This is a genomic window from Gammaproteobacteria bacterium (ex Lamellibrachia satsuma) (genome assembly GCA_019623805.1).
GTDB lineage: Bacteria > Pseudomonadota > Gammaproteobacteria > Chromatiales > Chromatiaceae > QGON01.
Genome location: CP053680.1, coordinates 3,377,020 through 3,434,690, shown reverse-complemented (window position 1 = coordinate 3,434,690; position 57,671 = coordinate 3,377,020). Strand labels below are relative to the sequence as shown.

The window sequence follows — 57,671 nt, the reverse complement described above, 5'->3', positions numbered from 1 at the left end:
CAGACGGAAGACCAGCGTAACGGCCCGGATTGTTGACCATACCTGTCACAAAAACGGCTACCGGCTGTGCAGTAGCCAGATTCGTGTAGACATCAAAATTGCTGGTGTAGACCTTCTTGATATGCGCTCTGACCGTACTTGTCAGGTCGGCATTTTTCACCCCTTCGAGCCTCAGCGGCCCTACCTCCGGCATGAAGATATTGCCCTGACTGTCGATGGTATAAATATCTTTTATAGTTACCGCGCCCCACGCAGCAACCGCCACCTTGTCTCCTGGAGCCAGGATATAGTTGGGGTTGAGACCGTCACCCCGCGCCTTGAGGAAGTTTCCGTTAAAGAGCTTGGCGCCGAACGGCTCGATCGCGTCCACTTGCTGCACGGCAACCGTTTGACTGGATAAAGCAGCCTCTGAGGCCTGAAGTGACCACGCCAAACTGTAAAGCATAACGAGAAAAAGCAGAGCGATGAAATGCCTTTTCACCCTATCCATTCTCATCCAGACTCCAAAATATTGTTGAAAATCAGTCACTTTTTGAACCCGTCAAAAAAGACATCTCCGGAAAAAAACCAATAGTGTCCATTGTTACAAGCCACTCGTCCTCTGGTGGTACCAGGGGATGGGTTCCCCGTTATCTTAACAGGCCGGCAGCGCATACCACTTGCAGCGGTGTATAGATCACCCGCTACGAACATGACCGAGCCCACTGCACCTCTCGCCCCTGGGTTCATGGTTGGAATTTCAGAGAGAATGGCTAATTCAAGGGGATTGCTGACGGAATTGGCAGCAACATCCTGCTGCACGGTCTCTGTCTTAGCCGATGGGATGCTCATAGAGGTAGCACATCCTGTGACTGATGCCAGGCAGGCAGTCAATATGAGCAGAGGGATTTTTCTGACAGTTTCCATACCAGGGAGATAGAAAGCACTAAAAAGTGGCAATAAACCCAAACAATGTAGTTTACAGATTAAGGGATGCCTGATCAATTGCCATGTCAAGCGCGGCAAGAAACCTGGATCACATAACCCATTGATAATACGATTATTTAAGACTAAGGCACCGCTGATCAACTGTCATTTCGAACGCAGTGAGAAATCTCATACCTCGAAACCTATTATGCACCCTGTAGCTTGAGATCTCTCCCTAGGGTCGAGATGACAATGATCCAATTGATCAGAGGTTCCCTAAAGTTTATTTCATCACCTGAGCCAGCACCAATTCCCAGTCCGGGAGCACCAGACCAAAATGGTGTCGCAGCTTGGCATTATCCAATACTGAATAGCCTGGTCTCGGCGCAGGAAGTGGATACTCCTCTGTAGCTATAGGCTTTACCGATTGGAGTAGTATTTTTTCATCCGCTTCCCGCATCAATTCAAATATTGATCTCGAAAAACCATACCATGTTGTCATTCCATCTGAGCTCAGATGGTAGAGTCCCCGCTTCTCATCAACCAAATCCGGGTTTACTACGCATTGCGAAACAGCTTGACTGGTTGCTTCGGCAATATGCCGGCACCAGGTCGGTGCGCCATACTGATCATCGACAATCTTAAGTCCCTCGCGCTCTTGCGCCAGACGCCGCATCGTCATCAGAAAGTTTTGGCCGCGATTGCCATAAACCCAGCTGGTTCGAAAGATAAGATATCGCCCATCAACTGCCTCAACCGCCTTCTCACCGGCCAGCTTTGTCTTTCCGTAGACACTTAGTGGGTTTGTTGGACTCTCTTCTTTGTAAGGCTCGGTTGCTTTGCCATCAAACACGTAATCTGTTGAGTAGTGGATTAGCGTGGCTTTAATGGCCTTTGCTTCCTCTGCCAAAATGCCGGGTGCTGTGCCGTTTACCGCCATGGCAAGTTCATGTTCTTCTTCAGCCTTATCGACAGATGTATAGGCGGCGGCGTTGATGATCCAGTCGGGATTGATTTCCCGCACTGCCTTGCGAATGACGTCGGGATCTACAAGGTCAAGAATCGATGATTTTGTTCGGCGGCCAATGGCAATGACATCGCCCAGTGTGGCCATCGAGCGTTGAAGTTCCCAGCCGACCTGGCCTTGATCACCGATGATTAGAAATCGTGTTTTTTTCATGTCTTCCGTAACTATTTCTGGACCACCTGAAAAGATTATTGCTCTCGCCAAGACGCAAAGTGTGCCAAGAAACCATTATTTTCCCAGTTCCTTTGCGTACTTTGCGTCTTGGCCAGAGTCTCTTGATTTACGGGGTCGGGGTCGGAGTCAAACCGCACCACCACATCGCTGTTACCATCATTATTTGCCGGTTTGACTCCGATCCCTGGCACAATTTTTAACCAGCATGGTACGCAGGCAGTCGTTCAATAGGGAAATCCTTTAGCCGTATACCATCACGGTCCTTGGCGGAGAGTTCCGGGTTATCAATCGGCCAATCGATAGCCAAGTCAGGATCATCCCAAAGTATGCTGCCTTCAGCCCCTGGGTTGTATCGGTCGGTGCATTTGTAGCAGAACAGAGCCGTCTCGCTGGTTACACAGAAGCCGTGGGCAAAACCCTCAGGAATGTAGACCAGCCGTCTGTTTTCAGATGAAAGACTTACCGATGCCCACTGTCCAAATGTAGGTGAACCACGACGAATATCAACAGCCACATCGTAAACTTCACCCTGAAGAACTGTGACGAGTTTCCCCTGGGCATTGGGATTCTGAAAATGCAGTCCGCGCAGCACCCCTCGACGTGACATGGAGAGGTTATCCTGCACAAATTCAGCCGCAATTCCTGCATCGGTATAAAGTTGCTTATTCCAGGTTTCTGTGAAGAAGCCACGCTCATCACCAAAAATTTTCGGCTCGATAATCAATACGCCCGGCAACTCTGTTTCGATTACTTTCATTCTTGTTATAGACCCTCTTTGAGCAATCTTTCCAGATACACTCCATAGCTGTTTTTTGATAATGCAGCTGCCTGTTTTACCAAGGCCTCATCATCAATCCACCGATTTCTCCAGGCTATCTCTTCCGGGCAGGATATTTTTAGCCCCTGACGAAGCTCCAGAGTCTGTACGAACTGGCTGGCTACGAGCAATGAATCATAGGTACCTGTATCCAGCCATGCGGAGCCCCTGCCCAAAAGATGAACATTGAGTTGTTCTTTTTCCAGGTAGATGCGGTTGACATCAGTTATCTCCAACTCACCACGTGGTGATGGTTTTAATGATTTAGCAATTTCCACTACTTGGTTATCATAAAAATAGAGGCCGGTTACCGCAAAATTCGAGCGTGGATTATCCGGCTTTTCCTCAAGACTGACTGCACGACCGCTGCCATCAAACTCAATAACACCGTATCGCTCAGGGTCTGTTACATGATAGGCAAATACTGTGGCACCATCCTTATGGTTTACGGCATCAATCAGGATTTCTTTAAGATAGTGTCCGTAGAAGACATTGTCCCCCAGGACCAGAGCACAGTTATCATCGCCAATAAACGCTTCACCCAGAATAAAGGCCTGTGCCAACCCTTCAGGCCTGGGCTGAATTTTATACTGAATATTTAACCCCCACTGAGCACCGTCACCAAGAATATCTTCAAAACGCTCTTTGAAGGTAGGTGCAGTAATGACCAGGACATCTCGGATCCCCGCCAGCATGAGGGTGCTTAGCGGATAGTAGATCATCGGTTTGTCATAGATAGGAAGGAGTTGTTTTGAAACACCTATTGTTACCGGGTGAAGGCGTGTTCCAGAACCACCGGCGAGTATAATTCCTTTCATTGTGTTTCCTGTTTTACCATTCATCCATCATTGACGGGGATCGCAAATGACTTTCAGGTAGGTCGAATTAGCGAAGCGTAATCCGACGACAATTTGATTGTTGGGTTACGCTTCGCTAACCCAACCTACAATTAGTACATTGTCTTTTTAAGACCCAGTCGTTCTCTGCGATAGCTGCCATCCTGCACTCTTCGACACCATTCCAGATTCTCGAGATACCACTTAACAGTTTTCAGCATTCCGCTCTCAAAGGTTTCTTCTGGAACCCAGTCAAGTTCTCTCTTAATCTTACTGGAATCGATAGCATAACGCTGATCGTGACCTGGGCGATCTTCAACATAGGTAATGAGATCAACGTAGGTATCTATCCCATGGCGGTTGGGAACCAACTCATCAAGGTGGGCACAGAGCGTATGGACCACTTCAAGATTGGTTTTTTCATTGTGACCGCCGATATTGTAGATCTCACCCACTTCTCCTTGGGAAAGGACTCGATAGAGCGCTTTGGCATGATCATCGACATAGAGCCAGTCTCTGATCTGGTCACCCTTGCCATAGATAGGTAGAGCTTTTCCATCCAGGGCGTTAAGGATAATCAAGGGTATAAGCTTTTCAGGAAACTGATAGGGACCGTAATTATTGGAGCAGTTGGTAATCACCACCGGCAGACCATAAGTCTCATGCCAGGCTCGTACCAGATGATCAGATGAGGCCTTGCTGGCCGAATAGGGCGAATTGGGTTCGTATCGGGACTCTTCGGTAAACAAGCCGGTTTCGCCCAAGCTCCCATAGACTTCATCGGTGGAGACGTGGTGAAAACGGAAGCTTGCCTGTTGTTCTTCACTGAGCCCTGACCAATAGTTTCGAGCCACTTCAAGGAGGTTGCAGGTGCCAACCACATTGGTCTGGATAAATTCCGAAGGCCCGTCTATAGAGCGATCCACATGGGATTCTGCAGCAAGGTGCATGATTGCCGATGGCTGGTAGCGCAAAAAAATATCGCGCATGACTTCTGCATCACAGATATCCGCCAACTCAAAATGATACCGGGGATCATTGGCTACCGACATGAGCGAATCGAGATTTCCCGCATAGGTCAGCTTGTCGACATTGACAACCGTGAGCCCGGTTTCTTCTATCAGATAACGGATAACTGCTGATCCGATAAAACCGGCACCGCCTGTGATCAATAGTGTTTCTTTATCCACCTTTTGTCCTGATATTCTCGGATTGTGGTAATTATCATCCTGGTCATGCCATATAGCATCTACGATACGATGAGTACAGCCACCAGAATATAGATTCTGTTCGGGCATCTCTCATCCTCGGCCAAAGAGATTGAAAACGCTCACAAGAAAGGCAAAAAATGCGATTGGTCAGTCTATAGAGTTGTGTTCAAAGTTTCCAGAAAGCCCCTGTGGATAGCTCATCTTAGACGTTAGCCGGAGGGGGAACAGAGTCGATTGAGACCTCTTTGGGACATGCTGGGAGACCGAACGCAAGCCAAAACCGGTACATGGGTATGTACCCAGTGCGCTAAAGTTACGCCCATTAGAATTGACGGTCTTTTCAGACACGACTACACTGCGTAATAACATTCGTACTAACAAGAGAAAGGCTCACGATGTTAAAGGTAAAAGTAACACCAATTGGAAACTCTATGGGAATTGTGCTTCCAAAAGAAGCACTTAGTAAATTGAAAGCGGGTAAAGGGGATGTACTGTACTTGGTGGATGGCCCGGAAGGATTGACTCTTACTCCATACCAGCAGGACTTTGAAAGCCAGATGCAGGCAGCCGAAAAGGTAATGAAAAAATATCGGAATGCCCTCCATGAGTTGGCTAAATGAGCGAACCTGTATGGGTGCTGCCTGGAGTTGTGCTGGCAGTCCACCAAATGCTGATTGCAGAGCATGGCGGAATATCAGGAACGCGAGATGAAGCCTTGCTGGATTCCGCACTGAATCGCCCCCAACAACGGCTTGCCTATAGTACTGATAGTACTATTTTTGAACTTGCTGCTTCATATGGTTATGGATTAGCTGGAAACCATCCGTTTATCGACGGAAATAAACGCGTCGCACTGTCAGTAATCGCTATTTTTCTTGAACTGAATGGATACTCTTTGGATGCTCAGGAAGCAGAAACCGTTGTGATTATTGAGCAATTGGCAGCAGGCCAATTAACCGAAGATGATCTTTCCATTTGGCTCAGAAAATCCACCGTTATAAAAGCCAAACAGTAAAAAGTGAATAGCCCTCTCAAATGACCCAACAGCCAGACCATTCCACTGCCACTTGGTTTATTGGGTTACTGCCCCACGCCACAAACCTCTATATCGATGCCGGTGTCCACAGTGTGCGGATCTTGGCCTGCGATTCCTCTGATACCGAACTCGGCAGCATTGAAATAGCCAGCAATGAAGATCTCGGTGGTACGATCTGCCGGCTTGGACTTGACCGGCTGCCTGAGCAAACGGGCATCACTATCACGGGTAAATTGCAGGAGATCGTTCGTCGCTATATCGGCCAGGGTGAGGTGGTGCTTGGCTCGGCAGCACTGTGGTCAGCAGCACGCAGCCTGCTGCAGGACAAACCACTGGGCATCATCGAAATCTCCGCTTCAGGGTATATAGCCATAGGCGTCGATATCGAGGGCAATCTCAAGAACGATATGCTGGTGGTCAATCCGCGTTGCGGCGCGGGCTCTGGGGTCAACCTCGACCGGGTACTGCAAAAGCTCAATATCCAACGTGAAGCGGTTGACGCACTGTTGAGCGACTACCTCGGCGAGGAAAACCGCCCGCGCCGTGATGACGTCGATATCCGTGCTGACCGCTGCGGGGTGTTTGCCTCTTCGGCGACGATCTCCGACAAGAACCAGGGCATTCCCCTCGATTTCGCCTTGGCGGTAACACTGAAATCCGAGGTGCTCAAGGCCTGTAAAAAGCTCAAACCCGGTTTTGATACGGTGTGGTTGAGCGGTGGCATCTTTGCCTGGCAGTTTGCCCGTGACTGCGCCGGAGATTATCTCGAATCCGTTGGCACCGCAGATGTACGCTACGACGAGGGCGGCAGGTTTCCGCTGCTGGGATTACAGTATCTGCGCCAGATCATCGGCGATGGCAACTTCGCCCAACCGGACCGCCGCGTTGTGCAGACGTCCAGACTCAGCGAGTACCCGGCCATGTTTGACGTCAAGGCAGATCTTGAGACACGGCATCTCTACCAGCGTATGCCCAACATCGCTCCGACTCATTTTGACGCGGCCCATCTCCGCACCACACCCGTCATGATGGGGCTGGACGTAGGCTCAACCATGGCGAAGCTGATCATCAGTGATGCCTCGGGTGACACCATTCTCTACAAGGGCGCCTACTCCAATGCCGGCGATACCATCGATACGATCAAAAAGATCTTTGCCGACATCATCGCCAAGGGGGTGAAAACCCTGCAGATCGGCCAGATCGGCTTGACGGGCAGCGCCAGATACCAGGTGCAAAAAGCCCTCATCAACATCTATCCTCAACTGGCAGACCGCGTATCGGTGCTGGTGGAGAACTACGCCCATGCACGGGGTTCCATCGACTACGCCCGTGAACATATCGAACGTCTCAAGGCGAGCGGTTTCGACGACATCAATGAGGACTTCTGCCTGCTGGTCGACATTGGCGGTGAGGACACGAAGATCTCCTCCATTGCGCTGAAAAAGGCCGAGCTGTTTGACAATGCGATGAACGTCAAGTGTTCCGCAGGTACGGGCAGCCTGATCGATACCCTGACCTCAATGTTCTTTCTCGACGACATCAGTGTGGCCAGTGAGCTGGCCTTCAATGCCGACAAGGGTTATGCCATCAACGCCACCTGCGCCGTGTTTTTGATGGAGAACGCCCGCAAGCTACAGGCTGATGGTTATGAACTCGGCGAGATTCTCGCTTCAGCCAACTGGGCGATCGTGGAGAACATGGCCAGAAGCCTCTGGAGCCAGATCGAGCTGCCGAAACATACGGTCGCCCTGCTCCATGGGCAGACCATGCTCAGTGAACCGCTGCCACTCGCGGTTGCCCAGCGCATGCAGCGCTATGTGGGCGAAGACATCTACTGCCTGGTGCCACCGGATCCGGGCCACCGCGCCTGTGTCGGACTGATTAAATCACTGGCAGAGCAGGATACCACCACGGCGTTGGAGGTCGAGCTTGAGGCCTTCATCGACAAGGATTACAAAAAGAAGATCGTAGTCTGCAAGGGTGCCGTGTGCGGCGACAAGGCTGCGCGCTGCAATCGCGCACACCTCACCGGCCTCGGCAATGAGGGCAATCGATTTACCTTCACCCTTGGTGGTTGCACGGCGATCAACGAAGTGCAGGCCATGAAGGGCCTCAAGACTAAAGGCAGCCCTGACAGCTACAAGCAGATCTGGGACTTTATCAACGACCGCCTGCCCCACTCCGATGACCCGAACCGGCTGGTAATACCACGCAGCTTCGCCGTCTCGGAGTGGGCGATGTTTTTTGCCTCATTGTTTACACCGCTGGAGATCCCGGTGGAGGTAGACAATGTGCAGGCGTCCGATGTCATCGACGCCCAACCGCATTTTCACATCGACACCTGTGCCCCGCACATAGGCGCTGTTGGCCAGTTCCTGCGTCTGGGCGCACAGCCACACGGCATGATTCTGGCCCCACAGATCGAGTTCCTGCCCGCAAAACACTCCCTGGGACGCACCTGCACCATCAACCAGGGTGGGCTGGCGGTGGCCAAAAAGGTCACTGAGACCAAACACCCGCAAAGCCGCATCCATCTGTTTTTTCTTGATCTCAAGTCGCAGAATGCGGAGCGGATAGCACAGAAAATCTATCCACGTCTGCAGCCGGTGTTTGAGCATTATGGAAAGCAGGTTGGATATGAACAGTTTCGCAACATCGTCGAAGGGGCGATACAGGCCCAGCAGGGACTCAAAAAGGCGGCCGCCGATTTTTCCACCGAACTGGCCAATCAAGCCCTCAACGATGGGCGCGAAATCGCCCTGGTGATGGGCCGTGAATATATCCTCAATCCCGGTATTTATGACAGCCACGTCGGGCGGCTGCTGCGGGACAAGAACATGATGGGCATCCCCAGCTATCTCCTCGATGCTGACTTCGACTCCCAGTTCAAACACCTCTATTGGCGCAATCCACACATGATCGCCACCCTGGCCGATGCCTGCAGCAGACGCGAACTGCACAAGGTAACCGGTCATGCCGGATTGCGACGGGTGTTTGAGCGGGTGGAAAAGAACTCCGACACCCTGATACCGGTGGTGCAGGTATCGACCTTTTTGTGTGGCCCCGACAGCGTCACCAATCCGCTGATTGCCGAGTTGACCAAAAAGCGTCCCTATCTACTGATCCAGTCCGATGCAGCGATCAAGGAGCTGGCGCATCTGGAAAACCGCATGAATACCTACGTCAAGCAACTGGAGTCTGGGCTGCATGAGGAACTGAAAAGCGTAGAAGAGGAAGGTTTTGAGGTGAAGGTGCTCGACCGCCTGGTCAACCAGGATCCCCTCAATCCTGAAACCGATGCGATCTACTTCCCGACACTGTCTGACACACGGGGACTGACTTCGGTAATCCGCAGCGCAGGTTTTACCTGTATCGATCTCTATGATGAGGATTATGACCTGCAGGCCGCCATCAAGGATGGGCGTTCCATGTCGGGTGACTCAGTCTGCGCCCCTTTGGCTGCAGTGTATGGCGATGTAATGGCAGCGATGGAGGATTTCAAACGCCGCAAGCAGGAAAACGATCCTGAATTTATCAACAAGACAAGATTGCTGATATTCAACAACAAGGGACTGGGACCCTGCCGCCAGGGGCAGTACGTCGAAACCCACAAGATCTTCATCAATCAGCAGAAGAACTCAGGCAAAGACGAAACCGAAGAGCTGGTGATGCAGTTTCTTGTTGGCCATGAGAACAAGGGATTCAATACCGGTTTCCCGGCCTGGGTCTTCGTGCGTGGAGTGCAAAGTGCGATTGTGCAGGGTGTGCTGCACCAGCTCCTGGCCGATGGCAGTTCTCAGTGCAGGGATTATGCTGAATACCAGGCCTTTTTACAGGCGTATCGAAAACTCAAAGAGGAACTGCACCGGCTTATCGAGTTTGAGATGCGGCCCTCAGCTGCTGCATTGCGGTTAGCGGAAATCTTTGCCAAGGTTCCCGGCATCAACTACCTGGTCAACTTTTTTGCCTACGGTCTGCATCGGTCTGACCTGAAAGACCCCATAAAGGCTTTTGCCCGCCAGTGGTGCGCGCAGCCGCTCAAGGGTGACCCGACCCGCATCCATATTGACGGCGAAGCCTATATGCGCGTCGCCCAGTACGAGGCTGTCCATAAGACGCTGCTGGCCACCCTGGGCTTTCGACAGTTTACCCTGACCCACACACCGGTATGGAGTTTTCTGGATTATAAACTCGCAGGCATGTTGATGCGCGCTCGCGAAGCTATCGATGAAAGCAGAGCCGAGCTCAAGCGCCCTATCGATGAAACCGAGCGCAAACGTATCACCCGCTACAAGCGCAAGAAGCAGGTTCGGCTGATCGGCCTCAGGGCAGTACACTTCATTTTGCGCGACCTCATCGCCAAACCGCTCTATACCGCAGCCGGTCTGGAGATGCCTGCTGCGATGCCGAAGGTACTAAAGATAGCCGAATCGGTCATCACCACCAAACGTCCGGGGGGTGAATTCATCCCCTATGTGGGCGAAGCCGTATTAAAGCTGCAAAAAGGTTATGACCTGATTCTGAATGTTGCCCCGGAGGGATGCATGGTCTCATCCATGGGTGAGGCAATCACGCCGGGCATCAACGCCGCCGTCCCCGAGGCCAAAGGCAAGATTCAGCACCTTTTCAGTCAGCAGGGTGATGTTGATGAAGAGCTTATCGCCCTTGCTCTGCTGAAAACGATCGGGCCGGAACGCTATTACAGAGCCGCAGAGGCGAGCGAAGCAGGTTAATTCCACAGCGGACTATTGAATTGTGGGAGCGGCGCCCCCGCCGCGATTACTCCGTCGATAGACAAATCGCGCCGAGGCGGCGCTCCTACGAGGTTCCATTCCTTACGTCAGACATAACCCGACCTATCACACGCACACTATTTATCTATTTGTTAAATAAGTAATAGTTCTGTTATTCAAGTTATATCCCATGATTTTTATCCTGGGTATTTCCCTTGTAAAAAGCAATTCCCGACTGTATTACTAGGTTATAGCAACCTGCTGCCCTGAAACCGAAGAGGTGTACTCATGTGGAATTCGCGAATTTTATCCAGACGCTGTTGCGGGGGACCTGTGCTTGCCATGACTCTGCTCTTTGCCGGGATGGGTTTCCTGTTTCTACTCCTGTCCGCTTCTGTGCTGGGCGCGGTCTTTCTTGCCGTCGGCATTCTCTCTGAAGGCCTCTGCTTTATTCTCAGCCGCACCCGTTGCCGGCAAAGTTACACAGGACAGTTGAGGACCAGGTAAGAATTCAGGCTGAAAAAATTTACCCTAATTACGCAGTATTTTACTAGGTTATGATCGGAGCAACAGCATGGGTTTACCCGATAGAAGAATGGACGCGCTGATCCAGTCGGATTATGCCCAAGGCTTTGTCACTCAGATCGAATCCGACACATTGCCTCCCGGCCTCAACGAAGGTGTCATCCGAACCATTTCCGAGCGCAAGGGCGAGCCGGAGTGGATGTTGAAAAGACGGCTGGCGGCCTACCGGTTTTGGCGCACCATGAAGGAACCCAACTGGTCCTCGATTCACCATCCGCCGATCGATTATCAGTCGATCTCCTACTACTCGTCGCCAAAGAAAAAAGCCGGCCTCAAGAGTCTGGATGAGGTCGATCCGGAACTCCTGGCCACCTATGAAAAGTTGGGCATTCCCATCCATGAACAGAAGACCCTTGCCGGTGTGGCGGTGGATGCGGTATTTGACAGTGTCTCTGTAGCCACAACCTTCCGTGAGTCCCTGGCCGAGGCTGGCGTTATCTTCTGCTCCATCTCCGACGCAGTCCGGGAGCATCCTGAGCTGATCCGGAAATACCTGGGAACCGTAGTATCGGACCGGGACAACTTTTTTGCCGCCCTCAATGCCGCCGTGTTCAGTGACGGCACCTTTGTCTATATCCCCAAGGGCGTGCGCTGCCCCATGGAGCTTTCGACCTATTTTCGTATCAATGAGGCTAAAACAGGACAGTTCGAACGCACCCTGATCATCGCCGACGCCGGAAGCTATGTGAGCTATCTGGAAGGCTGCACCGCACCCATGCGTGATGAGAACCAGCTGCATGCAGCGGTAGTGGAACTGGTTGCGCTGGAAGATGCGGAGATCAAATATTCGACGGTGCAGAACTGGTATCCAGGGGATAAAGAGGGTCACGGCGGCATCTACAACTTCGTCACCAAACGGGGCGATTGCCGCGGCGACCGTTCCCATATCTCATGGACACAGGTGGAGACAGGCTCCGCCATTACCTGGAAATATCCCAGCTGCCTGCTGCGGGGCAAGGATTCGGTCGGTGAATTTTACTCGGTTGCCGTGACCAAGGGTTATCAGCAGGCAGACACCGGCACCAAGATGTATCACTACGGAGAGAACAGCCGCAGCACCATCGTCTCCAAGGGGATCTCCGCCATGCACGGCAGCAATGCCTATCGCGGGCTGGTCAGTGTGGCCTCCGGTGCGGAGAACGCCCGCAATCATACCCAGTGTGATTCCCTGCTGATCGGCGACCGCTGTGCCGCCCATACCTTTCCCTATATCGAGGTGAGAAATCCAACCGCCAAGGTGGAACACGAGGCGACCACGTCAAAAGTGAGCGAAGACCAACTCTTCTATTGTCGTCAGCGCGGCCTGTCGCAGGAGGATGCGGTATCCATGATCATCAACGGCTTCTGTAAAGAGGTCTTCAAAGAGCTGCCCATGGAGTTCGCCACAGAGGCGCAGAAGCTGCTCAACGTGAGTCTGGAAGGCGCTGTGGGGTAACCGGGAACCGACCCATTCGGAAATAATCGAGGTTGCAGCAATGTTATCCATCAAACAACTGAAAGTGACCGTAGAAGACAAGGATATCCTCAACGGGATCGATCTAAAGATCAAGGCCGGAGAAGTCCACGCCATCATGGGACCTAACGGCTCGGGCAAAAGCACCCTGGCGCATATCCTATCCGGCCGAGACGGCTACCAGGTGACCGCTGGTCAAGTGAAATTCCTCGGACAGGATCTACTGCCTATGGAGGCCGAAGAGCGAGCCCGGCAGGGGGTCTTCCTGGCCATGCAGTATCCGGTGGAGCTGCCGGGTGTGAACAACATGACCTTCCTGCGGGAATCCTTGAATGCCATTCGCCGCGCTCGTGGCGAGGAGGCGATCGACGCACTCTCCTTTATGAAAAAGGTGCGAGAGAAGGCCAGACAGGTAAAGCTCGATGAGACGCTGTTGAAACGATCAGTCAATGCCGGCTTCTCCGGCGGCGAGAAGAAGCGCAACGAGATCCTGCAGATGGTCATGTTGGAACCCTGTCTGGCAATTCTTGACGAGACCGACTCGGGGCTCGATATCGATGCGCTGCGTACCGTATCAGACGGGGTAAACATGCTGCGTTCACCGGAACGGGCGATGATTGTGATAACCCACTACCAGCGTCTGCTCGAATACATCGAACCTGACTATGTGCATGTGCTTGCCGGGGGCCGCATCGTCCGCTCCGGCGGCAAGGAGCTGGCACTGGAACTGGAGGCACGCGGTTATGCTTGGCTACTTGAGGAGGCTGCAGCGTGAGTGAACAGTCTCCATCAATAGCCGGCTATCGACTGGCCGCTGACCGCCTCATCGACAAACTGCCAGTGGGTGACGGCCTCTGGCTGACAGATAAACGCCGCGCTGCAGCCTGTCGATTCAGCGAGCTGAGGTTCCCCGATGCCCGCCAGGAGGACTGGCGCTACACCAACATCAAGGGGCTGCTGGAAAAAGGCTTTTTTGTAGACGACGACACACCCCGCAGCTTCGCCCCGCACACAGTGAAACGCCAGTTCCTCAACGAACCGGTAGCCGGACGACTGGTTTTTGTCGATGGGCTGTTTCAGCACGAGCTTTCCGATACCGACCTGGAAGGGGTGCAACTGAGCAGTCTGAACAGCGTCATGACGGCAGGAGACCAAACGGTACTCAAGGCCCTGGGATCACTCTCAGGAATCGGCGATCACGGTTTTGCCGCCCTTAACATGGCGACGATGCAGGATGGCGCGGTCATACGTATCGGCACCGGAGTCAATCTTGAGCAGCCCATCGAGTTACTCTATCTGACCTCCCGGGCAGCTGCCAGTTTCAGCCTGTGCCCCCGCCATCTGATCATCCTGGAGGAGGATGCCAAGGCTACCCTGGTGGAACGTTATCTCTCTCTGGATGAAGACGAACACTTCACCAACCTGGTGTGTGAGATTGTGTTGGGCGAACGGGCGCATCTTCACCATCAGCGGGTCGAGCAGGAGAGTCCCCAAGCTTATCATCTCAGTGAACTCTATCTCGGTTTAGACGCAAAGGCTGAATACCGGCTGGTAAGTACATCTCTCGGCGCCGGTTGGTCACGCACCAAGATCAACAGCCGCTTTACCGCACCTGGCGCCAACTGCGAATTGGACGGCCTCTATCTGGCAGGCGACGGCCAGCTGGTAGATTATCATCTGAACATAGATCATGCCGTGCCGGAATGCAGCAGCCGGGAGAATTTCAAAGGCATACTCACCGGCCAGGGTCGCGCCGTCTTCGATGGCCGAATACTGGTGCGCGAACAGGCGCAGAAGAGCGACGCTCACCTCTCCAATGCCAATCTGATGCTCTCACGCCACGCCGAGATCGATACCAAACCCCAGTTGGAGATCCTGGCAGACGACGTGCAGTGCAGCCACGGCACCACCGTAGGCCAGCTGGATTCAGAGGCCCTCTTCTACCTGCGTTCAAGGGGCCTGAATATGGAACAGGCCCGACGCCTGCTCTGTCTTGGTTTCGCCAGTGAAATACTCGAACGCTTCGAATCAGAGTCCCTGCGTCAGCAGCTCTGTGATGTGATTCGGCAACGCCTGGAAACATCGATAATTGAATCATGAATGAAATCGATGAAATTGTAGACAACTTCGAGTTTCTCGACGACTGGGAACAGCGCTACCAATATCTGGTGGAACTGGGTGAGGCGCTCCCTCCCCTGCCAGATAGATTCAAGACCGAAGAGAACTGGGTCAAACCCTGCATGAGCACCGTACATGTCTATGCTGAGGTCATACCTGGACAGATGGGTTTGATCCGGTTTCGCGGTGACTGTGACACTGCGATCATCAAGGGTGTGCTGGCGGTGTTGGTTGATCTGCTCTCCAGCCACACACTCGAAGAGATTCGTGCCATGGATGTCGATGACTTGTTCAAACGACTGCATCTGGCAGAGCATCTCAGCCCAAACCGGCATGTGGGCATCTACGCCATTGTGAATAAGATGGTTGAGCGGGCTGAAGCGCTGGCTGACCTAAATGCCTCAAACGTTGCCTGAGAGGATCGCCGCATATAATTCAAATTTATCTTGGTGCGCACGGCGCACCCTACGTTCTTTTCTGAGGAAGGGTGGCAGTAGTCCCTCACAACACTTCCCGTAGATGATCGATGATCCGTTCTTCCAACCAGTATCTTGGACGCCATGGGAGCACACCTGCGACAAAGCCCACATGGCCTCCGTGAGCCGACAACTCCAGGGTGACTGAAGAGGAGAGTTCATCGGCGTCTGGAATCGTCCCTGCCCACATGAAGGGATCATCTTCGGCATGCAGAATCAGGGTGGGTATTTCAATCTGCTTGAGATACTGCCGTGAGCTTGACCGGCCGTAATAATCATCTACCCCGGCAAAGCCATGCAGTGGGGCTGTAACTTCATCATCAAACGTTCTAAAGCTGTCCAGCCGATCGACATCGACGGATAGTGGGGATGGAATGCGGCTGAAGCGTGCTTTGTAAGATCGTCTCATTCTTCTCAGAAGATGATTCTGATAGTGCCTGCTGAGTCCCCGTTCAAGCCGTGCGGCACAGTCCCCCAAGCGGAATGGCACAGAGACGGCAATCGCTGTTTTCAGCCTGCAGTCAGAAGACTTTTCAGCCAACCATTTAAGCAGGACGTTTCCTCCCAGAGAGAAACCAATGGCTGCACTTAATGGCCTGTCCGTTCGCTGCTCTATCAACCTGGCAATAGTGTCAAGATCCCCCGTTTCTCCCGAATGATAACCACGGGGCAACCGGTTGGGCTCTCCACTGCAACCCCTGAAGTGCATAAATACGGGATTGAAGCCCTGTAATTCAAGCGCCTGCAGCAAGGTCCCGGCATAGTGGGAATCTATCGAGCCCTCCAGTCCGTGCAGCACCAGCACACTCTCCCCTGGCTGTTCGTCATGCCAGACGATATCCAGAAAATCACCATCCGGCAGCTCGATTCTTTCGTTCACCGACGAATAATCAGGACGACGGCGTGCCAGCACCGGCCAGAGGGTCTGCAGGTGAGGCCCCGGCAGCCACCAGGCGGATTTGAATGCGCTGCGTTTTATCATGGTAACTCACGCTTTGGAGCAATCTTGGTGCGCACGGCACACCCTACGTTCTTGGGTAGGTTGGGTTAGGCCGTCTTTTTGGCCGTAACCCAACAACATGCGCCATTATTGTCGTGTTACGCTACGCTAACATGCCCTACTTTTTTTAGGGAATCTCTGATTATTTCGGTCCCTGTCATCTCGACTGCAGGGAGAGATCTCAAACTACGGAGCTATCAATGGGTTACGAGGGTTGAGATTTCTCGCTATGCTCGAAATGACAATTAATCAGAGTTTCCTTAGGTATTTGGCAAGTCATTGACCATACGAACAGTGTTGCTTTAAGCCAGCGCCATCCGGGTCGGAGTCGAGAACTCTAGTGTAGAATATGCCCATACCAGCCACGAACCATGCACATGAGTCTGCAGACCGCCCAACCCGCAGCCGGCCAGCGTCAGGCCGAACTAAAGCGCCACTACCTGCCCGCGCTTCGATTACGCTTCAAATCCGAGGTCAACCGTTTAACCTCGGGCGGCATGCTCCGCCTGCTCGGTATCCGGCCCGATGCGGAAGACCTCGCCTTCCTCATGAGCTACCTCTATATCTATCACTGGTTGAGACAGCAGGTTGCCACCCCTTTCCGTAGTGAAGTGCTGGCAAGTTTCAGCAAGGGACCGCGAGGATTTCTTATCCGCCTGCTCGATGAGGCAGAGGATGCAGGTAATTTCATCCAGGGTTACATTGCCCACTGGTTGAGCGCAGATGACGAAGGGCCTGTACAGCGTCAACAGTTGCAGCGGCTGCTGACTGACTGTCATAACGATCCACAAGCGCTGACCCGGCGGGTACTCACGCTCTGGGATGAGCTGGGTCTGCTGCAGCAGACTCCGGCCAAGGTCTACAGCGAGCTGGGCCACCGGGAGCGGGATCGTTACCGGGAGATGCTGGGGGTCGCCGATCAGCAGCGGCTGGCACTGGTGGACGCGCTACCGGATCAGCCGGTGAAACCCGGTCGTTTTGCCAAGTTGGGACTGATCCCGGCGATGGGCTGCCCCCAGACCTGCCGCCACTGCATGTTTATCTGGCGTCCGCCGAGCAAGGATCAGCCTGACGCCGGGCAGGTGATGGAGCTGGCGGATAGTCTGACCGACAGCGTGCTCTTCACCGGCGGCGATCTGACCCGTCATATGGATCACTTCCACCGGGCGATCCGCGAGATGCCTCACATCCGCACCTTCGCCATCCTGCTCAACGGCGACTTCGCAGTGGATAAAAAGACCACCAATGAAGTACTGCGCCGCATGACCGAGGCACTAGAGAAGCGTCCAAAAAAATGGCCCAGGGCGTCGATCCTGTTACAGATCAGCTTCGATGAGTTCCATCAGGAGGTGGTGGTCGGCAAGGACGGCCGCCTCAAGGAGCGTATCCCGGTGAGCCGCATTGCCAATATCGTAGAGGCGGCACCCCGCTACACTCGCATACAACTCTGCCTGCTGCACAAACAGACCCATCTCAACTTCTCCATGGATCTCTTCAAACGGGGCGTCTTCAACCGGCTGGTCGAAGAGTTGGGGCGGCGGAAACATCAGCTCCAGATCCTCTCGACCACTCCCGCACCACGACAGAAGGTAAACCCGATGAGTCCGGGGCAGCGGGGACAATTGGTAAAAGATGCCAGCTTTGTGCTGAGCCGCTATCCGGATCGTCCGATCCTTTTTACCAGCTCCACCATCGACGCCTATGGCCGGGCAGAGACTCTCGAAGCCGGTGAGTTCGTCAAGGACCAGGGGTTATTGCAGGAGATATTGGCGGGCCGGGTTCCCGAAGGCGAGGTCTTCGATATCGATATGATGTTCTGGTTCAGCGGCTGGGTGACGCTCTTCTCGGCAGTGCATATCTGCCTTGGCAACCTGCACCAGGACGGTGCTGAGACCATCCTTGCCCGCCAGCGCAAGGACCCGTTGACCCAGGCCCTGCACAGCTTCGATCTGCGACTGTTGGAGATCTATCGAGCGGTGCGCGACGACCTTGACACCATCATCGCCAATTCCACCGGCCCCCATCACCTGTTCCACGTCATCACAGAATCCGCCGATGTGCGGCTGCACATGACGCGCCGTCTCATTGAATCAGCCGATCGACTGGTGTCATAGTATAGGAGCCGCGCCACCAATCTGCTATGCTGATGGGCTTTGATCAAGTTTTTCTCATCACTAACTACCTTTTCCATCAGCTTGTTAGTCCAATAATTTCGGTTTAACACGTCTGATTCAAGCAAATACGACGAGAAGTCAACAGACTATTGGAGACAAGCATGAGCACGGCAGCAGAAGGCAATACCGTCAAGATCCACTATACCGGCACGCTGGATGATGGCACCCAATTCGACAGTTCAGCAGGGCGCGAGCCACTGGAGTTCGCTTTGGGCAGCGGTCAGGTAATCCCTGGTTTTGACAATGCCGTTAGCGGCATGGCCGTTGGCGAGAAAAAGACCGTCGATATTCTGCCTGAAGATGCCTATGGCGAACGCCACGAAGAGATGGTACAGGAGGTACCCCGCGAGGCGCTGGGCGATGACATGGAACCCGAGGTTGGCATGCCGCTACAGGCGCAGGGCCCTGATGGTCAAGTCTTCGATCTTGTCATCATTGAGGTGGCAGAAGAGACGGTTCGCGTGGATGGCAACCACCCCCTCGCCGGCAGGACTCTGACATTCGACATCGAACTGGTAGAGATCGCCTGATCTCCCAATCTCTCGGGGTCGGAGTCGATCCGCCTATGTGGTTACTTCTCCAGCATCTGACCACTGCCCCAATTAACTCCCTCTCGACTCCGACCCCTGGACACTCGTCCACAGTCAGATCTTATCTCCACTGTCACCCCCGCTTTTGCCGCCGCGCAACAGACGAAAAACAAACAGCAACAGGAAGGCCCCACCAGTGGCCATGGCGATACTGATCAGGTCGAGGCCGCTGGGCGTACCAATACCGGCAAACTGACCAATCTTGCCACCAATAAAGGCGCCAGCCACACCAAGCAGGGTGGTGAGAATCATGCCTCCACCATCCCGGCCAGGCATCAGCAACTTGGCAAGAATACCCGCGATCAAACCAAGAATAATCCAGGTGAACATACCCATACTACATACTCCAAATGAAAGATGCGGTGATTATAAGGGTTTGACCGGGAATTGCCTGACCGAACGCGCTGACCCACGACCAACATACAAACAATAAACCATCCCACAACCAACAATAAATCCATTCCGTGGTTCATAAAAGTTATTGTGGCACTTGACGCACAACTGCGCCATATGGCGCAACACATTGATTTTCATTGATTTTTTGTGACTTTCCTCCGCCCGCATTTTGATTTCAATCACAATACCTCGCCACATTCAGTGACAAACTGCCGCAGAAGCAGATCAGACAAACAACTCTGTTCTGAAATCGAGTTAACAATACTTTTGTTAACTATTGATATCACTCCACAGGAGCAAACCCATGCGGAACGAACAACATTTCAAATACACAGCACTGCTGTTTTCAATGTTCTTTACGACCATAAATCTACATGCCGCACACGGACCTCAACATGCAGGCTCAAACCATCTGAATCCCGGTTATGTTAATCAGGATGGATATGTGAGTGACAATATCTACGGCGTGAAAAATCTGGCCTATTATGGCGACTGGGATGCCAATCGGGTTTTTATTATCGATGTTGATAATATGGAGTTGCTAAAAACCGTTGAGGAGACAGGCGACGGACCATATGGCATCGATCAACAGGGGGTATCCAAAGCTTATGCTTTAACCCGTAAAACAGAGTCTGTGACAGTAGTAGACAATTACGACATTGAAAATGTTGGCCAGATTCAACTGGAGCATAAACCCCGTTCTACTAACTTTAATGCTGACACGGGACTCTCTTTGATATCCGGCGGTGATAAGGTAATGACCAGCATCATACGTGTTGATCATGGCGTGGTTACCAAAGTTGTGGGTTATAATGAACTCTCTGAACCACACGACTATGGTGGTTCACTCGCGACAGGCCACCCTCTCTGGGTGGATGATCAGCGTTTCTTTATGCTCGACCGGGCAGCACGTCAGATTCAGCTCTGGAATCGTAACGGTGACCTTCTCTCAACCCTTGCCGCGCCGACTTCAGTACACCATATTTTCAAGTCACCCTTAGATTCGGATAACGATACTTTCTTCGCAGTTGCTGAGGGTAATCAGGAAGCGCAGATATCACCATCAATCCTGCGTTTTAATATCCAGAAAAAAAGGATGATAAAAACCGGCGAGGCTATCCTCAGCGATTATGATCCTGAAATGCTGAATCCAGCTGAAATGGGAGCCCACCATGCCGACTTCCACCCGGACGGTATCCATATTTATATCGGTTCCACAGAAGGCCACGTTTTTGTTGTCAATAAGGATTCAATGAGTGTTGAAACCATGATTGAGACGGGTGTTGGTTCCGGCCACACAACATTTGCACCGATGCGTGATATCGCATTTGTAACCAATCACAACGACACTTATATGACGGTGATCGATACTACCGATCACAGCTGGATGAAGAACATTGAAGTCGCCAGTTCCGCTTCCCCGGATTACAAGTCGCAAGCACACACTTCAGCGGTCAGTCCGGACATGAAATATTTCTACAGCGCTGCAAGCCATGATGGTGTGTTTTTTGAAATTGACATGGAAACACTCGAAGTCACACGCACACTTGATCTCGGTGGAAATGCCCTCATGGGCAGCTTCATATGGGATGGTGATGGCGTGAATATGTAAATCAATCATCCCGCTGCAAGCAGACAGGTTATTAAATTGTAGGAGCGGCGCCCCGCCGCGATGACTCCGTAGTTGGGTAAATCGCGGCGGGGCGCCGCTCCTACTATCGCTTCGCAGCAAGCCGCAGGAAATTAAATTCAAAGTTTCTGTCTGATACGCAGAAACGACGCGAACCGGGGAATCCCGTTGGCGGTGTAGCCTTGATGCTTGAATGTGATGATCGAGCCTATCGATGGGGGATCCTCCCGCTCCCGATCACTCAGGCCGGTACCGATATAGAAACGTCTGCCATCCTCCAGTTCCACCCAGAGTGCACCAACCTTTCCTGTATATTTTCCCTTTCCGGGCCGATAGCCGACCACCCTGCCCTCCCGATCATCGAAGCGTTTTACCTTCAGTGCATTGCGACTGCGGCTGAATTCGTAGAGTGCATCCGGATTCCTCAAGACCAGACCCTCGCCACCTGCGGCTTCCACCTCGGCCAACCGAGCCTGCAGGTGATCGTCGCTACTACAACGCGTCTGAGGAATGATACGAATACGGGATACTGGATATTGCTTTAGATAACTCTGTAACCGTCCCAGACGGGCACCCAGATTCCCCGGCGCATTGGGCACCTCGAATATATTGTAGGTGACGCGTTGCCAGCCATCGTGGGGCTGATAGCGTGAGGTAATGGAGGCAACCTCCTCAAACCGCCCCCGGCCGATCCAAAGCTCACCATCTAGTTCGAAAGGTGGGAAATCTTTTGTGAACCAGTCCGGGGCGGCGAACGGGTTGCCTTGGCGGGAGGTGAGTTGCCGGCCATTCCAGTAGGCCCGCACCCCGTCGAGCTTTTCACTCATGTACCAGCCGGTGATTTCCATCCCCGGTCGATATTTTTTCAGCAGAAGAAGGTTTGGCGCATCCGCCGAAACGGCGAGAAAGGGCAGAATAAACAGCACAAAAACAAGACTCGTCCCTGTCTTTTTCATGATCACTTTTCCTTGTTGATCCATGCATGTAAACAGCAATTATATCTTAAGGAATCTCCAATTAATTGTCATTTCGAGCACAGCGAGAAATCTCTACCCACATAACCTGTTGACAGCAATGTAGTTTGAGATCTCTCCCTATGGTCGAGATGACAGTAGCCCAATTATTCAGGAATCCTTAAACATATCACCCGCCACCCCAGAAACTCAGAGTTAAGTATGGACTGTCACCAGAACCCTCCTTTAGTATTTAAGAAAAGCATTTCATAGCCTAAATTTAGAGATAACCGCAATTTGCACCCTCCGGGTATAAGTTTCGTTTGAGCAGACGAGCTGCTCAACTCAGCTTTATGGAGTACTTGTATGGCTAGGAATCTTTTTGATTGGCATAAGTTACCCCATTTCAGCGTAATGGCTCACGCCGGGTCGGAAACCCATCACGCCTCAGCGCAGAAAGAGGCATCCCCCTCCACTGAATCCGACCTGCCTTGGCACACCATGGAGGCGGATCAGGTACTCACTGCCTTCAACGCCACCAAGCAGGGCCTCAGTGGCGAAAACGCCCAGCTGCGACAGCAACAGTACGGCCCCAACAAACTCCCCGAGGTGAGCCCTCGCGGACCGCTGCTGCGTTTTCTCGCCCAGTTTCACAATGTCCTGATCTATGCGCTTCTGGTGGCGGGCATCGTGACGGCTATGCTCGATCATCTGGTGGACTCCGGCGTGATCATGGGGGTGGTGTTGATCAACACCATCATTGGTTTTATACAGGAGGGCAAGGCCGAGGATGCCTTGCGAGCCATCCGCCAGATGCTCTCTGCCAAATCGCTTGTGTTGCGTGACGGCCAACGGATATCCATTCCTGCCGAGGAACTGGTTCCTGGTGATGTGGTACTGCTGCAATCCGGCGACAAGGTTCCCGCCGACCTGCGGTTGTTCCGGCTCAAGGGGTTGCAGATCCAGGAGGCCGCCCTTACCGGTGAGTCGGTAGCAGTGGAGAAAGCGATTGAAGCTGTGGCAGCCGAGGCCGCGTTAGGGGATCGGCTCTGCATGGCCTACTCAGGCACTCTCGTGACCTATGGTCAGGGGCCGGGGTGGTGACCGCCACAGGCAGTAAGACCGAGATCGGGCGCATCAGCGCCATGGTGGCCGGGGTGGAACAGCTCACCACCCCCTTGCTGCAACAGATGGACCAGTTCGGGCGCTGGCTCACCGCAGGCATCCTGGGACTGGCTCTCTTGACCTTCACCTTCGGTGTTCTGGTTCGTGACTACTCTTCCTCCGAGATGTTTCTCGCTGCGGTAGGACTGGCAGTAGCAGCCATTCCCGAGGGACTGCCGGCCATCATGACCATCACCCTGGCCATCGGCGTGCAGCGCATGGCGGGACGCAATGCCATTATTCGTCGCCTGCCGGCGGTAGAGACCCTGGGTGCGGTGACCGTCATTTGCTCCGACAAGACCGGCACTCTCACCCGAAATGAGATGACCGTGCGCAACATCGCCACCATCGACAATCTCTACGGCATTAGCGGCACTGGCTATGATCCTCACGGAGGTTTTTCCTATCAGGGCAAGGAGGTCACTCTGGCAAAGCACCCGGTGCTGTTGAAGATGCTCCGGGCCAGTCTGCTGTGCAACGAGACCGCACTGCGGCACTCGGATCACGGCTGGCAGGTCCATGGTGATCCCATGGAAGGTGCCTTGATGATAGCCGGCCTGAAGAGTGGGCTGGATCCTGAGACCGAGGCAGGTCTCTACCCCCGTGACGACATTATTCCCTTCGAGTCAGGCCACAAGTTTATGGCCACTCTGCACCACAGTCATCAGGGGCAGTATTTCATCTTCATCAAGGGAGCGCCGGAGCGGATCCTCGAACGCTGCGCCACCCAACTCAGTCTTGAAGGCGAAAAACCACTCGACTGTGACTGCTGGGAGCAGCACATACAGACCATGGCATCCAAGGGACAGCGCCTGCTGGCGGTAGCCATGCGCCCGGCTCATGGTGGACGCCTGGACCTGGAGTTCAAAGACGTGGAGAAGGATCTCACCATGCTCGGTCTCTATGGCCTGATCGATCCTCCACGTGAGGAGGCCATTGCCGCCGTGGCCAGCTGCTGCGAGGCAGGAATCCAGGTGAAAATGATCACCGGCGATCATGCCGATACTGCCACCGCCATCGCCCGCCAGTTGAAACTGGCAAACACTGACAATGCCCTCACAGGCCAAGCCCTGGATGCCCTCTCGGATGAGGAATTGTTGGCGCAGGTTCAAAAGGTGGACATCTATGCCCGGGTCAGTCCTGAGCACAAACTGCGTCTGGTGACGCTGCTGCAGAAAAGCGGCATGATCGTCTCCATGACCGGAGACGGGGTCAACGACGCCCCGGCTCTGAAACGCGCAGATGTTGGCGTGGCCATGGGCGACAAGGGCACCGAAGCGGCCAAGGAGGCAGCGGAGATGGTGCTCGCCGACGACAATTTCGCTTCCATCACCCACGCGGTGGAAGAGGGCCGAACCGTCTACGACAATCTGAAAAAGGCGATTCTCTTCATCCTTCCCACCAATGGCGGCGAGGCGCTGGTGATCCTCGGTGCAGTGCTGTTGGGCTTTCAGGAGCTGCCGCTCACCCCGGTGCAGATCCTCTGGGTCAACATGATCACCGCCGTCACCCTTGCCTTGGCGCTCGCCTTCGAGCCACCCGAACACGGTGTAATGAAACGTCCGCCCCGCGACCCGGTCCAGCCTGTATTGAGCCGCCACTTTCTCTGGCGCATCGCCTACGTATCGCTGGTACTGATGGCGGGGACCTTTGGCCTCTTCGTGTGGGAGATCGAACAGGGCGCGAATGTCGAGGTGGCCCGTACCGTAGCGGTGAACACTCTGGTCTGCTTCGAGATCTTCTATCTGTTTAACTCCCGCTACATCACCGAGCCGGTACTCAACCGGCGCGGCCTATTCGGCAGTCGCTACGTGCTGGCGGCGGTGGCCATCCTGGTGCTGTTCCAGCTCGCCTTTACCTATACGGGGCCTTTACAGACCCTATTTGGCACCGCTGCAATAGGAGCCGACGTGTGGCTGCGCATTCTTTTGGTCTCCTCCAGTGTTTTGTTCCTGGTGGAGGGGGAGAAAGCACTGGTACGGCGGTTTCAGGGAAAACAGGTGCACCAGAATGTTAAACTGTAAGGATAGTCGTTGGGTTCGGTGGCAGCAGAAGAAAGTTTGGCGCATCCGCCGAAGCGGCGAGAAAGGGCAGAAGAAACAGCGCTAAAACAAGACCCATCCTTGTCTTTTCCATGATCACTTTTCCTTGATGATCCAGATAAACAGCGATTATATCTTAGCGTATTCTCCGCCATCCCAGAAACTCAGAGTTTAAGTATACTGTCACCAGAGCCCTTGACAGGAAAAAGGAATGAGCGCGACTCCGGAAGAGATCGAAACCAACGAGGAACACTTTCGCCGGCTCTACGAAGAGGCTCCCCTGCCCTACCAAAGCCTGGACGAGGAAGGCAGGATTCTCTCCATCAACCGAGCCTGGGAAGAGACATTGGGTTATACCCGTGAGGAAGTTCTTGGCCAATCCATCGGCAAGTTCCATGCGCCAGGCCAGAAGGTAAAACTCAGCCAAACTTTTGCCGAATTTCTAGCGTGCGGTTTGGTCGACAGGGTCGAAATCCTGTTCCAATGCAAGAACGGCACTGAAAAACTCTTTTCGATAAACGGCCGAATAGCCCACGACAGGCAGGGCCATTTCCTGCGCACCCACTGCATACTCACCGACATCACGGACATCCAAAAAACCGAGGTGAAATTGCTGCAGAAAAACGCTGAGTTGCGCAGCCTGCTCGATACCATTCCCGCTCCCGTCTATGTTATGGATCGCCAACTGCGTTACGAGTCGGTGAACCAGGCATTCCTGGCCTTCATGGAGATGTCTGCAGAACAGATCATCGGTAAAACAGACGCAGAGATTTTTCCCCCGAACACGGCCAGGGGGTTCGAATCCAGTGATTGCGAGGTAATCGATGATGGACGCGTCTTTACAGACCTGGAGCAGGCGGTTCCCGATCCAACAGGCGCCGTCCGCTGGTTCTCCACCACCAAAACCCCGGTGTTCGACACAGATGGTGCAGTGACGGGACTGGTGGGAGTCAGCTTCGAAATCACCGAACAGAAGCAGGCACAGGAGAGGCGCCTGGATGAGGAGCAAACCCACCGCGAAACCCTGATCCGTGAGGTACACCACCGCATCAAGAACCATCTTCAGGGGGTAATTGGGCTGCTGCACAATCTTTCACAGAGCGGCCTCCCTGCCGAGGAGACCCTTAACAAGGCCATCTCCCAGATACGCTCCATTGCCACCGTTTACGGGCTGCAGTGCGACACCGGCGGTGAACGCATAAAGATCAGCGAACTTCTCCTGGCCAGCGTCAATGTCTACCGTAACACTCGCCCCGCACATTTTGTACTGGAGGTCGACGAGGTCTGCTCGATGGAACTGAATCGGGAAGAGTCCATACCTGTTGCCCTGGTGATCAACGAACTGATTACCAACGCGATCAAACACGCTTCACCACCACCCGGGAAGCAACCGGTAGTGATTCAATTTGGCACGACGGATACCGGCGTCCGCCTGCAGATACGTAACCACAGCAAGCGTCTGCCGGAAAGCCTTGATCTCGATACAGCAGCGATGCTTGGGACGGGCCTCAAGATCGTTCGCACGCTGCTGCCGACAAAAGGAGCCAAACTTTCACTTGAGTCCAAATCGGGGTATGTGGTTGCGGAACTGCTGTTGGAACCTCCAGTGATCTGGGGTACAAAAGAGTCGTAAAAAGAACCATATTCTTTTTTTCCAGGCTTATTCAGTAGAATGAACTAATCTGCTATAAATAGGCAGGAGCATTTTAGGGAGCGGCTCCCCTCCGCATTTCAATGGACATGAAGATAGGGAATGACAATGGGCAGTACAAAAATCCTCCTGGTCGATGATGACCGTCTGGTTCTCTCCACCTTGGGTGAGGGATTACGCCTCGCTGGTTACGAAGTGTCGGAGGCGGACAGCGGTGAAACCGCCATCGAACTCTGCAGCAGACACCATCACCATCTGGTGGTTCTCGACATACGTATGCCTGGGATAGACGGTGTCGAAGTCGCCCGTTGGCTGCGTCAGAATAGCGACATCCCTTTTATCTTCCTCTCCGCCTACGGCGACGATGACGTGGTGGACCGGGCCGTGGCGGAAGGTGCGCTGGGTTACCTGATCAAACCGGTGGACCCGCCTCAACTCCAGGCCGCAATACGGGCGGCTTTGGGACGCAGCGCCGAGATCCGCCAGTTACGCGAGAAAGAGGGTCAACTGTCACAAGCCCTGAGCGGGGAGCGAACGGTAAACACCGCTGTGGGCATCCTGGCCTATCGCCAAGGCCTAAGTGAACACGAAGCCTTCGAAATGCTGCGCCGCCACGCCCGTTCCAACCATCGCAAGCTCACAGAGGTGGCAGAGGATCTTGTAAACGCACTGGAAACGCTTAACAGCGTATCTTCCAGGAACGCATAGGAAGCGGCCAGCCATCATGGTGCGTACAGCGCACCCTACGTTCGCCGCATTTAGAGAAACCGCACCCCATACCAACCATCATCACGAACTCCGAAACTTGAGTTGTAAACAGCCGACAACACACCTGAATTGAGGAATATAGCGTTGTTTTCATTCTTTCAGAGTAAAGATCCAACCTACGCTGCCGAAAAGATCTGAAAGCAACTCTGTTTTTCCCGCAATCGGGGGCCAGGACCCGTCCCCGAAAGCGCTTACAGGATTGGCCTAAGTGCCTTTCCCGGCCCCGAACCGCCATTCTGCAGTGCCTGGCGGCGCTGCCTGACTACTTTTTCAGGAAAATGGCAGTATGGGTGCTTTTCCCCAGAAGAATAAGGCCTCTCCCCCCGAATCGAATGGCATCGCCAGCGGACTCTCCCTGCGTTTGATACCCCAGTTACGAGAGCAGTTACAGTTTCGGCATGACGGCTGATGCGATTGTGTGCAGGGTTACCTGTTGGATCGTCCGATGTCGTGGGAGGCATTCGTCAATTACTTTTCCTCAGAAGACGGCTTTTATCGGGTATTTCAAGGAGGATTCTCTTGATCAACGAAGAGAAAAACACAGGGAACATATTGAATCGTCCCAAGAATAGTTTTTCCTATTTCAGCATTAAACAGCGGCTGTTCGCCGGAGCCGTATTGATTGGAGTGATATTCTTTCTGGGACTGACCAGTGCGGCCCACTCCCAACATGAGATCGAAGCGAGCCTGCATGCCATCGCCGGATTGACACTATCACCCCAGGCGGAAGCGGTAGTCGCCGAGGCACTGACCCAAGTAAGCAGTGGCGCACAACGTCTCTACCTGATCGGCGGCGCAGGATTCCTGCTGCTTCTACTATTGACCATGAGTGGATTCTATATCCTCACACACCCGCTTGGGCGCTGCGTGAAAGTCATGCAGGAGTTTGCGAACGAGACATCAGCCTTGGGTAACGAGTTCAAGGTACTGGCCCAGCAACTGGGCAGTCTGGTAACCCAGTTTCTGGGTGGTGAGCGCCAATCGCCGGTTAGCGAAGTGGAACAGCGATCAAGCAAGGGAACTGAGAGCATCTCCGGCAACGGCGCTGAGCTGTTTTGACAGCACGTTATTGCAGGAGCGGCCACTCGCAGCGATTTATCCACCTACGGAGTAATCGCGGGGAGGTCCGCTCCTACGAAATTAAACCCAAAAGATTCAAAACAGGTCCATCTGGTTGGTGGTAATACGTTCGAAACTCCCGCCGAGAAAATGGAGGATGCCATCCGCCACGGGGGCCAACTGCCGATCGATGTAGTGTTGATAATCAATGGGACTCCGCAGATCAGCAAGCGGCTCCGGACCATTGAGGGTGATCAGATAGCTGATCCAGCGGCCCGCCCGCTCCAGTTTGCGGGCTGCCTGGATATGAGGCGGCACGTTGCGCTGGTAGCTTTCCAAAGGATTGCGGATGCGCTTGCGATAGACCAGCTGTTCATCAAGTGCGCCCGACTTGAGGCTTGCGACCGTCTCCCGAATGTAATCGTCCCAGGGTTCAGTGAAAAAGACCCGCCGGTAGAGTTCCCGCTGAAAGACCTGGGCCAACGGAGTCCAGTCACTACGTACACTCTCCAACCCCTTGAACACCAGTTCGTACTCTCCTTCCCCGTTACGCACGTAACCCGCGTAGCGTTTTTTACTCCCCGTTTCCGCTCCCCTGAGGGTAGGCATGACAAAGCGGATGAAGTGGGTCTCGAACTCAATCTCCAGGGCCGACTCCAGATGGTATTCAGTCTGTAGTTTGTCAGTCCACCACTGGTTGAGGGAGGTCGCAAGTTGCCGGCCGATACGCTTTGACGCCGCTTCGTCGTGATCCGGCCCAAGCAATACGAATACCGAGTCGGTATCCCCATAGATGACACGATAACCCTGCTCTTCGATGTAGTCCCGACTGGTAGTGATAATCTCATGCCCCCGACGGGTAATGCTGCTGGCCAGACGAGCGTCATGGAAACGGCAACCGCTGGAGCCCAGCACCCCGTAAAAGGAGTTCATGATGATCTTGATCGCCTGGGAAAGTGAACGGTCTCCCTGCCGTTTGGCCTCATCACGCTGTTGCCAAAGTTCGGTGATGATGTCCGGCAGAATCGACGCTTTGCGGGAAAAACCGGCGCCCAGAAAACCCGGCACCGGGTCATCACCCGGACGGACCAGACCGAGCGGATCAATGAGGAAGGTGCGGATGATGCTGGGATAGAGACTCTTGAAATCGAGTACCAGTACATTTTCATAGAGTCCCGGCTGGGAGTCCATCACATAACCGCCGGGACTGGAAACGCCGTCTGTGTTGGCGCCGATATCCGGGGCCACGGCGCCCGCCCGGTGGAGTCTGGGCAGATAGAGGTTGTCGAAGGCGGCTACCGATCCACCCTGACGCCCCAGTGGCAGACCCGTCATCACCGATCGCTGAATCACGAAATTGAGCAGATCGGTCTTTTCAAAGATCGCCTCCACCAGTCGACAATCTTCCAGGTTATAGGCCGCCAGCGCAGGTTTATCCTCCCGGAAGAGCCGCAGAATCTCCTCGACCTTACCCTCACTCCCTTCGATCAACTTCTTGCGACCCAAGAGTTTGTGCGCCACAAAACCCAAGGCAAAACTGTCGAAACGCCAGAAGGCCGCCTTCAGATTATCGATGCCATCCAGCACCACCCTGCCGGGAATGCTGGCGATCCTGACCTGTCCTGTCTTCTGGGGCTGCAGAATAGCCGCCTGTTCCTCCCCGCGCCCCATGTCGAACCGTAAACGATGGTAGCGACATCGCAACTCGATGGTATTCAGGTCGAAGTTGATGACATTCCAACCCAGGATAAGATCCGGATCCCACTTTCGCAATCGTGCAAAAAAACCACTGAGCAGTTCACATTCGCCTGGAAACCATTCGACAGGCAGATCGGTCGTCCAGTCCGCTCCATCTCCCTGCATCAAAATGGCCTCGCGACCCCGGCAACTCAAGGCGATGGAGAGGATTTCGCTGCTAAATGCATTGGTCTCGATATCGAGACTGACATAACTGAGTTCGGGAGTGATCGTCGCTGGGCGCAGTCGTGGATTGACCAACTCCCGATAATCCGCCTTTTGGACTGGATGACCCAACACCTCCAATGGAGCAGTGATAAAACGCTCCATCAAATAGCGGTCATGGGGTTTGATGTCTGATTCGTAGAGGGGAATGGCATCGACTGTGGCCCGTTCACGAAACTGCTGCAGCAATTTCTGTGCAGAAAAGTAGAGTCCATCGACGGTCACGCCATCCAGCCCATGCAGATCCAAAGGCTTGCGTTCAGGAGAGCTTCCCGGCAGGTAATCCGGCCCCAGCTGGATTTCGGATGGAATGAAACAGACGGCACGCTGACCCGGATAGACACAGCGCAGTGGCCCTTCCCGGGTGTGAACCCAAAAGACGAGATCGATCCCGTTAGGCCTGTCTCTCCAGTGACGGGTTAGCAAAAATCCAGTGGTTGCCGGCATCTATCAGTATCTTTTCCTGGACATCCGTAGCGATTAACCCCAAAGAGATTGAAAATCTGAACGACAAAAAACTACACCGCAGCCGACAGAAAGGGTAGTTTATTATCACTATGCCCAATATTACCCCAAACCCCCAAACCCTCAGGCACAAGAACAGCGTCTTCCCACTGTTGTCTCTGATTCTCAGCCTCACTCTCATCGGCTGCAGTGTCAGCGAATCACCAGACACCATCTCGACTTCAGAAGAACCGGCAGGCACTTTGACCGAATCAGCGATGGATCAAGGCTATTTGGAAAATATTCGTCAGCAAACCGCTGAGGCTGCCAATCATCGCTTGCAACAAGCCTACGAGCGCAACAACATCCCCCAGCAGCAGCGCAATGGGCGAGCCCGGGTGAGAGGCCAGTACATCAGACTACACTCGAGAAAACTGGCGCTGCTTGATCTCAACTATACGACAGGGCCTGTACGGGTTACCCGAATCACGGGACTCAAGGCGCCATTCATAGTCTCGATCAGTTGTGTTTCGGCAAGCGGAAAAACCTTCGACATCAGCGATATCGAAAACAAGTGCGGCCAGACCGTCGAGCAGGTCTTTGGAATGGACTGATGTCCAATCAAAACCGGTTAGATGTTAAAGCACAGGGAGGGACCCGCCGTGATTTCTCACGCTTCACGACAAGGTGCGGGGAATTAACCCCATAGAGATTAGCGCCCTACCAAAATCGGACGCGGCCTGTATCCAGATGGACAAAATCTGATTTGGGGTAGTAACCGACACCACCGCCCTTCAGCGCCAGTGCCGCCTTGCGAAGATTGTGAAGCTCAGTCCCGGGCAGGCGTACGTCGATCGCCTTGCCCTGCATGTGCAGGCTGCGCTTGGCCACGCCACTCTTCCCACTCTTGCCCCGCAGCATCGCGTTGGTATGGGGAGAACGGTAACCTGAAATGATGCGGAAGGATCGATTGGAGCCGAGCCCTGTTTTCAGCGTATGCAGCAGATCCAGCAGATCCCGGTCGATTGTCTGGGCGTCCCCGGTACGGTGATCTCTAAGCAGATGACTGATCTCCTGAAGCCCGTCATCCAGATACGCTCCATCGGCCCAGTAGGTGGCCGTCAGCCGTTCCCCGGTATGCAGATGGCGAAAAGCCAGGCTCCGCGCTTCACTACGGGCGGCAGCTGCGACCCAGGATGGCGCTATCAAACCACTGGCCAAAACGGCGCAACCACTCAGAAAGCGGCGACGACTGATGGTGTCTTGAGAATCGGCAGAGATTTTGTTCTGTAACTTCATGAGCCCTCAATCTTCATCCAGCAGGTTGTTTCTGCTAACTATTTTCGGCCATCCGGCAGATAAATTGAGGGCAAGGTTAACAGAATATGCTGGAGAAGTGCCAAACCTGTGACCAAATTCACGTGATTTGGCGGCTATTCAGCCAATTTCGGCCCCACATCTCGAATAATTGGATAACGATTGATCTGAATCATGAGTGTCAGCCGAATAGCAGATCAGCCATCACGAAGTTAACTACTATTGGAGTAGAGGAGGCGGCAGATGGCTGCTTTTGGGCGTTCGGGTCGGATTTTATCGGCGGTGGCCCTAGGGCTGTTGTTGCTGGGAGGGCTTGTATATCTGGCTTGCCGCAACAGTTCTTCAGTCTATTTCCTGGCAGGCATCTTTCCTGAAGCGATCGGTTACTCCATGCCGGCCGCAGCTGTTTGTAGTTCGGTTCCCTCCTTCATCCATATCTATGCATTTATTTTACTCACAGCCGTCGTGCTTAATCCGTCCAGAGCTGGACTGGCCCTGATCTGTCTATGCTGGATAGCCATAGAACTCTTTTTTGAATTCGGTCAGCACCCGTTTTTCGCTCAATACCTGACTGAAAAGATACCCGCGTGGTTTGAAAACTTTCCTTTCCTCGAAGTCGCGGACACCTATTTTCTAACCGGTACATTCGATCCCCTGGATGTGCTTTTCATTCTCTTTGGCACAGCTGCGGCATTACTAACCCTGCATAAGGTCCAGCGGTGGGAGGTGGATCATGCTTAAGATCAATAATAAGGGTTTACAGGCCTGGAGAACAGCGTCGCTCGTTCTGGTGGTCGTCTTTGGTATCTTGACGATTTTAGGTTCCGGCGACAGCGTTCAGGACCTTTTCGATCCCTATGCTATCGCCGACGCGGGTCCCGACCAGCATGTCCGGACTTGGTCAACCGTCCACCTCGATGGCAGCGGCAGTAACACCCCCCTTGGGGCGGATCCTGGTGCAAATAGTGCTGTCTACTCTTGGGAAATGATAAAAAAGCCGGCAGAGGCACAATTCTGGATGAGTGCCACAAACGTTCTCAATCCAACATTTCTTGCCAGTTACCCGGGTGAATATATTGCTCAACTAACCGTCAAACATAACGGACATACCGGGTTGGACAATGTCACGATTACCGCTTATGCGGAGTCTAATGAGATCAGGCCAACCGCTAATGCAGGCGCGGATATTGTCGCAAAACATGGTGCATTGGTTGAGTTGGATGGCAGTCGCAGTTTTGATCGATATATAAGCAAATCACTCATCTATACCTGGTTCATGACTGAACGTCCTTTGGACAGCAACTCAGCACTCTCTTCAAGAGATGTAGTCAATCCCACTTTTATCGCTGAATTCAATGAGAATGATGGACGGAAGAGCCACTATGAGATTCGCCTGCATGTGATAGATGAGGATGACTGGGTAGCTACTCCTGATCATGTCGACGTCTATGTCTATCCGTCAGAAGGTTATGCCCACCCCACACCGATTGCCGGACCTGAACAAAGAGTCAGCACAGGCACACAGGTGAACCTCGACGGGAGTGAAAGCCATGATGTGGATGGCAGGCCCCTGACCTACGCATGGCAGTTCTATTCAAGACCTCTGGGGAGTCATGCCGTTCTATCTGGCGCCAATACATCAATGCCTTCATTCACCCCTGATGTGGACGGTCTCTATGTACTCTTTCTGTCGGTCGATAATGGTGAGCGTAACAGCAGCAGTGATCTGATCGGCGTCTTTAATCAAAGTCTCTATGACCGGAAAAATCAGGACCGGGTGAAGGTGACGGCAACATCTGACACACCTGAACCTGTCTCCCTTCTTGGACCGGATCAGCAGATCTTCTATGCTGGACCGGATAGCCAGATACTGGATGCCAGTCGTTCCATCCCCGTCAGTGGAATAACCGGCTATGGCTGGGGACTGATCAACAAACCGGCCACCAGTAACGCCACTGTCGTGACTTCTGATCCCCTTGATCCGAATGGTGCCCAGCTGAATTATGATATGGAGGGGGATTATGTTGTAGGCGTGGTGGCATTAAATATCCATCAATTGGACTACGACACAATAGTCTATAAGGTCACCACGAATACCCCGCCGGTCGCGGATGCTGGCACCGATCAGAATGTCACGGCCAATTTCCCGGTCACATTGAACGGCAGCAATAGCAGTGATACTGACCTTGACCCTGTAGCCTATAGCTGGAGCCTGGTTTCCACGCCGGTAGACTGGACATCCTGGCCAGGCGCGTGGCCACTGCTTTCCGAAGGCAGAGAGGCCAGTCCGACCTTTACCCCTACAGTGAACGGCAACTATATTTTACGGCTGACCGTTAACGATAATCAGGTTAGCAGCGATTCCGACAGCGTAACAGTTACTGTCTCCGGATCGATGATCAATTCACCGCCTGTCGCCGATGCAGGCCCCGACCAGCCCGATGCGGTAACAGGCGTGCAGGTTACCCTGGACGGCAGTGGCAGCAGTGATCCTGATACGGATCCAATCACCTTCCTCTGGCATTTTGAATCAGTGCCTCTGTTGAGCATGATGTCCGATGCATCACTGGCAACACCAACCCTTGAGCAACCGGTTTTTACACCCGATGTTGAGGGTGTCTACCAACTCTCGCTTGTCGTAAATGACGGCCAGCTCGACAGCACTGCGGATACGGTAAATATAACCGCCACAGATCCGGGTGGTGTTTGCAGCAATCCACTTACCCTGCAAACCGCCTTGCCATACCTGCCAGGACTTGGAGAGATGCCATCGATTATCCAGATCGATGCCTCAGGGATAGACACGATCAGGGTTGTCACCACAACTGATCCCAGTGCATTTTTGGACGTATCTGCACTACAGGCATTCATTCCTGACCAGAATCAGATATCGGAAGCCAATTTTATTACGATCAATGGAAACTGGACGATATTCAGCAGGACGCATGACAATCCAGTGAGTGACACCGTATCGCCGTCATTTATCCTGGAGCGGCAGAGCGATAATATCTTCTTTAAGGTCGATGTGGCATTCACAGGTTCTGACGCGCTCGCAGAGGTACAGATCGATTCACTGACGGCTTGCCGTTGTGGTGCGGATGCGGGAGATTGCCCATAAGTCCGAGCCTCCTGAGCGGGGTCGACACCCCGCTTTAGCGAGTCACCGAATCGGAAGAGAGAGGCAGTCCCGCTACCGACAGACTGGACAGCTTGTTGCCACCGGACGCCAAAGCCTGGATCAAAGGGGCATCCAGGCCATAGACGTCAGCCCGGAACTGGGGGATACCATCCTCATTCGCCCATGCAGAGAAGTAGGCCAGATAGACCGGTATCGGTTGCTTTAACCGCCAGATCATCGTCTGACCGGAATCGATACCCTCCTGCAGCGCCAATGCAGAGGCCTGCTCGCTCTCCCCCTGTAGTAGTTGTGTAGCCAGGAGGGAGGCAGACTCAACCCGCACGCATCCTGAACTGAAAGGGCGTGTTGGCTGTTCAAAGAGTCCTTTTGCAGGGGTGTCATGAAGAAAGACCGCGTAGGGGCTGACCATATGAAATTTGATTTGGCCCAGACTATTGCGGGGACCCGGCATCTGTCTCAGGACAAAGGGGAAGTCATTCTTGTGATACAAACTCCAATCGATAGCCGCCGCATCCTCCTGAATCCAGCCCCCTTCTTCTCCCTTACGAAATACTGCAATCCCCTTACTGTCGAAAAAATTGTCGTCCCGTAACTGTTTTGGCAGTAAATCCTCCACTGCAATACGTCTTGGAACCGTCCATTGAGGGTTGAGCACCAGATGGGTAATCCGGCTTTTGAAGGAGGGCGTTTCACGTTCCAGCTTGCCACCGACAGTGCGTCGGTGAAAAACCTCTGCACCCTGATCCCTCATCGTCACTTCGAAACCTGCAGTGTTGACCAACAGATAACGTTCTTCCAAAGAGTGGGGCAACCAACGCCAACGCTCCATATTGGCCTTGATCTGGGCAAGGCGGTGTCCCACGGATACATTCAGCTCAGCCCTTGTTTTCGGGCCAACCCGGCCGTCCACATCCAGTCCATGGCGCTGCTGGAAACGTCTCACCGCAGCTTCCAACGGTGGATTAAAATAGTCATCCCCATCCGCCAATGGTTCGAGATAGTCACCTTCAATACGCAACCGCTCCCGTAGCAACAAAATCGAGGGATGACGATCACCTGGACGCAGGATCTGAACCGCAGGAAAGGGTTTCCAGCCCCCTTTACTCTCGATTTCATGGTACTCGTATAGCACCTGCCGCAAACGCTTGTACTCCAGCGCGCCTGGAGCCAGGTCACCCAACAGGTCAGACAGGCCATCTGCCGACAACGCGGCCTGCAGGAGTTCCATCGGTTCAGCCCGGTCAAAATTGAAGTGCCAGAGCGGATCCAGGTCTGCCGCTTTGACACGGCCTCCACGAAGATCGCCTGCATAGCGGAAAAAGGCATCGGTGAGTAGAAGTTCACGTTCCAAAACCACAGCCGGATCCCGCAGGAGTCGTGATGCTTTCAAACGCGAAAAATGATAGTCAACAGGCTCCAAACCTTCCGTCAAGGCGTTGCCAAGCAGGGTCAGTAGCGTCTCACCCTGGGCATTGAGGTGCTCACTCTCATGCCATACCGCTCGTCCCTTCCGATCCTCGTAGAAAGCCTGTAACAACATCCAGTTGGGTTCACGGGCGGGAATGGCGACTTCTACATCCTGTAGCACTGCCTGCAGACGCTCGCGAATCGCCGCCACACCACGCAGTTCGTCTTCAAGCGACGCACTGTTTACTGTTCCACACCACAGCGTGACACAGAAAAGCCCGATTATGGTAGATATGTAGTTATGCGATTTTTCCATCCAGATACCTGAAGCATCCTCAACCGTTTCGCAGTTGCGGTTTTTTCCAGGGGCATGTGCATGGAAAAAGAGGCCGGTACGCTGATGCGCACAAGCAGGCTAACTCAGCAACTCCTAACATTCAGAGTATAAAGGCCGAAATAGATTCAACTGCGATTACCCTATTCTGTCAAGGACCTGCCGGATTATGGCTAGAAAAGATCGATCTCACCGCTTTGAGGTTGTTCGGTGTTTTTCAGCAAATTCTGCTCGACCAGATCTTCGTAGAAGTGCAACTGATTCCGCCCGTTGTTTTTGCATGCTAAAGCGCCCTGCCGGCACTTCCGATCACATCTGCAGTACCGTTTTGATCCCTGATTTCAACTGCCCCGATACTGATAGTGATACAATCTGCCTGCGGCATCTCGTGGGACCCCACCGTCCTAAGGCAGCGTTCCAGCACAGAAGCCGCATCTTTCTGAGAAAATACCTTGAGAATAACGACGAACTCTTCACCGCCATAACGAAAAATCAGGTCCCCATCCCGGAAGGTATCAGTCAGCAGACGCGCTAACAGAGTGAGCACTTCATCCCCAAACAGATGACCAAATTGATCATTAATCCTCTTGAAAAAATCGACATCAATTAACGCCAACCAGTAGGTGGCCTCATCTTCAGAACGGCGCTTTACCTCAGACCTGGCACTGTTACGTTTGTGACAGCGCAAAGTCAGCTGTTTCATCACTTCAGTGCTCAGGGTTTCACGATTCAACAAGCCGGTGAGTTTGTCTTTCTGATTTTTATCCAGCAGAGTAAGGTAATTTGAGTAGACCTTCAGCAGTCCATAGGTCAGGCGTTGAAGTTCAAAACTGGATTTTTCAGTAAACTGCACCAACACGGCGAAGACTTCATTCCTGGTATTGAATACCGGATAGACAGTATCTGTTATGCTGCGCCTGTCATCGTCTACCGAGACAACCTCGCCCTCCTCCACGGCAGCGGCAATGCCCTTGGAAAGTGCTTTGGAGATATGCCGTTCAATCGCAGGAATACCTGAAACCTCTTTGTTCTCGGCCATGTGAGCAAGCAGAAGTAGATCGAGATTCTCTGCTTCACCAGACACCTGGTAGAGACGCAGCTCCTTGCTGGGCGCAACCTCAGCCAGAGTTTTCACCAAGCTTTATTCGATCAAATCCCGGTCGTGAAACCGGGTAATCTCTGCCAGAGAATCGATTACCTGGACGGTTGATACTTTTTTCAAAACTGCCATGCTTGGTTTTTTCTTTATAATCAGATATTTAAGATAATGGAGCAACAACAGAAACAGGCGCTTCCGCTTGCAGGAAAAACATGAGGAAGCACGCTAAAACGATCATTTCCAAGTCCAATTTGACCTACAGCAGGAAAATTTTTCATATCTGGGCACCCAATGTCTCTATTCCTTTTTCCTTGCCCGTATTTTACATTCATTACAAAGCCGCTACCTGAAGAATCGGGAGCTTCAACAATTTGTTTCGCTAGTATTAGCGGCAGCTAATTGAAAACCTTAAAATCGGGACTTATTAGTCTAGAGTCAGTCATCAAATGAAGTTACTCTTCCTGCTGGTACTACTCACCCGCAACGGCGCCGGTGATATCAACGCATCCTTCGTCAATACAGAAACTCTGGAGCAGTGTGATCTAAAGGCGCTGATGCTCAGTGGCATCTTCTCGACGGCAAATATCGACATCGTCGAGAGTCGCTGCATATCGAGTCAGATGCAATTTTCCGAGTTTTCCCATGCCGGTTCGTCGAACATGAACCACACTTTCTACCTGATCCATTTCAGTGATGAGGCGGTAGAGATCCAGCCCATGCCGGACTGGCGTAGTTGCATGATCAAACAGCGGGGGGCAGACAACCGGAAGCGGGTCTACTGCAGCAGTACCCTTCAATCCCTCTTGGCCCACGAGGAGCCTGAGTCAACCAACCCCTAAAAGTCGAACTCCGCCCAAATTGGACAGTGATCCGATGGCTTCTCCATCCCCCGAATCTCATGGGCGATACCCGCACCAGTACAGCTCCGATTCAGGGGTTCGGTCGCCAGAATCAAATCGATACGCAATCCCCGTTTCGGCTCCCGGTCAAATCCCCGGCTGCGATAGTCAAACCAGCTGAACTGGTCTTCTACATCCGGGTACCGGGTGCGATAGGTGTCGTGCAATCCCCAGGACTTCAGACGCTCAAGCCACTCTCTCTCTTCCGGGAGAAAACTGCACTTGCCGGTGCGCAACCAGCGCTTGGCGTTGTCCGGGCCGATACCGATATCGATATCCAGCGGTGCAATATTCATATCACCGATCACCAGCACTGAGTCCGTAGGCTTGTGAAATTCGTTCAGGTAGTTGAGCAGATCTGCGTAGAATTTCCGTTTGGCGGGGTATTTCGTCTCGTGATCCTGGCTTTCACCCTGGGGAAAATAGCCGTTGATCACGGTGACCTCATTGCCCTTCCCCGAGGCATAGCGAGCGATAATCAAACGCCGCTGGGCATCCTCATCATCGGCGGGGAAACCCTTCTCCACGGCCAATGCCGGCTGTTTGGAGAGCAGCGCCACACCATAGTGGGTCTTCTGTCCGAAGAACTGCGCCTGATATCCCAGGCTCTCCATCATATCGAGGGGGAAATCCTGATCCTGTACCTTACTCTCCTGAATGCCGATGACATCCGGATCGTAGGATTCCCGCAGTCTGGCTAGCTGATGTTCACGTGTGCGAATACTGTTGGTATTGAAGGAAACAACTTTCATAATTACACTCTTAATCCTGTGTCTGCCAGGAAAACCCTATCTAACCACAAAGAACACGAAGAGCACTAAGGCAAGCGCTTGATTAAGGAACCTCTGATCAATTGTCATTTCGAACGTAGTGAGAAATCTCATACCTCGAAACCTATTATGCACCCTGTAGTTTGAGATCTCTCCCTATGGTCGAGATGACAATGATCCAATTGATCAGAGGTTCCTTAACAATAAGCTTTCTTCGTGTCCTTCGTGCGCTTCGTGGTTAAAGCGTGTTTTTAGGCAGAAACAAATCCAATCTATCAAAGCACTTCCCGGGTCTCTTTCTCACCCGTCTCAAAGCCGTGCAGATAGGCTTTTCCCCAGGGCAGAAACTCCTGCCCGACGATACGCTCGTCACTGTCTGCCTCGACTGCCTGGGATATCTGCGCTCCATAGCCCAGATCCCGCAGGGCGCGGATCATGCCGTTGGCATAACCCCGGTTATACCAGAGTTGCAGATCTCCATCCGATTCGGCCAGTCCGTCACTCTCCCCATAGAGCCGTTGCAGCAACCGCAACATTTTTTCTGCGACAATCTCTCTATCCTGATTCATTATCAGACCTAATATTGATATTGCGGGAAAGGCTAACACGCGATTGCAATCTGCACTACTTCACCATAACCTCAGACCGGTTGCGGTTGTATTTCACCTCCAGGATCGCGATTATTCGATTCTCCGTCAGCAATTCGGCAACCACGCTATGTTAATCGTTATCTCTCCTGCCAAGACCCTGGACTATGAAACACCCCCGGCCACCAAAACCCATACCAAACCGGCGTTTCTGAAACAGTCCCAACAGTTGATCAATAATCTGCGCAACTATTCGGCACTGGATCTGGCGGAACTGATGAAACTGAGCATGAAGCTGGCTGAACTCAATTTCGACCGCTATCATGACTGGAAGACCCCTTTTACCACGAAAAACGCCAAACAAGCGGCATTGGCGATGAAGGGCGATGTCTATACGGGACTGGACGCAGAGAGCCTGAACGAAGATGATTTTACCTTCGCCCAAGATCACCTTCGCATCCTCTCCGGACTCTACGGACTGATGCGTCCCCTCGACCTGATGCAGCCCTACCGGCTGGAGATGGGCACCAAACTGCCCAATGAGTCGGGCAAGGATCTCTACGCCTTCTGGGGAACCACCATTACCGATGCGATCAATAAGGCGCTGGCAGCACAGGGAGACGACGTACTGGTCAATCTCGCCTCTAATGAATACTACAAATCGATCAAGCCCAAACTGGTGAAGGGACGCATCATCACTCCGCAGTTCAAAGAGAATAAAAACGGCAGTTATCGCATGATCGGCGTCTATGCAAAAAAGGCCAGGGGACTGATGAGCCGCTACATCATCGAAAATCGGTTTACCGACCCGGAGGATATCAAAGGCTTCGATGCAGCGGGTTACGACTACAATGAGACGCTCTCCCAGGGGGACCAATGGGTCTTCTCCCGAGGCTGATCGACTCCCACTGCCACTTTGACGATACCCGCTTCGACCAGGACCGGAAGCAGGCCTTTCAGCGAGCAAGGGAGGCGGGAGTTACCAGCCAGATCATCGCCGGGGTGAAGGCCGAATGGTGGCCGCGGCAGAAGCAGGTCTGCAGGGATTATCCTGGACTCTACCCCGCCTACGGTTTGCACCCTATGTTCCTTGATGATCACCGCCCGCAGGATATAGAGCGGCTCGTTTCCTGGATCGAAAGGGAGCAGCCGGTGGCCGTCGGCGAGTGTGGTCTGGACTTTTTCATCAAAGATCCCCAGCCGGAAGCGCAGCAGGCACTGTTCGAAGCACAACTTGAACTGGCCCAACACTACCGATTACCGGTGATCATCCATGCCCGCCGTTCCGTGGAGCAGGTTTTCAACAGCCTGAAACGATACCCTGGCCTAAAGGGAGTGGTGCACAGTTTCTCCGGCGGTGAACAGCAGGCCCGCCGACTGGTCGATCTGGGTTTTCTTTTGAGTTTTGGTGGACCCATCACCTATGAACGAGCCAAACGCCTGCGCAGTCTGATCCAGACCCTGCCCCTGGAAAGCTTGATGCTGGAGACAGACGCACCGGATCAGCCAGACAACGGGCACCGGGGGGAGCGCAACGAATCAGCCTATCTGCCAACCGTGTTGCAAACAGTCGCGGAACTGCGCAACCAACCTCCTGCGGAGGTCGCAGCCATAACCTCGGATAATGCCGTGCAGCTATTCAACATTCCCTCCAGCGACGAGTCGTGACAGGCATGATGTTTCACCCAGGATCTCCTGTACCGAACCTCACCGACCTCTGGCTGTCCGAGCGTCCGGAATCGGCACCCGAACCGGGCACTCTGCATCTCTGGTCCATCGACCTGGACCGTTCTGACTTCCACCATTACCTTTCACAGGATGAACTGACTCGAGCCGGCCGGTTCACACTGGAACCACCAAAAAGCCGCTTTATCGCCGGCCGCAGCGCCCTGCGATCCATTCTTGGACACTATCTGGCCACCCCGCCCCTATCTGTCCAGCTGAAATATGGCGAACACGGTAAGCCTGAACTTTCCGATCATCCAGGTGATATCCACTTCAATCTGGCTCATAGCGGCCCTCTTGCGATCCTGGCAGTCAGCTGCGGCAACCCTGTAGGGATGGATGTGGAAAAGATCCAATCACGCAGATATATGCCCGGCATTGCCAAGCGCATGTTCAGCACAGAGAATTTCACGTTGTTGGAATCACTTTCCGGCTCAGCCCAAACCAGACTCTTCTGCCATTTGTGGACTGGCCTCGAAGCGCGGCATAAATGTCTCGGCACGGGGCTGTTCACGCCCACCCAGGCAAGTGATGACGCCATGCCCTGTTGGGAAAACTTCATCCCTGAACCCGGTTTTTGCGGCGCAATCAGCATGCAGAAGGAAATTCCAAAAACGGAAAACTGGACCAGCTTCAAATTTCAGTGACATTCAGTAACGGAGACATGACGCAACCCGCCGCTCCCGGTATGATAGGCCGGTTTTGATCATATCGACAGCGGAGCGAATAATGGCCAACAAAGGGATTCTAATCACCGGTGGCGCCGGCTACATCGGCAGCCACACTGCACGTCAGTTGGGGGAAGCCGGGGAACGTCTAATCACCCTGGACAATCTCTCCACCGGCTTCAGAGAGGCGGTACTCTACGGTGAGCTGGTAGTCGGCGATACCGGCGACCAGGCGCTGGTCAGCCGCGTGCTCAAGGAACATGATATCGACACGGTGCTGCACTTCGCAGCCCACACTGTGGTACCCGAGTCGGTCGAGGATCCACTCAAGTATTACGGCAACAACACCTGTAACACCCGCAGTATGCTGCAGTGCTGCGCTGAGGCCGGGGTAAAAAACTTCATCTTCTCCTCTACCGCCGCCGTCTACGGCACGCCCGGCAACGGCATCGCCCATGAGGATACCCCCACCAGCCCGATCAATCCCTATGGCACCTCCAAGCTGATGTCGGAATGGATGTTGCGCGACCTCTCCGCCGCCACCGCTATGAAACATGTCATCCTGCGTTACTTTAATGTCGCCGGTTGTGACCCGGAAGGGCGCATCGGCCAAGCCACCCCCAATGCCACACTGCTGACCAAGGTGGCCTGCGAAGCGGCCGTGGGAAAACGGGATTCCGTCTATATCTACGGCACAGATTACCCTACACCGGACGGTACCGGGGTACGTGACTACATCCATGTAGAGGATCTGGCAGCTGCACATGTAAAGGCGATCGAACACCTGCGCAGAGGGGGAGACTCCGCTATCCTCAACTGTGGTTATGGGCATGGATTCAGCGTACGCGAGATGCTGCAGGCGGTGGAGAAGGCAGGCAACATCAAACTCGATATCATCGAGGCTGACCGCCGAGCGGGCGATCCACCGGCCTTGATCGCCGGTGCTGAGAAGGTGCGCGAGGTGCTGGGCTGGAGTCCTGCCCACGACGATCTCTCAGTTATCGCCGGTTCTGCGCTCAACTGGGAAAAGAAACTGCTGAAATCACCCTGGAAAAAATAGAGACCCACCATGGAACTGCTTCAGATATTCATCCTCGCCGCTCTCCAGGGGCTGACCGAGTTTCTCCCTATCTCCAGTTCAGCGCACCTGATCCTCGCCCCTCTTGTACTGGGCTATGCCGATCAGGGACTGGACTTCGATATCGCAGTCCATGTGGGTTCTCTGCTGGCGGTAATCAGTTATTTTCGCAAAGAGGTCGTCAATATCACCAGTGATTTTTTCCGCTCACTGGTGAATCGCAAGGCCAGCTCAGCGGACTCCCGCCTTGGCTGGATGATCATCATCGCCACCATTCCCGTCGGTGTCTTTGGGTTGTTGATGAAATCGCTGATCGAAACCGATCTGCGCACCCCGCTGGTGATCGCCATCACCACGATCAGCTTTGGTATCGTCTTGATGATGGTGGATCTGCTCGGTCGTCACACACGGGACGAATACACGATTAAATGGACAGACGCCCTTATCATCGGCGTATTTCAGGCATTTGCCATCATTCCAGGCACCTCCCGCTCTGGTGCAACCATGACAGCAGGACTGCTGCTGGGACTCTCTCGCGAGGCGGCTTCCCGCTTCTCCTTCCTGATCTCCATTCCGACCATTCTCATGTCCGGCGGGCTGGTAACGTTGAAGTTAATAGAGAGCGCCAATCCCGTGGAGTGGGATTCTCTATTTATCGGCGCCATACTCTCATTTATCACGGCCTATCTCTGCATCCATTTCTTCCTGCAGTTCATCGAAAGAATCGGCATGCTCCCTTTCGTGATCTATCGACTGATTCTGGGCGCCGGGATTCTCTATATCTTTCTTCCCTGAGGTTTAGACCACCTTGTGGGTTGGGTTAGACGCACATCACCGCTAAAACCAATAACTTCCACCAAGGCAAAGCGTGTGCCGTAACCCAACCTACGTTTTCTGATGGCTCATATCCAGTGTCAGCATAATCCTACAGAAACATCAGGATTATCGGCTTCTTCCAATACGAAGACTGGGATATTTTGAACGCGTCTTGAATGATCCAAGACCTCCAAACGGAGTTGGAGCCAATGCACAAGGAGTGCTTACGATGCCCGTCCCAAAACATCCCACTATTTTTCAGCGCCTGCTGTTCGCCGCTTGTCTGACATTCATCTCCCCGGTAAATGCGACACTTGTCATCAACGAGGTCGATTATGATCAGCCGGGTAGCGACCAGGCGGAATTTATAGAACTGTTCAACACGGGGGTTACTGCCCTCAATCTTGACGACTACACACTGCAATTGATAAACGGGACTAGCAGCACATTCTACCGAACCTACGATCTGCCCACTTTCACCCTGGATGCCAACGCCTACTTTGTGTTCTGCGGGGATGCAGACAATGTACTCAACTGCGACTGGGATGTATCACCGAACAGCAACCTGATACAGAACGGAGCACCCGACGCCATCGCCCTGTTTCTAGGAAATACACTGATCGACAGCCTCAGTTATGAGGGGAATATCGTCGGATACGCTGAAGTTTCTGGCAGCGGCCTGAGCGACCCGTCAAATGCCGCCTTTCTCGGTCTTTCACGCTCCCCGGACGGGGCTGACACGAACAACAACAATCTCGATTTCAGTCAGGCCTGTATCACTCCCGGCATGGGCAACAGCACCCAAGCAAACAGCTGCAGTGCTCCCGTTAATCCGGTTGCCCTGCCGGAGCCCTCCAGCTGGCTGATTATGATGATGGGTTTGGTGGGTATGCTGCTGCCGAAGAGATACCGCGAAAAAGAGATGTGAACAGGGTTGCCCGATCCGCTGCGCTTGATCGGGTATACCTTTCTGCATCATCTCCCGCTTGCATGCCAATCCCCGCTTGCGTACAACTACGGCCATGAGCAGCCAACCCGCTTACGCCGAAAAACTCCCCCGCCTGATCGATCAGACAGGCATAGGAAAACTGCCTGAGATACAGAGGATATTTCTGCAGTCCCAGGCGCTGATCTATCGCTTCACTCTGCAGGAGCTGCAAACTCTGGGTGAAGTCTGTCTCGACCTGAACATGTGGGGAGAAGACCCTATCGAGCAGATATGGCCGAGAGAGATCTCCTCAGACTTCGCACCAAAAAAGAGACGGCAAGCGATTTTGGGGCTGATTCGGAGACATTGGGAAGATCTTCGCCAACAGCCAAACCAATATCCCATCTCTTTTGACAAGACTGAATATCAGCCAGACAGAATCAAACGGGTAATGGTGGAAAAACCCAAACTCGGTCTGGGTTATTGCCCGGTGGCATCGTCCCGCACCCGCTGCTGTAATCTGCTGACACTGGATGCGGTGGAAAACTGCGGCTTCGACTGCAGCTATTGCAGCATCCAATCCTTCTATCATGGAGACGAGGTCCGCTTCGACAGCCGATTCGCCGAAAAACTGGCCCAGCTCGAGATCGATCCTGACCGGATCTACCACATCGGCACCGGGCAATCTTCCGACTCCCTGATGTGGGGCAACCAGGCAGGGATTCTCGATGCGCTGAGTCGTTTTGCCACTGAACATCCAAATGTCATTCTGGAGTTGAAGACCAAGTCGAAAAACATCAGCTACCTGGAAAAGAATCCGCTACCGGCAAATATCATCTGTACCTGGTCTCTCAATACCCAGACGCTGATTACCAACGAAGAACATCTGAGCGCATCACTGGAGGATCGCCTTATGGCTGCCCGGCGTCTGGCGGACAAAGGCATAATCGTGGGCTTTCATCTCCACCCGATGATCCACTACGCCCAGTGGCGAGAAGACTACACTGAACTCTTTGAACGGATGACATCACTGTTCGACCCGGATGAGGTGGCCCTGGTCTCAATCGGCACCCTTACCTACATTAAACCGGTGATCAAAATGCTGCGGGGCCGGAGTGACTTTCACAGCAAGATCCTGCAGATGCCAATGGTGGAGAGTGACGGCAAGCTCTCCTATCCTGAAGAGATAAAACTGGAGATGTTCTCCCACGCCTACCAGCAGCTTGCGCCCTGGCACGATAAAGTATTTTTCTACCTTTGTATGGAGAACCAACGTTTGTGGAACCCGGTCTTCGGTTTTGAATATGCGAGCAATGATGAGTTTGAGAATGCAATGAAAGCGAGCTATCTGGCAAAGATCGAGCAGCACCGGATCATAAACTCCACAAAAACCCCGAACGATTGTCATTTCGAGCGTAGAGAGAAATCTCATACCTCATGACCTGTTAATCACTCTGTAGTTTGAGATCTCTCTCTACGATCGAGATGACAACGACCTCATCTATCAGAGGCCTCTAAACAAATCCTATGGGATAGGCTGGCAATCTCATGACACAAAATCAACTATTGATCGACCTTACCTTCGTGCTCTATCTGGTCGCCATACTGGGGATCGGCATCCACGCCTGGCAGCGCACACGCAACCTTTCCGATTTTGTCCTCGGGGGACGCCAGCTCGGCAGTTGGGTGACAGCTCTGAGCGCGAGTGCCTCGGATATGAGCGGCTGGCTACTGCTTGGTCTGCCGGGTTACGCCTATCTCTCCGGACTGGAATCCATCTGGCTGGCAGGCGGTTTGTTGATCGGCACTTGGCTCAACTGGCGTTTCATCGCCGCTCCACTACGAGTCGCATCGGAGCAGGCAGGCAACGCCCTGACCCTGCCGGAGTATCTCTCCAACCGTTTCGACGACAAGAGCGGCCTTATTCGCACCATCTCATCCCTCTTTATCCTGCTCTTTTTCCTCTTCTACACCAGCTCCGGTCTGGTGGCCGGCGGCAAGCTTTTCGAATCAGTGTTTGGTCTGCCCTATCTCTGGGCCGTGGCGGCCGGCACCCTCACCATTATCCTTTACACCTCTTTTGGCGGTTTCCTCGCAGTCTCGTGGACCGATCTGCTGCAGGGACTGATGATGGCGGCGGCACTAATCATCGTGCCGCTGATGGCATTCGGAGAGCTGGGTGGAACAACGCATACCATCCAGCGCATATCCGAGTTTAACCCGGCACTACTCGACCCATTCACCGACAACAAGGGTGTGCCCCTCGGTTGGATAACCATCGCCTCCCTGCTTGCCTGGGGGCTGGGCTACTTTGGACAACCCCACATCCTGGCCCGTTTCAAAGCAATCCGGCGTGTGGAGCAGATTCCAACAGCCCGGCGCATTGCCATCACCTGGGTGCTGTTGACCCTGACCGCAGGCTGCCTGGTGGGTCTGACGGGTATCCCGGCTTTTGAGACACCGCTGGCCGACCCGGAGCGGGTGTTCATCCACCTGGTGGATCTACTCTTCCATCCGTTGATTGCAGGCATCTGTCTAGCCGCTATCCTGGCGGCCATCATGAGCACCGCCGATTCCCAACTGCTGGTGGCCTCCAGCGCATTTACCGGGGATCTGTACAAAGGTCTTTTCCGGCAGAACGCAAACGACCGCGAGTTGATGATCACCGGCCGACTGGCAGTCGTCGGCATCGCCGCCATCGCCTTTTTGCTTGCACTCGATCCCGACAGCAGTGTGCTCGACTTGGTCTCTTACGCCTGGGCGGGATTCGGTGCCGCCTTCGGACCCGCCATCCTCTTCTCACTCTACTGGAAACCCATGACCCGTAATGGCGCACTCGCAGGTATCATCCTCGGTGGTCTGACCGTGGTCATCTGGAAACAGCTGTCAGGAGGGATCTTCGATCTCTATGAGATATTGCCGGGCATCATTGTTTCAACAGCCGGGATCTTGGTCTTCAGCCAGCACCGTCAAATAACGAAGGGCTGATCCGTAGGCCTGTTCAAGCTTGCGGAAACGGCAGACATGTCAGTCTATTGCCTGATCCGCTACGCTTGACCAAGCCTACGAATCCACATTAGACCAAATCGGGAAAGGTCAATTTTTTCCAAGGGATGGAGATACTGGCCCTGCCAGTTTCATCCGGGACATTGATCTCGAAATTTTCCATCGGTTGATTATCGATCGTCAGTCGGGTGGATTCAGGTTTTTCAGTGTAGATAGTCAGACCCGACAGGTCATATTCCGCTCCACCTGTAACGAGATTGATCAGGATCAGACTACCGTCCTCGCTCTCTTCGACACGGATCTGCTCCGTCATCTTCGTGTACTGCAACAACCGGTAGGTCGTGGCGACAAGAATCTCCTGGCGGTCGGCGTACCCTTTAAGCCGACGAAACCCGTTGCGGGTCGCTTCGGAGAAGATCTCTGCCCTGTCTGCGATCTTGCCAAGATGGGTATAGATAATGCTTTTGGCCCGCTTGCGTGTCAGGGTCGACAGCACCCTGTCCGTCAACACCTCGGGAATACCCTGGGCGGTCTCCCCCGCGCTCACACCACCCCAGTGGGGATTGCAGCGCATGAACTCGATCACCGATTCACCACTGCGCAGGCTGGCAGGATAGATCAATCGGTTGCCTTTGTGCAGCGCATATTTTGGATGATTCTTGAGTGCCAGCAGGCTTTTGACGAAATCCTTCAGAATCGTCTTTGCCGCCGGCACAGCATGTTTCATTGACCAAAGCCCACCATACCCCTTCGCACAGTCCTGACCTATGACGCTGGTAACGCGGCCCCGCCAGACATAACGCACGCCGTGCCGATAGGTAAGATCAGAGTGGAAGGCCTCATGCCCTTCGAGATCCCCTTTGCCAAACATAATACCGGGGTCGAAGTTGGTGACCGCCTTGGAGTGGTCCACCCAAACTCTGATGCAGCAGTCATATGACTCCAGCTCATTCAGCGCCCGTTCCACATAACCTCTATCCACCGCAAAATCGCCATAGGAGTGGAAGCTGTCGATATAGCCGGAGCGGATCAACCGCCGCGCATTCTCCCGACCATCATCATCGGTATTCCAGTAGGCGAACTGGTTATCGGGCATATCGAAATAGAGTGTATTGCCAATCTCCAGCCCGACACCTGGTCCCATTGCCGTCTCATCTTCGGTATTGAGGAATCTGGCGATTTCAAAATACTCCCGCCTTGTCGGCGTCTCATCCAGATCGCTGCAGATTGCCAGCATCGCGTGGTAGGGATAGGGGATCTTCCTGATTTTAGGGTCGGTCATGATTGCAGGGCCTGTCGGGTCTTCTTGATTATTTTTCTGCACGGATCACCGCACACCGGTTCGATTCTTTTACGCTTCACTGGTTTTCTGAAACCGGTGGCGTCGGATTTTCCTGCACACCATCGTGATAGGCAAAAAAACGTTTCACATTATTGAAATCACGGCTCTTTGTCATCGGTGGCAGGCTTTTGATAAAGACCTTTCCGTAGGGTTTGCTGAGCAGACGTGGATCACAAAGCACCAGCACACCACGATCCTTCTCATCCCGGATCAGGCGTCCGGCACCCTGTTTCAGAGCGATAGCAGCCTGGGGCAGTTGAAAGGTCATGAAGGGGTTGCCGCCCCGTGCCCGCAGTGCGTCGATCCTCGCCTGCAGGACCGGATCGCCCGGCGAGGCAAAGGGCAGCTTGTCGATGATCACGCAGGAGAGCGCATCACCCCGCACATCCACTCCCTCCCAGAAGCTGGAGGTTCCCAGCAGCACCGCATTGCCGAGGCTCCTGAACTGTTCAAGAAGTTCACTGCGGGGCGCGGTTCCCTGCACCAGCATGGGAAATTCGATACGATCCTGCAGATAGCCAGCCGCCTCCTGCAGGGCGCGATGACTGGTAAAGAGCAAAAAGGCGCGGCCACCGCTTGCTTCCAGAATAGGGATGGAGAGATCGGAGACAGTGCGGTTGAACTCGGGGCTGCTGGGTTCCGGCAGATCACTGGGCACATACCAGAGCGCCTGTTTCGGATAGTCGAAGGGGCTGTCCCAGCAGTGGGTCTCGGCATCCTCCAGCCCCAACTGATTGGCAAAGTGGCTGAAACTGCCCCCCACCGCCAGGGTTGCGGAGGTAAAAATCCAGGCCGCCGGATTGTTTGCCATACGTTCCCGGAAGATAGCCGAGATCTCCAGCGGCGTCCGGTTGAGTCGGAAGCTCTGACGCTGGGTCTCGAACCAGCGGATATCCTGTGTCTCATTCTCATCGAAGAGTTGATCCAGACGCGATGACAACTCCTTGCAGCGGTCGCGGCAACTGTCGAGCCCCTTGCCCCGTCCTTCGATCGCTTCGAGCATGTCACCCAGAATCGATAACTCGCTGCGCAACCGCTCCAGCCCGGCCTCCACTGCCGGGTTGTTCTCCACATCGGACCATGCACCACGCCGCATCTCCAGACCAAAGGCAAGACGCAGATCCCGGGTGACCTGTTTCAGACGATCGGCCTGATCCACGATCTTCGGCAGATCCCCCGCTTCACGGTGATACTCCGCCACTGTATCCCTGGCCAGATCGAGCAACTGGCGGCCACTCAGACTCATGCCGAAGAAGTTACCCGCCACATCCGGCAGTTGATGCGCCTCATCCAGGATAAAGCAGTCTGCACTCGGCAACAGCTCACCAAAGCCCTCGTCCTTCAGCGCCATATCGGCACAGAGCAGATGGTGGTTGATCACCACCAGGTCCGCCTCCTGGGCACGCCGCCGCGCTTCCACCAGATGACATTTACTGTGGGCAGGACACTCCTGACCCAGGCAGTTCTCAGTGGTGGAGGTCACCATCGGCCAGATGCCCGCATCTTCAGGAATCGCCGACATCTCGGCGACATCGCCGCTCCTGGTCTGTCCCGACCAGCTGCATACCTGCTGCAGTTGATCGCTCTGCTCGGCAGTCAAACGCCGATCCTCCAGCATGGCTGTCTCCATGCGGTGTGTACAGAGGTAGTTGGCTCGCCCTTTGAGCAGGGCGACGGAGACAGGGCTGGAGAGGCTCTCCCGCACCAGTGGCAGATCCCGATGGAACAGCTGATCCTGCAGATTCTTGGTACCCGTGGAGACGATAACCTTGAGACCCGACATCAGCGCCGGTACCAGGTAGGCAAAGGTCTTGCCCGTCCCCGTACCCGCCTCGCAGATTAGCACCCCGCCATCGTTCAGGATGCGGCTGATGGCTTCCGCCATCTTCTGCTGCTGCGGACGGTGGGAGAAGCCGTCGATGCGCCGGGCGAGCCAGCCATCAGGCCCGAAGATCTCGGCAATATCGGTCATGAAGACTTTCCCGGATGCACCTGAGCGACGATCAAGATGTTAACCGGACTGGTTGTCCCAGACCTCGGATTCGAGTCCATCATCACGGGTCCAGACCAGGCGGCCGATGATCTTGAAACGGGCCACCGACATGGCGCCACGTTTGGCCCGGCTGCTGCTGGAGTCATTGACGAATTCGAGGATCTCATCCTTATCCGCCTCGTAGATTTCGTAGGGTTCATAATCCTCGTCCATGAGTACCAGCACCACGCTGTCCCACTCCCGATCGAGTTTGAGTTGACCGATACGTTGTCCGGACTTGCTCTCGTCGAAGATGGTGCGGGATTTTATCTGCACCCGCCAGCCGTCCCGTGATGGGTCGATGGCATTGTAGCCGGTCTCACCCTCGGGACGCGGCTCCAACCGCAGTAATTTTACTGCGTCATGTTCGGCAATCTCATTGCTGATGCCGGGCAGTGGCTTGCCCATGGTGCGACGATACTCTGCCGCGAGCAGACGGGCCTGGGCGATCAGTTTGTCGGCGGCGTAGACGGTCAAGCCGGGTTCCTCATGGGTGCTATTCCTGGATTGTATCTGAATGTGGGGGGTGTGGCACAGGGTTGGGTTTGATTTATTGTGTCGCTGCGCGACGTTTTTCTAACAGGCTAATCGATACTATCGTGATTTTCTTTTGTCTCTGACAACACGTTTTTCGTCCTGCTGGACGAGTCACTTTTCTTTTTCGTGAAAAGAAAAGCAACCAAAAGAAAGCACGCCCGACTATCACGCCCTGCGGGGCGCTGCGATGCTCGCAAAAGTCGGCGGGACCGGATCTCGCTACGCTCAAACAGCCGGTCCCTTCTCCCGACTTTTCCTGCGCTTCTCGCTCGTGACAGAAACGGGGTTACCCACTCGCAGACAGCACCTCACCTGGCTAGCGGCTGGGGACTTTCACGCCACCGAGCACCGCAGGAGCGGTGCCGAACCGCTGAAAGCGGACCCGAAGGGTGCCCGCCAGGGAAGGCGGGCATAAAGAAAAGTATCCTGCCGTAGGGGCGCGGAAGCCCCGTTAAAACAAAACCGCCGCATAGCGACACAAAAAATCACCGAAACAACTGCTGAAACCAGTCGATATTATCATCGACAAAAGTCTCACTGCCTCTCTGTGCAGAGGCGCACTCAGCCCGTCGCGTCGGTTCGCTACCACGGATGAACGGCACCAGTCTCGCCTCCGCACATCCAGCGCCAAGCAGTCCCGATTGCGGGTCGATGGCAACAGGCACAATGCCTTGCGGCATCTTTTCGTCCAGGCGCGACACACCGATACGCCGCATCAGGTCTCCCCATACACGCATAGCGCCGTTGGAACCAGTGAGACCGGTACCCTTATTATTGTCGCGACCCACCCAAACGACAGCCACCCGCCGCCGGTCAAACCCGGCAAACCAGCTGTCCCGTAACTTATCGGTAGTCCCGGTCTTTCCGGCCAATCCCCCCACATTGGAGAGCTGGTTCACAAGCCCCCGACCCGTCCCCTCGAAAATCACCTGCTGCAGGGCTTTGCTCAGGAGAAAAGCCGCCTTTTTGTTGGCAACCTGAGACACGGACAAGGAGTAGCGGGAGAGCGGTCTGCCGCGCGCATCCGTCACTGCGCTGATCGCCCTCAGTCGGGCCAGCAGGCCACCTGTCGCCAGCGCCTGATACATCTGAGCCATCTCCAGGGGAGAGAGGGAGACCGCCCCAAGCAGCATGGATGGATAGATATTCAACGGCCGTTCGACACCCAGATCCCGCAGGATTGCCGTCACCTTTTTCAGACCGACATCCATGCCCAGTCGGACGGTCGCCAGATTGTAGGAGTGGGCCAGCGCGTCCTGCAACAGGACCTTACCGTGACTCTTACGATCGTAGTTGCGGGGCGACCAGATATTACCGTCAGAGCCTTTAAGACGAATGGCGCTATCCTGCAGCGAAGTGGCCAGCGTATAACGCCCGGGCTCGGAGAGTGCAGCGAGAAAGACCGCCGGTTTTATCAGCGAACCCACCGGCCGTATTGCATCCAGCGCACGGTTGAAACCAGCGTAGCGGGGATTGCGGTCACCCACCAGCGCGCTGACTTTTCCTGTCTCCACATCGGCCACCACCAGCGCACCCTGCAAGGTGCCGGCCTTGATTCCAGGACGTTTCTCGATCTGTTTCAACTGACTGCTCAGCGCCTGCTCCGCCCGTTCCTGTACCCAGGGATCGAGGGTGGAGAATATGCGCAGTCCCTCACTGTTGAGATCTGCTTCGTCATAGTCCCGCCGCAGTTGCCTTCGCACCAGGTCGATAAACGCAGGATAGCTACCCGCCCCCGCCCGACCCTTCTGCAAACCCAAGGGCGCCTTTAATGCCGATGCTGCCTGGCCCGCGCTGAAGAGACCCTGCTCCTGCATCAGATTCAGCACCAGTGTGCGGCGTTTCAACGCACGCTCGGGGTGACGTTTGGGGTCGTAGGCCGACGGACCCCGAACCAGCGCCACCAGCAGTGCTACCCTCGGCAGATCCAGTTCAGCCAACGGACGGTTGAAGTAGAAGCGGCTGGCCAGTCCGAAACCGTGGATAGCACGGCCGCCATCCTGCCCCAGATAGATCTCGTTGGCGTAGGCTTCGAGGATCTCATCCTTGCTGTAGTGAAACTCCAGAATCACCGCCATCAGCGCTTCATTCACTTTTCGCAGCAGGGAACGCTCTCTGGTAAGGAAAAAATTCTTCACCAGTTGCTGGGTCAGTGTGCTCCCCCCCTGTACGACCCCACCGGCGCGGATATTGGCTATCAGCGCCCGACCTATGGCCAGCAGGTCGAGACCGAAATGGGACTGGAAATGGCGATCCTCCACGGCGAAAAGGGCCGACACCAGCAATTCCGGCAACTCACTGCGTCGCAACAGCACCCGATCCTCGCTGTGGGCCGGATGCAGGCTGCCGATCAATGCCGGTTCGAGGGGGTAACTGTCGAAACGTTTGCCGTTCGCTGCCTGTTTGAGGGTTTTGACACGCCCCTTCGCGATACGGACTTCCAGATAGTCGGAACCCCGTTGGCCAGTGGCGAAGTGGAACGGGCGGGTACGAATCAGGAAACGCCCTTTATAGCTGGAGTAGCTGCCGGCATTGTCGGGGTGTTTGATCCTGCGATAACCCAATCCGTCCAGCGTTTGACGCAGGCGCTTTTCAGTGAGCGGCACACCGGGCCGGAGCAGCAGCGGTCGTCCATAAACCTGTGCCGGCACAGCCCAGCGGCGGCCCTCGAAACGAACCTGCACGATCCGGTCGAGATAGAGTACATAGAGTGTAGCGCTGAAGATCAGCGCCGCCAGGCCCAGCCAGATCCAGCGCCTCCAAGACGTTGCAGCGCGCCGGGTGCTCCGTCTGCCCCGCTTTTTCCTGCGTTTTGCCATATGAGAGTCAGTGCACCGCTGCCAGACGATCGCACTCGCTGTTACAGGGGACCACCTTGGCTGCCAAGGGAAACTGCTGCAAACGTGCAGCGAGATAGCGATAGAGCTCCTCGACCCACGGCGCGCTATCCTGTTTGGCCGCAACAGAGTGCTGCCGGAAATCCCGTGGGGCGATCAACACACCAGCCTGCTCCATGCCGATGCGTGCCGCCAGCACAAAAAGCTCCTCGATCCCCCGGTTTCCCATTGCCAGACAACCGGCAGACCAAGTGCTACCGTGAATAAAGATATTCGACCCAGGCTGCATCCGTCCCTCTACTGAGGCGTTGGCCCAGTCGAAGGTATTGGGATAGTCGAGTTTCATCGAAAGGTGGAAGGCGCTATTGGGGTTGAGGGCCTCGATGCGGTAGAAACCCTCGGGTACCTGCCGGTCCCCTTCACGCAGTTTAGGTCCGCTCCCTCCGCTGGCGGCCAGCACGGGGTAATCGTGGATATGCTTCCACTGAGTATCGCTGAAGACCCACAATTCTACGATGCGGCGATCCTTCAATGCTATAAACTGGATCTGCTGCGGCGGGTATTCGACTCCTGCGTGATGAAAACGTTTCTCCAGTACCGCTTCCGCTGCAGGGGCGTAACGCTCAAGTGCGCGTTTAAGATCAGGATCGATGATTGCCGAAACCTCTGCCAGAACCAGACTGTTCCACAGCAGCAGCAACAGAAGCGGCAGTCTCACTTGCGTCGAACCCGTTCAAGCCAGTTGCCGTAGATCACATCAGAAACCTGATGCAGCTGTTTTATCTTTGCCGACAGATCATCGGTAATGGTCGTGGAGGATTGTGCACAGCGGGAGGTCAACATCAGATCACTGCCATACTTGGACAACCAGGCCTCCACCATCTCCTCGGTCATCTCCAGATGGAACTGCATGCCGATGTGATCTCCAAAAATATAGGCCTGATTGCGGAAACACTTGCTCTTGAGCAACGGTTCACTGCCGGGGGGCATGGAGAAGGTGTCAGCGTGCCAATGAAAAGTATCGAAGGAGGTTGGAAGTCCATCAAGCCAGCCGGTGTGCTCTTCACCATTGATACGCTGCAGTGGATACCAACCGATCTCCATCCCATCTCCCTTGGTGACCTCACCGCCGAGCGCCTTGCTCATCAACTGTCCACCAAAACAGATCCCCATCATCGGCACCCCGGCCTGGTGTGCCTTGCGGATCAGTTTCAGCTCGGCATCCAGCCACGCCAGCACATCGTTCACGCTCGCCTGAGCCCCCATAAAGACCAGCCCGGAGACATCATCCACCTGCGGCGGCACCGGGCGGTCCGCATCGATACAGACCAGTTCCCAGGGAACCTGGTGGCGATCGAGGAACTCCCCAAGATAACCGGGGCCTTCACAGGCGATATGTCGAAAGATGCGGATCGGTTTCACGTTGACTCGGACAGCGGGGTTTAGAACTCCATTTTAACCACGGATTCAAGGATTAGAAACCATCTAAACAGTCCACTTTAGGAATAATCCATCACAGGCTGAAAAACAGGATGTCCAACCTTGCAGAGTCGATATTCTTGAACTATGGATTATCTGTTGAGTCGTTTATTTCCGCCCTCGCTCACCACCAAATGGATAAAACACAACTATAAAGGGGAATGCCATGCCCACAGAGATTCTCGAAACACCCGACGGCTACAAGCTCAATGCCGATAATGACACCCCGGACTCTCGGGACCACTTCTACCAACCATCGTTGATACAACTCAAACCGGTAGTGGAACCCGACTACGTCAGTCTGAAGATTCTGGATCAGGGCAAGGAGGGCGCCTGCACCGGCTTCGGTCTGGCGGCAGTCATCAACATGCTGAATCAGAAACGGGACAGCGATATCAGGGTCAGCGCCCGCATGCTCTACAACATGGCAAAAAAATTCGACCGCTGGCCAGGTGAAGCATACTCC

General features: G+C 54.0%; 45 protein-coding genes and 2 pseudogenes (2 of these 47 only partly in view). 27 read left to right on the top strand and 20 right to left on the bottom strand.

Translation table 11 applies throughout. The features are described 5' to 3' along the window. The 5 genes from HPY30_15050 to rfbB all read right to left on the bottom strand — a co-directional run. A protein-coding gene (locus HPY30_15050; GenBank protein QYZ67180.1) for a polysaccharide export protein crosses the window boundary here: on the bottom strand, positions 1–490 show its 5' end (the start). It extends 1,124 nt beyond the left edge of the window; only the first 490 of its 1,614 coding nucleotides appear in the window; the start codon lies at positions 488–490; the stop codon falls past the left edge of the window. Between the two features lie 699 nt (positions 491–1,189). Beyond that, positions 1,190–2,086, bottom strand: a complete 897-nt coding sequence (gene rfbD / locus HPY30_15045) for a dTDP-4-dehydrorhamnose reductase (GenBank protein ID QYZ67179.1) — start codon at positions 2,084–2,086, stop codon at positions 1,190–1,192. Positions 2,087–2,303: 217 nt separating this feature from the next. Beyond that, positions 2,304–2,864, bottom strand: coding sequence for a dTDP-4-dehydrorhamnose 3,5-epimerase (gene rfbC, locus HPY30_15040; protein ID QYZ67178.1), 561 nt, complete (start codon positions 2,862–2,864; stop codon positions 2,304–2,306). Between the two features lie 5 nt (positions 2,865–2,869). Further along, a complete protein-coding gene (rfbA, locus tag HPY30_15035) occupies positions 2,870–3,742 on the bottom strand; it encodes a glucose-1-phosphate thymidylyltransferase RfbA (GenBank protein QYZ67177.1) in 873 nt (290 codons plus the stop codon). Positions 3,743–3,873: 131 nt separating this feature from the next. After that, positions 3,874–5,058: a dTDP-glucose 4,6-dehydratase gene (gene rfbB / locus HPY30_15030; protein QYZ67176.1), complete on the bottom strand. Its 1,185-nt coding sequence runs from the start codon at positions 5,056–5,058 to the stop codon at positions 3,874–3,876. 308 nt (positions 5,059–5,366) lie between these two features. Between rfbB and HPY30_15025 the strand changes: the two genes are divergently transcribed. The 7 genes from HPY30_15025 to HPY30_14995 all read left to right on the top strand — a co-directional run bounded on the left by HPY30_15025 (position 5,367) and on the right by HPY30_14995 (position 15,312). After that, on the top strand, positions 5,367–5,591 hold the full coding sequence (locus tag HPY30_15025) for an AbrB/MazE/SpoVT family DNA-binding domain-containing protein (GenBank protein ID QYZ67175.1): 225 nt from the start codon (positions 5,367–5,369) through the stop codon (positions 5,589–5,591). Next, complete coding sequence (locus HPY30_15020; GenBank protein QYZ67174.1) at positions 5,588–5,986, top strand: type II toxin-antitoxin system death-on-curing family toxin; 399 nt, start codon at positions 5,588–5,590, stop codon at positions 5,984–5,986. Before HPY30_15025 ends, HPY30_15020 begins: the two co-directional genes overlap by 4 nt. A gap of 20 nt (positions 5,987–6,006) precedes the next feature. After that, a complete protein-coding gene (locus HPY30_15015) occupies positions 6,007–10,740 on the top strand; it encodes a hypothetical protein (GenBank protein ID QYZ67173.1) in 4,734 nt (1,577 codons plus the stop codon). A gap of 574 nt (positions 10,741–11,314) precedes the next feature. Beyond that, positions 11,315–12,760, top strand: a complete 1,446-nt coding sequence (gene sufB, locus HPY30_15010; protein QYZ67172.1) for a Fe-S cluster assembly protein SufB — start codon at positions 11,315–11,317, stop codon at positions 12,758–12,760. 40 nt (positions 12,761–12,800) lie between these two features. After that, positions 12,801–13,553: a Fe-S cluster assembly ATPase SufC gene (gene sufC / locus HPY30_15005; GenBank protein QYZ67171.1), complete on the top strand. Its 753-nt coding sequence runs from the start codon at positions 12,801–12,803 to the stop codon at positions 13,551–13,553. Further along, the gene (gene sufD, locus HPY30_15000; GenBank protein QYZ67170.1) at positions 13,550–14,878 is read left to right on the top strand and encodes a Fe-S cluster assembly protein SufD; all 1,329 of its coding nucleotides are present in this window, start codon (positions 13,550–13,552) and stop codon (positions 14,876–14,878) included. The genes sufC and sufD overlap by 4 nt, the downstream gene beginning before the upstream one ends. Continuing rightward, positions 14,875–15,312, top strand: a complete 438-nt coding sequence (locus HPY30_14995; protein QYZ67169.1) for a SufE family protein — start codon at positions 14,875–14,877, stop codon at positions 15,310–15,312. The genes sufD and HPY30_14995 overlap by 4 nt, the downstream gene beginning before the upstream one ends. 85 nt (positions 15,313–15,397) lie before the next feature. Here the strand turns inward: HPY30_14995 and HPY30_14990 are convergent, their stop codons facing one another. Beyond that, entirely contained in the window at positions 15,398–16,354 is a 957-nt protein-coding gene (locus HPY30_14990) for a hydrolase (protein ID QYZ67168.1), read from the bottom strand. A 395-nt stretch (positions 16,355–16,749) separates the two neighbouring features. Between HPY30_14990 and HPY30_14985 the strand changes: the two genes are divergently transcribed. Together HPY30_14985 and HPY30_14980 are read left to right on the top strand one after the other, a co-directional pair. Further along, complete coding sequence (locus HPY30_14985) at positions 16,750–18,486, top strand: hypothetical protein (GenBank protein ID QYZ67167.1); 1,737 nt, start codon at positions 16,750–16,752, stop codon at positions 18,484–18,486. A 161-nt stretch (positions 18,487–18,647) separates the two neighbouring features. Further along, entirely contained in the window at positions 18,648–19,076 is a 429-nt protein-coding gene (locus tag HPY30_14980; GenBank protein ID QYZ67166.1) for a peptidylprolyl isomerase, read from the top strand. A 114-nt stretch (positions 19,077–19,190) separates the two neighbouring features. On the opposite strand, the gene HPY30_14975 is transcribed toward HPY30_14980, so the two are convergent. Beyond that, positions 19,191–19,472, bottom strand: coding sequence for a GlsB/YeaQ/YmgE family stress response membrane protein (locus HPY30_14975; GenBank protein QYZ67165.1), 282 nt, complete (start codon positions 19,470–19,472; stop codon positions 19,191–19,193). A gap of 364 nt (positions 19,473–19,836) precedes the next feature. Here HPY30_14975 and HPY30_14970 point away from each other — a divergent pair, with 364 nt between their 5' ends. Beyond that, entirely contained in the window at positions 19,837–21,144 is a 1,308-nt protein-coding gene (locus HPY30_14970) for a WD40 repeat domain-containing protein (protein QYZ67164.1), read from the top strand. Positions 21,145–21,281: 137 nt separating this feature from the next. Here HPY30_14970 and HPY30_14965 read toward each other — a convergent pair whose 3' ends face one another. Continuing rightward, on the bottom strand, positions 21,282–22,118 hold the full coding sequence (locus HPY30_14965) for a DNA ligase (GenBank protein QYZ67163.1): 837 nt from the start codon (positions 22,116–22,118) through the stop codon (positions 21,282–21,284). 411 nt (positions 22,119–22,529) lie between these two features. On the opposite strand from HPY30_14965, the pseudogene HPY30_14960 reads away from it, so the two are divergent. From HPY30_14960 to HPY30_14945, 4 genes and pseudogenes are all read left to right on the top strand, one after another. Continuing rightward, positions 22,530–25,303: pseudogene (locus HPY30_14960) on the top strand (cation-transporting P-type ATPase). 229 nt (positions 25,304–25,532) lie between these two features. After that, a complete protein-coding gene (locus tag HPY30_14955; GenBank protein ID QYZ67162.1) occupies positions 25,533–26,954 on the top strand; it encodes a PAS domain S-box protein in 1,422 nt (473 codons plus the stop codon). Positions 26,955–27,080: 126 nt separating this feature from the next. Beyond that, a complete protein-coding gene (locus tag HPY30_14950) occupies positions 27,081–27,680 on the top strand; it encodes a response regulator (GenBank protein ID QYZ67161.1) in 600 nt (199 codons plus the stop codon). Positions 27,681–28,259: 579 nt separating this feature from the next. Then, on the top strand, positions 28,260–28,799 hold the full coding sequence (locus HPY30_14945) for a hypothetical protein (GenBank protein QYZ67160.1): 540 nt from the start codon (positions 28,260–28,262) through the stop codon (positions 28,797–28,799). A 96-nt stretch (positions 28,800–28,895) separates the two neighbouring features. Here HPY30_14945 and HPY30_14940 read toward each other — a convergent pair whose 3' ends face one another. After that, positions 28,896–31,208 (bottom strand): DNA polymerase II, encoded by a 2,313-nt coding sequence (locus tag HPY30_14940; protein QYZ67159.1) that lies wholly within the window; start codon positions 31,206–31,208, stop codon positions 28,896–28,898. Positions 31,209–31,318: 110 nt separating this feature from the next. Between HPY30_14940 and HPY30_14935 the strand changes: the two genes are divergently transcribed. Continuing rightward, on the top strand, positions 31,319–31,819 hold the full coding sequence (locus tag HPY30_14935; protein ID QYZ67158.1) for a hypothetical protein: 501 nt from the start codon (positions 31,319–31,321) through the stop codon (positions 31,817–31,819). A gap of 106 nt (positions 31,820–31,925) precedes the next feature. Here HPY30_14935 and HPY30_14930 read toward each other — a convergent pair whose 3' ends face one another. After that, the gene (locus tag HPY30_14930) at positions 31,926–32,504 is read right to left on the bottom strand and encodes a DUF882 domain-containing protein (protein ID QYZ67157.1); all 579 of its coding nucleotides are present in this window, start codon (positions 32,502–32,504) and stop codon (positions 31,926–31,928) included. Positions 32,505–32,765: 261 nt separating this feature from the next. Between HPY30_14930 and HPY30_14925 the strand changes: the two genes are divergently transcribed. Further along, on the top strand, positions 32,766–33,263 hold the full coding sequence (locus tag HPY30_14925; GenBank protein QYZ67156.1) for a hypothetical protein: 498 nt from the start codon (positions 32,766–32,768) through the stop codon (positions 33,261–33,263). Further along, the gene (locus HPY30_14920) at positions 33,256–35,640 is read left to right on the top strand and encodes a hypothetical protein (GenBank protein QYZ67155.1); all 2,385 of its coding nucleotides are present in this window, start codon (positions 33,256–33,258) and stop codon (positions 35,638–35,640) included. The genes HPY30_14925 and HPY30_14920 overlap by 8 nt, the downstream gene beginning before the upstream one ends. A 34-nt stretch (positions 35,641–35,674) precedes the next feature. Here HPY30_14920 and HPY30_14915 read toward each other — a convergent pair whose 3' ends face one another. Then, on the bottom strand, positions 35,675–37,384 hold the full coding sequence (locus tag HPY30_14915) for a L,D-transpeptidase family protein (GenBank protein QYZ67154.1): 1,710 nt from the start codon (positions 37,382–37,384) through the stop codon (positions 35,675–35,677). Between the two features lie 301 nt (positions 37,385–37,685). Next, a complete protein-coding gene (locus HPY30_14910; GenBank protein QYZ68075.1) occupies positions 37,686–38,441 on the bottom strand; it encodes a GGDEF domain-containing protein in 756 nt (251 codons plus the stop codon). Between the two features lie 506 nt (positions 38,442–38,947). Between HPY30_14910 and HPY30_14905 the strand changes: the two genes are divergently transcribed. Further along, positions 38,948–39,340, top strand: a complete 393-nt coding sequence (locus HPY30_14905; GenBank protein QYZ67153.1) for a hypothetical protein — start codon at positions 38,948–38,950, stop codon at positions 39,338–39,340. On the opposite strand, the gene xthA is transcribed toward HPY30_14905, so the two are convergent. Both xthA and HPY30_14895 read right to left on the bottom strand, forming a co-directional pair. Then, complete coding sequence (xthA, locus tag HPY30_14900) at positions 39,337–40,152, bottom strand: exodeoxyribonuclease III (protein QYZ67152.1); 816 nt, start codon at positions 40,150–40,152, stop codon at positions 39,337–39,339. The two genes, HPY30_14905 and xthA, sit on opposite strands and share 4 nt — an antisense overlap. Before the next feature lie 293 nt (positions 40,153–40,445). Further along, positions 40,446–40,739, bottom strand: coding sequence for a hypothetical protein (locus tag HPY30_14895; protein ID QYZ67151.1), 294 nt, complete (start codon positions 40,737–40,739; stop codon positions 40,446–40,448). Between the two features lie 148 nt (positions 40,740–40,887). On the opposite strand from HPY30_14895, the gene yaaA reads away from it, so the two are divergent. The 8 genes and pseudogenes from yaaA to putP all read left to right on the top strand — a co-directional run bounded on the left by yaaA (position 40,888) and on the right by putP (position 48,960). Then, entirely contained in the window at positions 40,888–41,655 is a 768-nt protein-coding gene (gene yaaA, locus HPY30_14890) for a peroxide stress protein YaaA (protein ID QYZ67150.1), read from the top strand. Further along, entirely contained in the window at positions 41,634–42,425 is a 792-nt protein-coding gene (locus HPY30_14885) for a TatD family hydrolase (GenBank protein QYZ67149.1), read from the top strand. The genes yaaA and HPY30_14885 overlap by 22 nt, the downstream gene beginning before the upstream one ends. A gap of 5 nt (positions 42,426–42,430) precedes the next feature. Next, a complete protein-coding gene (locus HPY30_14880; GenBank protein ID QYZ67148.1) occupies positions 42,431–43,129 on the top strand; it encodes a 4'-phosphopantetheinyl transferase superfamily protein in 699 nt (232 codons plus the stop codon). Positions 43,130–43,211: 82 nt separating this feature from the next. Next, a complete protein-coding gene (gene galE / locus HPY30_14875) occupies positions 43,212–44,210 on the top strand; it encodes a UDP-glucose 4-epimerase GalE (GenBank protein ID QYZ67147.1) in 999 nt (332 codons plus the stop codon). A 9-nt stretch (positions 44,211–44,219) separates the two neighbouring features. Beyond that, positions 44,220–45,023: an undecaprenyl-diphosphate phosphatase gene (locus HPY30_14870; GenBank protein ID QYZ67146.1), complete on the top strand. Its 804-nt coding sequence runs from the start codon at positions 44,220–44,222 to the stop codon at positions 45,021–45,023. A gap of 250 nt (positions 45,024–45,273) precedes the next feature. After that, positions 45,274–45,972, top strand: a complete 699-nt coding sequence (locus tag HPY30_14865; protein QYZ67145.1) for a lamin tail domain-containing protein — start codon at positions 45,274–45,276, stop codon at positions 45,970–45,972. A 133-nt stretch (positions 45,973–46,105) separates the two neighbouring features. After that, positions 46,106–47,332 (top strand): annotated as a pseudogene (locus HPY30_14860) (DNA photolyase). Between the two features lie 188 nt (positions 47,333–47,520). Next, positions 47,521–48,960, top strand: coding sequence for a sodium/proline symporter PutP (gene putP / locus HPY30_14855; GenBank protein ID QYZ67144.1), 1,440 nt, complete (start codon positions 47,521–47,523; stop codon positions 48,958–48,960). A gap of 88 nt (positions 48,961–49,048) precedes the next feature. Here the strand turns inward: putP and HPY30_14850 are convergent, their stop codons facing one another. From HPY30_14850 to HPY30_14825, 6 genes are all read right to left on the bottom strand, one after another. Next, positions 49,049–50,260, bottom strand: a complete 1,212-nt coding sequence (locus tag HPY30_14850) for a hypothetical protein (protein ID QYZ67143.1) — start codon at positions 50,258–50,260, stop codon at positions 49,049–49,051. 76 nt (positions 50,261–50,336) lie between these two features. Then, a complete protein-coding gene (locus tag HPY30_14845) occupies positions 50,337–52,292 on the bottom strand; it encodes an ATP-dependent DNA helicase (protein QYZ67142.1) in 1,956 nt (651 codons plus the stop codon). Positions 52,293–52,331: 39 nt separating this feature from the next. After that, positions 52,332–52,829 carry a hypothetical protein gene (locus HPY30_14840; protein ID QYZ67141.1) on the bottom strand — a complete coding sequence of 166 codons (498 nt, stop codon included), beginning with the start codon at positions 52,827–52,829 and terminating at the stop codon, positions 52,332–52,334. Between the two features lie 545 nt (positions 52,830–53,374). Beyond that, positions 53,375–55,708: a penicillin-binding protein 1B gene (mrcB, locus tag HPY30_14835; protein QYZ67140.1), complete on the bottom strand. Its 2,334-nt coding sequence runs from the start codon at positions 55,706–55,708 to the stop codon at positions 53,375–53,377. A 7-nt stretch (positions 55,709–55,715) separates the two neighbouring features. Continuing rightward, positions 55,716–56,444 carry a L,D-transpeptidase family protein gene (locus HPY30_14830; GenBank protein ID QYZ67139.1) on the bottom strand — a complete coding sequence of 243 codons (729 nt, stop codon included), beginning with the start codon at positions 56,442–56,444 and terminating at the stop codon, positions 55,716–55,718. Continuing rightward, positions 56,441–57,148 carry a type 1 glutamine amidotransferase gene (locus HPY30_14825; GenBank protein ID QYZ67138.1) on the bottom strand — a complete coding sequence of 236 codons (708 nt, stop codon included), beginning with the start codon at positions 57,146–57,148 and terminating at the stop codon, positions 56,441–56,443. The genes HPY30_14830 and HPY30_14825 overlap by 4 nt, the downstream gene beginning before the upstream one ends. A gap of 223 nt (positions 57,149–57,371) precedes the next feature. Between HPY30_14825 and HPY30_14820 the strand changes: the two genes are divergently transcribed. Then, positions 57,372–57,671 carry the start of a C1 family peptidase gene (locus tag HPY30_14820; GenBank protein ID QYZ67137.1) on the top strand. 1,527 nt of this gene lie beyond the right edge of the window, so 300 of the gene's 1,827 nt are visible here — the first part of the coding sequence; the start codon lies at positions 57,372–57,374; its stop codon lies off the right edge, out of view.

Coding starts and splice junctions, on each gene's coding strand:
- rfbD (QYZ67179.1), bottom strand. CDS start 2,086: ATGAAAAAAACACGATTTCTAATCATCGGTGATCAAGGCCAGGTCGGC.
- rfbC (QYZ67178.1), bottom strand. CDS start 2,864: ATGAAAGTAATCGAAACAGAGTTGCCGGGCGTATTGATTATCGAGCCG.
- rfbA (QYZ67177.1), bottom strand. CDS start 3,742: ATGAAAGGAATTATACTCGCCGGTGGTTCTGGAACACGCCTTCACCCG.
- rfbB (QYZ67176.1), bottom strand. CDS start 5,058: ATGCCCGAACAGAATCTATATTCTGGTGGCTGTACTCATCGTATCGTA.
- HPY30_15025 (QYZ67175.1), top strand. CDS start 5,367: ATGTTAAAGGTAAAAGTAACACCAATTGGAAACTCTATGGGAATTGTG.
- HPY30_15020 (QYZ67174.1), top strand. CDS start 5,588: ATGAGCGAACCTGTATGGGTGCTGCCTGGAGTTGTGCTGGCAGTCCAC.
- HPY30_15015 (QYZ67173.1), top strand. CDS start 6,007: ATGACCCAACAGCCAGACCATTCCACTGCCACTTGGTTTATTGGGTTA.
- sufB (QYZ67172.1), top strand. CDS start 11,315: ATGGGTTTACCCGATAGAAGAATGGACGCGCTGATCCAGTCGGATTAT.
- sufC (QYZ67171.1), top strand. CDS start 12,801: ATGTTATCCATCAAACAACTGAAAGTGACCGTAGAAGACAAGGATATC.
- HPY30_14995 (QYZ67169.1), top strand. CDS start 14,875: ATGAATGAAATCGATGAAATTGTAGACAACTTCGAGTTTCTCGACGAC.
- HPY30_14990 (QYZ67168.1), bottom strand. CDS start 16,354: ATGATAAAACGCAGCGCATTCAAATCCGCCTGGTGGCTGCCGGGGCCT.
- HPY30_14985 (QYZ67167.1), top strand. CDS start 16,750: ATGAGTCTGCAGACCGCCCAACCCGCAGCCGGCCAGCGTCAGGCCGAA.
- HPY30_14980 (QYZ67166.1), top strand. CDS start 18,648: ATGAGCACGGCAGCAGAAGGCAATACCGTCAAGATCCACTATACCGGC.
- HPY30_14975 (QYZ67165.1), bottom strand. CDS start 19,472: ATGGGTATGTTCACCTGGATTATTCTTGGTTTGATCGCGGGTATTCTT.
- HPY30_14970 (QYZ67164.1), top strand. CDS start 19,837: ATGCGGAACGAACAACATTTCAAATACACAGCACTGCTGTTTTCAATG.
- HPY30_14965 (QYZ67163.1), bottom strand. CDS start 22,118: ATGAAAAAGACAGGGACGAGTCTTGTTTTTGTGCTGTTTATTCTGCCC.
- HPY30_14955 (QYZ67162.1), top strand. CDS start 25,533: ATGAGCGCGACTCCGGAAGAGATCGAAACCAACGAGGAACACTTTCGC.
- HPY30_14950 (QYZ67161.1), top strand. CDS start 27,081: ATGGGCAGTACAAAAATCCTCCTGGTCGATGATGACCGTCTGGTTCTC.
- HPY30_14940 (QYZ67159.1), bottom strand. CDS start 31,208: ATGCCGGCAACCACTGGATTTTTGCTAACCCGTCACTGGAGAGACAGG.
- HPY30_14935 (QYZ67158.1), top strand. CDS start 31,319: ATGCCCAATATTACCCCAAACCCCCAAACCCTCAGGCACAAGAACAGC.
- HPY30_14930 (QYZ67157.1), bottom strand. CDS start 32,504: ATGAAGTTACAGAACAAAATCTCTGCCGATTCTCAAGACACCATCAGT.
- HPY30_14925 (QYZ67156.1), top strand. CDS start 32,766: ATGGCTGCTTTTGGGCGTTCGGGTCGGATTTTATCGGCGGTGGCCCTA.
- HPY30_14920 (QYZ67155.1), top strand. CDS start 33,256: ATGCTTAAGATCAATAATAAGGGTTTACAGGCCTGGAGAACAGCGTCG.
- HPY30_14915 (QYZ67154.1), bottom strand. CDS start 37,384: ATGGAAAAATCGCATAACTACATATCTACCATAATCGGGCTTTTCTGT.
- HPY30_14910 (QYZ68075.1), bottom strand. CDS start 38,441: ATGGCCGAGAACAAAGAGGTTTCAGGTATTCCTGCGATTGAACGGCAT.
- HPY30_14905 (QYZ67153.1), top strand. CDS start 38,948: ATGAAGTTACTCTTCCTGCTGGTACTACTCACCCGCAACGGCGCCGGT.
- xthA (QYZ67152.1), bottom strand. CDS start 40,152: ATGAAAGTTGTTTCCTTCAATACCAACAGTATTCGCACACGTGAACAT.
- HPY30_14895 (QYZ67151.1), bottom strand. CDS start 40,739: ATGAATCAGGATAGAGAGATTGTCGCAGAAAAAATGTTGCGGTTGCTG.
- yaaA (QYZ67150.1), top strand. CDS start 40,888: ATGTTAATCGTTATCTCTCCTGCCAAGACCCTGGACTATGAAACACCC.
- HPY30_14885 (QYZ67149.1), top strand. CDS start 41,634: ATGGGTCTTCTCCCGAGGCTGATCGACTCCCACTGCCACTTTGACGAT.
- HPY30_14880 (QYZ67148.1), top strand. CDS start 42,431: ATGATGTTTCACCCAGGATCTCCTGTACCGAACCTCACCGACCTCTGG.
- galE (QYZ67147.1), top strand. CDS start 43,212: ATGGCCAACAAAGGGATTCTAATCACCGGTGGCGCCGGCTACATCGGC.
- HPY30_14870 (QYZ67146.1), top strand. CDS start 44,220: ATGGAACTGCTTCAGATATTCATCCTCGCCGCTCTCCAGGGGCTGACC.
- HPY30_14865 (QYZ67145.1), top strand. CDS start 45,274: ATGCCCGTCCCAAAACATCCCACTATTTTTCAGCGCCTGCTGTTCGCC.
- putP (QYZ67144.1), top strand. CDS start 47,521: ATGACACAAAATCAACTATTGATCGACCTTACCTTCGTGCTCTATCTG.
- HPY30_14850 (QYZ67143.1), bottom strand. CDS start 50,260: ATGACCGACCCTAAAATCAGGAAGATCCCCTATCCCTACCACGCGATG.
- HPY30_14845 (QYZ67142.1), bottom strand. CDS start 52,292: ATGACCGATATTGCCGAGATCTTCGGGCCTGATGGCTGGCTCGCCCGG.
- mrcB (QYZ67140.1), bottom strand. CDS start 55,708: ATGGCAAAACGCAGGAAAAAGCGGGGCAGACGGAGCACCCGGCGCGCT.